General features: G+C 65.3%; 50 protein-coding genes and 4 pseudogenes (2 of these 54 only partly in view). 23 read left to right on the forward strand and 31 right to left on the reverse strand.

The window, feature by feature from the left end; genetic code table 11:
• From SCLO_RS20005 to SCLO_RS20030, 6 genes are all read left to right on the forward strand, one after another.
• Window positions 1-393, forward strand: partial view of an acyl-CoA dehydrogenase family protein gene (locus SCLO_RS20005; protein WP_066516426.1) — the 3' end only. It extends 702 nt beyond the left edge of the window; the window shows 393 of its 1,095 coding nt (coding positions 703-1,095); the start codon falls outside the window, past its left edge; it ends in the stop codon at window positions 391-393.
• Window positions 394-410: 17 nt separating this feature from the next.
• A complete protein-coding gene (locus tag SCLO_RS20010; protein WP_066516427.1) occupies window positions 411-2,024 on the forward strand; it encodes an acyl-CoA synthetase in 1,614 nt (537 codons plus the stop codon).
• Window positions 2,021-3,622, forward strand: a complete 1,602-nt coding sequence (locus SCLO_RS20015; RefSeq protein ID WP_066516430.1) for a flavin-containing monooxygenase — start codon at window positions 2,021-2,023, stop codon at window positions 3,620-3,622. The genes SCLO_RS20010 and SCLO_RS20015 overlap by 4 nt, the downstream gene beginning before the upstream one ends.
• A 79-nt stretch (window positions 3,623-3,701) precedes the next feature.
• Complete coding sequence (locus tag SCLO_RS20020) at window positions 3,702-4,979, forward strand: cytochrome P450 (RefSeq protein WP_066516465.1); 1,278 nt, start codon at window positions 3,702-3,704, stop codon at window positions 4,977-4,979.
• A 28-nt stretch (window positions 4,980-5,007) separates the two neighbouring features.
• Window positions 5,008-5,334: a 2Fe-2S iron-sulfur cluster-binding protein gene (locus tag SCLO_RS20025; RefSeq protein ID WP_066516469.1), complete on the forward strand. Its 327-nt coding sequence runs from the start codon at window positions 5,008-5,010 to the stop codon at window positions 5,332-5,334.
• Window positions 5,335-5,393: 59 nt separating this feature from the next.
• Window positions 5,394-6,365, forward strand: a complete 972-nt coding sequence (locus SCLO_RS20030; RefSeq protein WP_066516432.1) for an alpha/beta fold hydrolase — start codon at window positions 5,394-5,396, stop codon at window positions 6,363-6,365.
• A 1-nt stretch (window position 6,366) separates the two neighbouring features.
• Here SCLO_RS20030 and SCLO_RS20035 read toward each other — a convergent pair whose 3' ends face one another.
• Window positions 6,367-6,801 carry a PaaI family thioesterase gene (locus SCLO_RS20035; RefSeq protein WP_066516433.1) on the reverse strand — a complete coding sequence of 145 codons (435 nt, stop codon included), beginning with the start codon at window positions 6,799-6,801 and terminating at the stop codon, window positions 6,367-6,369.
• Window positions 6,798-7,211 carry a PaaI family thioesterase gene (locus tag SCLO_RS20040; RefSeq protein ID WP_066516434.1) on the reverse strand — a complete coding sequence of 138 codons (414 nt, stop codon included), beginning with the start codon at window positions 7,209-7,211 and terminating at the stop codon, window positions 6,798-6,800. The genes SCLO_RS20035 and SCLO_RS20040 overlap by 4 nt, the downstream gene beginning before the upstream one ends.
• Before the next feature lie 118 nt (window positions 7,212-7,329).
• On the opposite strand from SCLO_RS20040, the gene SCLO_RS20045 reads away from it, so the two are divergent.
• From SCLO_RS20045 to SCLO_RS20060, 4 genes are all read left to right on the forward strand, one after another.
• Window positions 7,330-8,274 carry an MlaD family protein gene (locus tag SCLO_RS20045; protein WP_066516436.1) on the forward strand — a complete coding sequence of 315 codons (945 nt, stop codon included), beginning with the start codon at window positions 7,330-7,332 and terminating at the stop codon, window positions 8,272-8,274.
• Window positions 8,275-8,399: 125 nt separating this feature from the next.
• A complete protein-coding gene (locus SCLO_RS20050; RefSeq protein WP_231923446.1) occupies window positions 8,400-9,077 on the forward strand; it encodes a TetR/AcrR family transcriptional regulator in 678 nt (225 codons plus the stop codon).
• Window positions 9,077-10,675: an ABC1 kinase family protein gene (locus tag SCLO_RS20055; protein ID WP_066516438.1), complete on the forward strand. Its 1,599-nt coding sequence runs from the start codon at window positions 9,077-9,079 to the stop codon at window positions 10,673-10,675. The genes SCLO_RS20050 and SCLO_RS20055 overlap by 1 nt, the downstream gene beginning before the upstream one ends.
• A gap of 256 nt (window positions 10,676-10,931) precedes the next feature.
• Window positions 10,932-11,525 carry a sigma-70 family RNA polymerase sigma factor gene (locus SCLO_RS20060; protein WP_231923447.1) on the forward strand — a complete coding sequence of 198 codons (594 nt, stop codon included), beginning with the start codon at window positions 10,932-10,934 and terminating at the stop codon, window positions 11,523-11,525.
• A gap of 230 nt (window positions 11,526-11,755) precedes the next feature.
• Here the strand turns inward: SCLO_RS20060 and SCLO_RS20065 are convergent, their stop codons facing one another.
• Window positions 11,756-12,295, reverse strand: coding sequence for a TetR/AcrR family transcriptional regulator (locus tag SCLO_RS20065; RefSeq protein WP_066516439.1), 540 nt, complete (start codon window positions 12,293-12,295; stop codon window positions 11,756-11,758).
• Window positions 12,296-12,437: 142 nt separating this feature from the next.
• On the opposite strand from SCLO_RS20065, the gene SCLO_RS20070 reads away from it, so the two are divergent.
• The 3 genes and pseudogenes from SCLO_RS20070 to SCLO_RS20080 all read left to right on the forward strand — a co-directional run bounded on the left by SCLO_RS20070 (window position 12,438) and on the right by SCLO_RS20080 (window position 16,618).
• Window positions 12,438-14,030, forward strand: a complete 1,593-nt coding sequence (locus SCLO_RS20070) for an MFS transporter (protein ID WP_231923448.1) — start codon at window positions 12,438-12,440, stop codon at window positions 14,028-14,030.
• Between the two features lie 19 nt (window positions 14,031-14,049).
• Window positions 14,050-15,216, forward strand: a pseudogene (locus SCLO_RS24435) (HlyD family secretion protein).
• A pseudogene (locus SCLO_RS20080) lies at window positions 15,213-16,618 on the forward strand (efflux transporter outer membrane subunit). The pseudogenes SCLO_RS24435 and SCLO_RS20080 overlap by 4 nt, the downstream one beginning before the upstream one ends.
• Before the next feature lie 80 nt (window positions 16,619-16,698).
• Here the strand turns inward: SCLO_RS20080 and SCLO_RS24040 are convergent.
• The 7 genes and pseudogenes from SCLO_RS24040 to SCLO_RS20110 all read right to left on the reverse strand — a co-directional run bounded on the left by SCLO_RS24040 (window position 16,699) and on the right by SCLO_RS20110 (window position 23,765).
• On the reverse strand, window positions 16,699-16,983 hold the full coding sequence (locus SCLO_RS24040) for a Rossmann-fold NAD(P)-binding domain-containing protein (protein WP_217998852.1): 285 nt from the start codon (window positions 16,981-16,983) through the stop codon (window positions 16,699-16,701).
• Entirely contained in the window at window positions 16,946-17,524 is a 579-nt protein-coding gene (locus SCLO_RS20085) for an SDR family NAD(P)-dependent oxidoreductase (RefSeq protein WP_217998853.1), read from the reverse strand. The genes SCLO_RS24040 and SCLO_RS20085 overlap by 38 nt, the downstream gene beginning before the upstream one ends.
• Window positions 17,521-18,503: pseudogene (locus tag SCLO_RS20090) on the reverse strand (aldo/keto reductase). The gene SCLO_RS20085 and the pseudogene SCLO_RS20090 overlap by 4 nt, the downstream one beginning before the upstream one ends.
• A 415-nt stretch (window positions 18,504-18,918) precedes the next feature.
• Window positions 18,919-20,064 (reverse strand): TniQ family protein, encoded by a 1,146-nt coding sequence (locus SCLO_RS20095; protein ID WP_066516440.1) that lies wholly within the window; start codon window positions 20,062-20,064, stop codon window positions 18,919-18,921.
• A 3-nt stretch (window positions 20,065-20,067) separates the two neighbouring features.
• On the reverse strand, window positions 20,068-20,991 hold the full coding sequence (locus SCLO_RS20100; RefSeq protein WP_042469221.1) for a TniB family NTP-binding protein: 924 nt from the start codon (window positions 20,989-20,991) through the stop codon (window positions 20,068-20,070).
• Entirely contained in the window at window positions 20,988-22,670 is a 1,683-nt protein-coding gene (locus tag SCLO_RS20105; RefSeq protein ID WP_053003297.1) for a Mu transposase C-terminal domain-containing protein, read from the reverse strand. Before SCLO_RS20105 ends, SCLO_RS20100 begins: the two co-directional genes overlap by 4 nt.
• A 363-nt stretch (window positions 22,671-23,033) precedes the next feature.
• The gene (locus tag SCLO_RS20110; protein ID WP_030541305.1) at window positions 23,034-23,765 is read right to left on the reverse strand and encodes a Bax inhibitor-1/YccA family protein; all 732 of its coding nucleotides are present in this window, start codon (window positions 23,763-23,765) and stop codon (window positions 23,034-23,036) included.
• A gap of 347 nt (window positions 23,766-24,112) precedes the next feature.
• Between SCLO_RS20110 and SCLO_RS20115 the strand changes: the two genes are divergently transcribed.
• The 5 genes from SCLO_RS20115 to gpmA all read left to right on the forward strand — a co-directional run bounded on the left by SCLO_RS20115 (window position 24,113) and on the right by gpmA (window position 27,687).
• Window positions 24,113-24,586 carry an Hsp20 family protein gene (locus SCLO_RS20115; RefSeq protein WP_030541304.1) on the forward strand — a complete coding sequence of 158 codons (474 nt, stop codon included), beginning with the start codon at window positions 24,113-24,115 and terminating at the stop codon, window positions 24,584-24,586.
• A gap of 93 nt (window positions 24,587-24,679) precedes the next feature.
• Complete coding sequence (locus tag SCLO_RS20120; RefSeq protein WP_037486176.1) at window positions 24,680-25,186, forward strand: Hsp20/alpha crystallin family protein; 507 nt, start codon at window positions 24,680-24,682, stop codon at window positions 25,184-25,186.
• 148 nt (window positions 25,187-25,334) lie between these two features.
• The gene (locus tag SCLO_RS20125) at window positions 25,335-25,769 is read left to right on the forward strand and encodes an NADH dehydrogenase ubiquinone Fe-S protein 4 (protein WP_231923449.1); all 435 of its coding nucleotides are present in this window, start codon (window positions 25,335-25,337) and stop codon (window positions 25,767-25,769) included.
• A 39-nt stretch (window positions 25,770-25,808) separates the two neighbouring features.
• Window positions 25,809-26,930 carry a zinc-binding metallopeptidase family protein gene (locus SCLO_RS20130; protein WP_051585639.1) on the forward strand — a complete coding sequence of 374 codons (1,122 nt, stop codon included), beginning with the start codon at window positions 25,809-25,811 and terminating at the stop codon, window positions 26,928-26,930.
• Between the two features lie 70 nt (window positions 26,931-27,000).
• Entirely contained in the window at window positions 27,001-27,687 is a 687-nt protein-coding gene (gpmA, locus tag SCLO_RS20135; protein WP_037486207.1) for a 2,3-diphosphoglycerate-dependent phosphoglycerate mutase, read from the forward strand.
• Between the two features lie 154 nt (window positions 27,688-27,841).
• Here the strand turns inward: gpmA and zwf are convergent, their stop codons facing one another.
• From zwf to SCLO_RS20160, 5 genes are all read right to left on the reverse strand, one after another.
• On the reverse strand, window positions 27,842-29,302 hold the full coding sequence (gene zwf / locus SCLO_RS20140; protein ID WP_081796411.1) for a glucose-6-phosphate dehydrogenase: 1,461 nt from the start codon (window positions 29,300-29,302) through the stop codon (window positions 27,842-27,844).
• On the reverse strand, window positions 29,299-30,285 hold the full coding sequence (gene gnd / locus SCLO_RS20145) for a phosphogluconate dehydrogenase (NAD(+)-dependent, decarboxylating) (RefSeq protein WP_037486173.1): 987 nt from the start codon (window positions 30,283-30,285) through the stop codon (window positions 29,299-29,301). Before gnd ends, zwf begins: the two co-directional genes overlap by 4 nt.
• 16 nt (window positions 30,286-30,301) lie before the next feature.
• Complete coding sequence (locus tag SCLO_RS20150) at window positions 30,302-33,106, reverse strand: bifunctional transaldolase/phosoglucose isomerase (protein WP_037486171.1); 2,805 nt, start codon at window positions 33,104-33,106, stop codon at window positions 30,302-30,304.
• 2 nt (window positions 33,107-33,108) lie between these two features.
• Window positions 33,109-35,181 (reverse strand): transketolase, encoded by a 2,073-nt coding sequence (gene tkt / locus SCLO_RS20155; RefSeq protein ID WP_037486169.1) that lies wholly within the window; start codon window positions 35,179-35,181, stop codon window positions 33,109-33,111.
• 93 nt (window positions 35,182-35,274) lie between these two features.
• Complete coding sequence (locus SCLO_RS20160) at window positions 35,275-36,207, reverse strand: YfdX family protein (RefSeq protein ID WP_037486167.1); 933 nt, start codon at window positions 36,205-36,207, stop codon at window positions 35,275-35,277.
• Between the two features lie 461 nt (window positions 36,208-36,668).
• Between SCLO_RS20160 and SCLO_RS23070 the strand changes: the two genes are divergently transcribed.
• Window positions 36,669-36,848, forward strand: a complete 180-nt coding sequence (locus tag SCLO_RS23070; RefSeq protein WP_123905547.1) for a hypothetical protein — start codon at window positions 36,669-36,671, stop codon at window positions 36,846-36,848.
• Here the strand turns inward: SCLO_RS23070 and SCLO_RS20165 are convergent, their stop codons facing one another.
• The 5 genes from SCLO_RS20165 to SCLO_RS20185 form a co-directional block, all read right to left on the reverse strand.
• Window positions 36,849-40,139 carry an error-prone DNA polymerase gene (locus SCLO_RS20165; RefSeq protein WP_066518861.1) on the reverse strand — a complete coding sequence of 1,097 codons (3,291 nt, stop codon included), beginning with the start codon at window positions 40,137-40,139 and terminating at the stop codon, window positions 36,849-36,851.
• Window positions 40,139-41,983 carry a DUF6504 family protein gene (locus tag SCLO_RS20170; RefSeq protein ID WP_082731333.1) on the reverse strand — a complete coding sequence of 615 codons (1,845 nt, stop codon included), beginning with the start codon at window positions 41,981-41,983 and terminating at the stop codon, window positions 40,139-40,141. The genes SCLO_RS20165 and SCLO_RS20170 overlap by 1 nt, the downstream gene beginning before the upstream one ends.
• Entirely contained in the window at window positions 41,901-42,677 is a 777-nt protein-coding gene (locus SCLO_RS20175) for an ImuA family protein (protein ID WP_174521969.1), read from the reverse strand. Before SCLO_RS20175 ends, SCLO_RS20170 begins: the two co-directional genes overlap by 83 nt.
• Window positions 42,678-42,741: 64 nt before the next feature.
• A complete protein-coding gene (locus tag SCLO_RS20180) occupies window positions 42,742-43,167 on the reverse strand; it encodes a DUF1810 domain-containing protein (RefSeq protein ID WP_066518864.1) in 426 nt (141 codons plus the stop codon).
• A gap of 2 nt (window positions 43,168-43,169) precedes the next feature.
• Window positions 43,170-43,784 carry an SOS response-associated peptidase gene (locus tag SCLO_RS20185; RefSeq protein ID WP_066518867.1) on the reverse strand — a complete coding sequence of 205 codons (615 nt, stop codon included), beginning with the start codon at window positions 43,782-43,784 and terminating at the stop codon, window positions 43,170-43,172.
• Window positions 43,785-43,835: 51 nt separating this feature from the next.
• On the opposite strand from SCLO_RS20185, the gene SCLO_RS20190 reads away from it, so the two are divergent.
• Window positions 43,836-44,354 (forward strand): SOS response-associated peptidase family protein, encoded by a 519-nt coding sequence (locus SCLO_RS20190; protein WP_231726500.1) that lies wholly within the window; start codon window positions 43,836-43,838, stop codon window positions 44,352-44,354.
• Window positions 44,355-44,393: 39 nt separating this feature from the next.
• Here SCLO_RS20190 and SCLO_RS20195 read toward each other — a convergent pair whose 3' ends face one another.
• From SCLO_RS20195 to SCLO_RS20215, 5 genes and pseudogenes are all read right to left on the reverse strand, one after another.
• Window positions 44,394-44,762 (reverse strand): hypothetical protein, encoded by a 369-nt coding sequence (locus SCLO_RS20195; protein ID WP_066518870.1) that lies wholly within the window; start codon window positions 44,760-44,762, stop codon window positions 44,394-44,396.
• Window positions 44,759-45,262, reverse strand: a complete 504-nt coding sequence (locus SCLO_RS20200; protein WP_066518875.1) for a cupin — start codon at window positions 45,260-45,262, stop codon at window positions 44,759-44,761. Before SCLO_RS20200 ends, SCLO_RS20195 begins: the two co-directional genes overlap by 4 nt.
• Window positions 45,259-46,075, reverse strand: a pseudogene (gene xth, locus SCLO_RS20205) (exodeoxyribonuclease III). The gene SCLO_RS20200 and the pseudogene xth overlap by 4 nt, the downstream one beginning before the upstream one ends.
• The gene (gene ligD, locus SCLO_RS20210; RefSeq protein ID WP_066518877.1) at window positions 46,072-47,946 is read right to left on the reverse strand and encodes a DNA ligase D; all 1,875 of its coding nucleotides are present in this window, start codon (window positions 47,944-47,946) and stop codon (window positions 46,072-46,074) included. Before ligD ends, xth begins: the two are co-directional and overlap by 4 nt.
• Before the next feature lie 33 nt (window positions 47,947-47,979).
• Window positions 47,980-48,159, reverse strand: a complete 180-nt coding sequence (locus tag SCLO_RS20215) for a hypothetical protein (protein WP_042469238.1) — start codon at window positions 48,157-48,159, stop codon at window positions 47,980-47,982.
• A gap of 448 nt (window positions 48,160-48,607) precedes the next feature.
• Between SCLO_RS20215 and SCLO_RS20220 the strand changes: the two genes are divergently transcribed.
• Both SCLO_RS20220 and SCLO_RS20225 read left to right on the forward strand, forming a co-directional pair.
• Complete coding sequence (locus SCLO_RS20220) at window positions 48,608-48,841, forward strand: hypothetical protein (RefSeq protein ID WP_066518880.1); 234 nt, start codon at window positions 48,608-48,610, stop codon at window positions 48,839-48,841.
• Between the two features lie 74 nt (window positions 48,842-48,915).
• Window positions 48,916-49,209 carry a hypothetical protein gene (locus SCLO_RS20225; RefSeq protein ID WP_231726496.1) on the forward strand — a complete coding sequence of 98 codons (294 nt, stop codon included), beginning with the start codon at window positions 48,916-48,918 and terminating at the stop codon, window positions 49,207-49,209.
• 19 nt (window positions 49,210-49,228) lie between these two features.
• Here the strand turns inward: SCLO_RS20225 and SCLO_RS20230 are convergent, their stop codons facing one another.
• The 6 genes from SCLO_RS20230 to SCLO_RS20255 form a co-directional block, all read right to left on the reverse strand.
• Window positions 49,229-49,876, reverse strand: coding sequence for a hypothetical protein (locus tag SCLO_RS20230; RefSeq protein WP_066518883.1), 648 nt, complete (start codon window positions 49,874-49,876; stop codon window positions 49,229-49,231).
• A 275-nt stretch (window positions 49,877-50,151) separates the two neighbouring features.
• Window positions 50,152-50,709, reverse strand: coding sequence for a DUF2726 domain-containing protein (locus SCLO_RS20235; protein WP_066518887.1), 558 nt, complete (start codon window positions 50,707-50,709; stop codon window positions 50,152-50,154).
• Between the two features lie 57 nt (window positions 50,710-50,766).
• Window positions 50,767-50,970, reverse strand: a complete 204-nt coding sequence (locus SCLO_RS20240) for a hypothetical protein (protein ID WP_066518928.1) — start codon at window positions 50,968-50,970, stop codon at window positions 50,767-50,769.
• Window positions 50,971-51,013: 43 nt separating this feature from the next.
• Entirely contained in the window at window positions 51,014-54,061 is a 3,048-nt protein-coding gene (gene mobF, locus SCLO_RS20245) for a MobF family relaxase (RefSeq protein WP_066518888.1), read from the reverse strand.
• 3 nt (window positions 54,062-54,064) lie between these two features.
• Window positions 54,065-56,371 carry a type IV secretion system DNA-binding domain-containing protein gene (locus SCLO_RS20250; protein WP_066518889.1) on the reverse strand — a complete coding sequence of 769 codons (2,307 nt, stop codon included), beginning with the start codon at window positions 56,369-56,371 and terminating at the stop codon, window positions 54,065-54,067.
• Window positions 56,361-56,648 (reverse strand): hypothetical protein, encoded by a 288-nt coding sequence (locus SCLO_RS20255; protein ID WP_030541282.1) that lies wholly within the window; start codon window positions 56,646-56,648, stop codon window positions 56,361-56,363. The genes SCLO_RS20250 and SCLO_RS20255 overlap by 11 nt, the downstream gene beginning before the upstream one ends.
• 617 nt (window positions 56,649-57,265) lie before the next feature.
• On the opposite strand from SCLO_RS20255, the gene SCLO_RS20260 reads away from it, so the two are divergent.
• On the forward strand, window positions 57,266-57,333 hold the 5' end (the start) of the coding sequence (locus tag SCLO_RS20260) for a hypothetical protein (protein ID WP_407695340.1). It continues 169 nt past the right edge of the window; the window shows 68 of its 237 coding nt (coding positions 1-68); it begins with the start codon at window positions 57,266-57,268; its stop codon lies off the right edge, out of view.

Consider the following 57,333-nt stretch of genomic DNA (forward strand, 5'->3'; position numbering starts at 1 on the left):
GCGATGATCGCGCGGGCGGTCGCCTATGCCGGGGAGCGTGAGCAGTTCGGGCGCGTCATCGGCAGCTTCCAGGCGGTCAAGCACATGTGCGCCGAGATGGCGGCGCGGCTGGAGCCGTGCCGATCGCTCGTCTGGTACGCGGCGCATGCGTTCGACGCGGTCCCGGATGAGGCTTTGCTGATGGCCTGCCATGCCAAGTCGCACACCGGGGAGGTGGGCCGCTTCGTCGCGCGTACCGCCACGGAGGTCCACGGCGGGATGGGGTTCACCGACCTGCTCGGCCTCCACTATTGGTTCAAGCGCATCGGCTTCGACCGGCAGGTACTCGGCGGGCCGGAGATCGTGCGCGCGGAGGCGGCTGCGCTGCAGGGCTGGGGCAAACGCGCCGCGTGAAACGAGGAGCAGCAGGCATGACGCAGTGGAACCTCGGCGACATCCTCGACGCGATCGAGCCCGTAATTCCCCTCGACGCCCCCGCGCTGATCCACGGCGACCGGGTGATCACCTGGCCCGAGATGGCGCGCCGGTCTAACAACGTCGCGCGGGCGTTGCGCGCGCGGGGGGCAGGACCGGGCGCCAAGGTCGCCTTCTATATGCGCAATCGACCCGAGTACGGCGAGCTGATGGCGGCGTGCTTCAAGGGACGACTGACCCACGTCAACATCAACTACCGCTATCGGCCCGATGAGGTGTTCTACATCTTCGACGACAGCGACAGCGAGATCGTAGTCTACAGCGCCGAGTTCCGCGCCTGCATCGAGGAGTTGCACGGCCGGCTTGGCAAGGTGCACACTTTCGTGGAGATCGGCCCGGACACGGAGCGCGCTTTGTTCGCGCTGCCCTACGAGGCGCTTGCAGCGGAGGGCGACGGCGCGCCGCTCGGCATCGCGCGCTCGCCCGACGACGAACTGTTCATCTACACCGGCGGCACGACCGGGATGCCGAAGGGCGTGATGTGGCGGCACACCGACATGCGCGAGGCGCAGCTCGATGCGCAGCGGCTGATGGGGCCGACGCCCGCCGACCTCGCCGAAACCGCGGCGCTGATCGCGCGCGACGGACCCGGCCGGCGTACGATGCCCGCCTGCCCGATGATGCACGGCACCGGCTTCATCACGTCGATCGGCACGCTGGTGAGCGGCGGCTGCATCGTGACGCTTGGGGGTGAATCGTTCGATGCCGACGAGCTGTGGCGGTCGGTCGATCGCGATCGCGTCGAATCGATCGCGATCGTCGGCGACGCCTTCGCCAAGCCGATGCTGGCCGCGCTGGATGCCGCGCCCGAGCGCTACGACACGTCTAACCTCGTCACGATCGTTTCGTCCGGCGTGATGTGGAGCCGCGAGGTGAAGGCGGGGCTGATCCGGCACATCCCGCAGGTCGTGCTGATGGACAGCTTCGGCGCGTCGGAGGGGCTGGGGTTCGGCCTGTCGGTTACCAGCGCAGCGGGCGAGACGGCGACCGCGCGCTTCACCATCGGCGGGCTGTGCGACGTGTTCGACGAGCATGACCGGCCGGTCGTGCCGGGCAGCGGCACGCCCGGCTTCATCGCGCGCAAGGGCGCGATCCCGATCGGCTACTACAAGGATCCGGAGAAAAGCGCGAAGACGTTCCGCACCATCAACGGCGTCCGTTACTCGATGCCTGGCGACTGGTGCACCGTCGCCGCGGACGGAACGCTGACGCTGCTCGGGCGCGGCAGCGTGTGCATCAACACCGCGGGTGAGAAGGTCTATCCAGAAGAGGTGGAGGAGGTGCTGAAGACCCATCCCGCGGTCGTGGACGCGCTTGTCGTCGGCGTGCCCGACGAGAAATGGGGTCAGGCGGTGACGGCGGTCGTCCATGCCGTGCCGGGGGCGAGAATGGACGAGGCGGCGGTGCGCGCCCACGTGCGGGACGCGCTGGCCGGCTACAAGACGCCCAAGGCGATCGTCGTCACCGACCGACCGCTGCGTGCGCCGAACGGCAAGGCGGATTACAAGGCGGCGAGCGACATCGCTGTGGCTGCGGTCGCTGCGCGATGAGCGGCGCGTCTGATATCGACGCGCTGGTGATCGGCGCGGGCTTCAGCGGGCTCTACCTGCTCGGGAAGTTGCGCGAGAACGGCTTCAACGTTCGACTGGTGGATGCGGCGGCGGAGCCGGGCGGCATCTGGTACTGGAACTGCTACCCCGGCGCACGGGTCGATTCGCACGTACCGATCTACGAATTTTCGGACGAGCGGGTGTGGCGCGACTGGACCTGGTCGGAACGCTTCCCAGGCTGGCGCGAGTTGCGTCGCTATTTCCGGCATGCCTGCCACGTTCTCGACCTCTGGCCTGCAATGAAGCTCGGTGTCGCGATGCGCTCCGCCGTATTCGACGAAGATGCCGGCTTCTGGCGGGTGGAACTCGCCGATGGAGATCGGCTGACCACCCGCCATCTGCTGCCGTGTACCGGCTTCGCGGCGAAGGCGTACATCCCGTCACTTCCGGGACTCGACCGCTTTGCCGGCCCTGCGCACCATACCGCGCACTGGCCGCAGGAGGGCATCGACTTCACCGGCAAGCGCGTCGCGATCATCGGGACCGGCGCGAGCGGTGTGCAGGTCGCCCAAGAGGCGGCGCGCGAGGCGGCGCAGCTGACGATCTATCAGCGCACCCCCATCCTGGCGCTGCCGATGCGCCAGCGCTCATTGACGGAGGTTGAGCAGGCGCAGGCCAAGCCCGGCTACCCCGAGATCTTCCGTCAACGTCGGCTGAGCAGCGGCGGGTTCGAGATCCCGCGGCTCGATCAGTCCGCGCTCGAGGTTTCGAGCGACGAGCGCACCGCGACGTTCGAGCGGCTGTGGGCGGCTGGAGGCTTCCACTACTGGGTCGGCAATTACGCCGACATCCTGGTGGACGAGCGCGCCAACCGGCTGGCCTACGACTTCTGGCGCGACAAGGTGCGCGAACGGATCGCAGATCCCGCGTTGCAGGAGAAGCTTGCGCCCAGCGAGCCGCCGCATCCGTTCGGGGTCAAGCGGCCGTCGCTCGAACAGACCTATTACGACATCTTCAACCAGCCGAACGTCAAGCTCGTCGATTTGCGCGATGAGCCGATCGTCGAGATTCTTCCGCATGGAGTCGCCACAAGCGCGGGTGTGCGACAGCATGACGTGCTGGTGCTCGCGACCGGGTTCGACGCGGTGACGGGCGGTCTCATGCAGATGGATATTCGCGGCCGCCACGGAACGACGCTGGCGATCGCGTGGAAGGAAGGCGCACGCACGCATCTTGGTTACGCCGTATCGGGCTTTCCCAACATGCTGTTTCTCTATGGTCCGCAGAGTCCCTCCGGTTTTGCAAACGGTCCGTCAGCAGCCGAAGTTCAGGGCGACTGGGTAACCTCGTTCCTGATGCACCTGCGCCATGCCGGTCTTGATGGCTTCGAAGCCGAGCCGGACACCCATGACGCCTGGGGGCGGCACATGGACGAACTGGCCGCGCCGACGCTTTTCCCGCGCGCCGACTCTTGGTACATGGGTGCAAACATTCCAGGAAAGCCACGGCAGCTTCTTAATTACCCATCATTGGTGATTTACGCAGAAATGTGTGAAGCCGCTGCCGCGGGTGGTTATACGGGATTTCGCCTGTCGTAATATACTTCATGGTAATTCTCTTTTGCTGGTTTTCTTGTAATTGTTGCGTTCTCTAAAATAACCGATCAGGAGTAGAATGATGGCTGTTCTTGATTATGCGAAGACCAATTTTTCAGGTGGGCTGGTGGATGTCGATGTTCCGCTAAACGAGATCGACGTTTCGAAACCCTATCTGTTTCAGGAAGACAGCGTCGGAGAAATATTCCGGCGGCTGCGCCGCGAGGACCCGATCCACTATTGTGCGGAAAGCAACTACGGCCCGTACTGGTCGGTGACGAAGTTCGACGACATCATGAAGGTCGACACCAACCATCGTGTGTTCTCGTCGGAAGCCAAGCTTGGCGGCATTTCGATCGCGGACATGCACGCTGGAGAGAGCGCGCTCGAACTTGAGATGTTCATCGCGATGGATCCGCCTAAACACGATGCTCAACGCAAGGCGGTGACCCCGGCGGTGGCACCTTCGAACCTCACCCTCCTCGAGCCGATCATCCGCGAGCGTGCGGGTGCCATCCTCGACGCCCTGCCGATCGGCGAGGACATCGACTGGGTACGGAACGTGTCCGTCGAGCTGACCACGATGACGCTTGCCACCCTGTTCGATTTTCCATGGGAAGATCGCGCAAAGCTCACGCGCTGGTCTGACGTGACGACAGCGATCCCCGGCGCCGGCATCGTCGATACCTTTGAGCAGCGCCGAGAGGAACTGATTGAGTGCGCGATGTACTTCAAGCGCATCTGGGACGAACGGGTTGCAACGCCGGGCGGCAACGACCTCATCTCGATGATGGCGGGCTCGCCGGCGACGCAGGAAATGCCGTTCATGGAATTCCTGGGAAACCTGCTTCTGCTGATCGTCGGGGGGAACGACACCACGCGCAATTCGATCAGCGGAGGCGTGCTGGCGCTCAACCGGCACCCCGATGAATATGACAAGCTCCGTAAAAATCCTGCGCTGATCCAGAGCATGGTCCCGGAGATCATCCGCTGGCAGACGCCGCTCACCCACATGCGCAGGACCGCGCTGGAAGATATCGAGCTTGGCGGCAAGAATATCCGCAAGGGTGACAAGGTCGTGATGTGGTATCTGTCCGGAAACCGCGATGATAGCGTCATCGATCGGCCCGACGACCTGGTCATCGACCGGGCGAACCCGCGCCACCATCTCTCCTTTGGTTACGGCATCCATCGTTGCATGGGAAATCGGCTCGCGGAACTGCAACTGAAAATCATCTGGGAAGAAATCGCCAAGCGGTTCGAGTTCGTCGAGGTGGTGGGCGAGCCGGAGCGCCTGCTGTCGAACCTGGTGCGTGGCATCACGCGTCTGCCGGTACGGCTTCATGCAAAAGCGGCCTGAGGACGGCAACGAGGGGAATCAGCACGCGATGGTCAACGTGACATTCGTTCTGGCGAGCGGGGCGCGCCTGCCGGTGGAAATCGACGAGGGCGAAAGTGCCCGCGAGGCGGCGCTCTACAACGATGTCCCGGGCATCGACGGCGATTGTGGGGGTGCGTGTGCCTGCGCGACGTGCCATGTCCACGTCGATCCGGCCTGGATCGATCGCGTCGGTAGATTGCCGCCAGACAGCATGGAAGGCCAGCTGCTCCAGTTCGCCGAAGGCGCGACCGCAAACAGTCGGCTGGCGTGCCAGATCAGAATGACCGACCGATTGAACGGTTTGATCCTGCATGTCCCCGAGCAGCAATATTGAAGAGTGAAAGGCGGTGGTCGCGGGTCGCGACACTGGCTCTTGGCGAGGTCGAGCGATTGATGTGCGAGGAGAAGCGTTCTGGCCTTACCGACATCGACCCGCTTTGGGCAGGTGACGGTGCCCGCCTGCCGAGCTGGTTCATGGATGCGCTGGCCGTGCCAAGGGAGGAGGGCTTCGTCCTCGTAGAGGGTGCGCATGTCCACTACCTGCGCTGGGGCGACCGCGCCAAGCCGGGCGTCCTCATGGCGCACGGTTTTCTTGCCCATGCGCGCTGCTGGGCGTTTATCGCGCCGTTCCTCGCCGCGGACTACCATGTCGTCGCCTATGATCTTGCGGGCATGGGCGACAGCGACGCGCGCGCGGGAATCGATGGCGACGGCCGTGGGCGCGAGATGATCGCGGTGGCGGAGGCGACCGGGCTGTTCGACGGTGCTGCGCCGCCCGTGATCATCGGTCATAGCTTCGGCGCGGGGATCGCGGTGACCGCGATGACGATCGCGGCCCAACGGTTCGCGGGCGCGATCATCTGCGACCTGATGATCATGCGGCCCGAGGCGCTTGCCGCCTACTCGCGCGGCGGACGCGGCAGCCCCGGCTCGGGCGACCCGAACAAGCCCGCCAGCCGGTATCCCGACTACCCGACCGCACGCGCGCGCTACGTGCTCGCGCCGCCCCAGCCTGCGGGCGAGCCGTTCCTGATGGACTACATGGCCTATCATTCGCTCCGGCGGGACGGCGACACGTGGACGTGGAAGTTCTCGCCCGCGGTGTTCGCGCGCGGCAACTCGGCGGATGAGTGGATGACGATGGGCCGCCGCGTTGCCGCGGCTCCTGGGCGGCTGGCAATCGTCTACGGCGAGCACAGCGCGCTCTTCGGCAGGGATTCGGCGGCATATCTGCGCGAACTCGGACCTGGGACGATTCCGATCGTCGCGGTGCCCAACGCGCGCCACCACCTGATGCTGGACGAGCCGCTCGCCTTCGCGACGGCGCTCAGAAGCATCCTTGCGCTCTGGAGATCGGCGCGCTGAATCAATCAGGCGTATCGAGCGAGTTTCTCTTCGCTGGGGGATTTTCGAGGGCGAATTCCAGCTGCGCAAGGCACAGTTTTCCGGCTCCGTCCCGCTCTACGGCTTCGGCATGCACCACTGCGACACGACGTCCCACACGCATCAGCGTCGGCGTCGTGCTGATTGCGCCCAGTCTGACCGGGGCGAGAAATTGCAGGTTCACACTGATCAGCCGGGAGGATTGCCCTGGCGAGAGTGTGCGGGAGAGAGCAAGCTGTGCGGCCAGCTCGAGAAAGGAAGCGATCGCTCCTCCATGCAGGGCGGGCAGGATGGGATTTCCGACAAGCTCCTCTGTCGGGATCAGCGTGAACGTTTCACCGCTTTGCGTCATCATGGTACCGAGCAGCCGCGCGAAGCCGTACTGCCCAACGCCAGCCGTGACTGCGCCTTCGCTCATCGGCCGACAGCCCGATTGATCGAGAAGACGCCCTGGGATGTCGCGATCAGGCGAGACGGATCCGTGTCCCAGACTTCGGTACGTACGAACGCTCGGTGCTCAATCGCGTCATAGCAGTGGGCCCATGCCGTCGCCGAGCATCTCGCCTCGGCAGACCGCAGATGATCCACCTTCAGGTTCAGGGTCGAGATCGCCAGCCGCCTGCCCAGCCGGGACATCACGGCGACGCCGCAGGCCTGATCGATCAGGCTCGTCAACACGCCGGTTGCGAGCGTCTCCTCCTCGTCCGCCAGCTCCTGACGCCAACCAAGACGTAGCGAGCTGAGGCCACCGCCGACCGAGACCAGCTCCAGGCCAAGCCTGTTGCCCCATGGTACATTGCCCGGTTGCAGGCTCCAGTCTCCAGCCACACTTCCATCCTCGTCCCGACCTGACCTCACCGCTCACCCAAAAAGCCATCGCTCAGGCTTCACCGGAAACGGTACGGTTTACATACTCCGACCAGCTTTTTAATGGCTGTGTTCGAGTATGGAAACGCGGTCGAACAAATTTCTGGTTCTCGTGGTGACCGGCTTTCTGCTGGGCACGCTCCTGATCTTCACGCTGTGGCTGTTTGATGCACGCGATGGAGACGGCAACCCCTATATGATCCGCTTCACCGGAAGCGTTGCCGGTCTCGAAAATGGATCGTCGGTGACCTTCTCGGGTGTGCCGGCCGGTCATGTCACGTCGATACGGTTCGACAAGGAGGACCCGTCAGCGGTTCTCGTCACCGTCAACCTTGACCCACGGATCCCCATCGTCGCAGGCGTAAAAGCGTCGATCGCAAGATCGGCACTGGCCGGCACCGCGAACATCAGCCTCGAGGGCGCCACATCTGGTGCGCCCCCGATCGTTGCGGCGAGCGACGGGGAGCTTCCCGTCATTCACGCCAAGGAAGGCGGGCTCCTTGGCGGCGGAGGGGACCCCGTCGCACTGGTCGAGAAGATCAGCCGCACCGTAGATTCTGTTTCTCGCGACCTCGACGCCGCTCAGCAGCAGCGGGCCAGCGATCGACTGGCGGCGCTTGCGGAAAGTTCCGCCGGTTGGGCAGACAGGGTCGGATCAGCATCCGACGGACTTACTGGCGCACGCGGTCGCGTGGTGGCCGTGGGGGACGCCCTGCAGCGATCCGGCGCCAGCGCTCAACGGTTGAGAGCTGCCCTGAACGACCGCCGCGCGACCGTTCTCGCCAGGGCGAACCGCCCGTTGCTGAACGCTCGAGACGAAGCCGAGCAATTGACAGCGCGCGTCGAGGCGGTTCGACCCACGATCCGCGGCATGACTGCCAAACAGGCCCAGCTGCGTGAGACCATTCGTTCAGCAAGTAACAAGGTAGGCGCTGTCAGGGATACGGCTGTTCGCATCGATCAGGAGGGCTTGGGGGTAAGTGCTCCGTCCCTTCCGACCTACAAGCCGAAATCACGGCAGTGATCGGCCGCGAAGCGATAGGACAGCTCTTGGCTGAGCTCGAGATGGCAGGCGACCGACCGACCGTCCCGGCGTGATTTCTCGTCAACCGGTCTGGATTGCGCTACCCTCGATCGGGGAGAACGAGATTGAGCGACGACGAGAAAAAGGGACGGCGCCCAAGAAAGATGGGCAGACCGACCACTGAGGACGCGGTCCGCCTGACCTCGCACATCCTCAAGAGCGCTCGCGAGCTGTTTTTTGAGCACGGCTTCGACGGCGCCAGCGCCGACATGATCGCCGAACAGGCGCGCATCTCCAAGCGGACCCTCTACGCCCGCTTCGGCAGCAAGGCGCGTGTGTTCGAGGCGGTGATCCTCGACGAGATCGATACGCAGCTGCGCGCGCTCGAACCCTCCGGCAGCGACGAACCCGAGATCGGATCGCGACTTCGCGTGATCGCCGATCGCCTGCTCGAGTGGCTCCTGACGCCCCGGATCGCCTCCATGGAACGTGTCGTCATCGCGCAAGCCGTACGCTTTCCCGCGCTTGCGGCGAACATCCACGACTTCGGCTACCAGCGGGCCGTCCAGTGGGTGGCATCGATCCTCGCCCATGCCAATGCCAGGGGGGAGCTGTCGCTGGCCGACCCCTTGTTCGCTGCCGAGCAGTTCGTCACACTCGTCGTGGTCGCCCCCATGCGCCGGGCAGCGCTGGGTTTGTCTCCGCCAGCGTATGACGAGGCGGCGCGCGATCGTATCGCGCGCGGGATCGACCTGTTCCTTGATGGCTGCCGCCCGCGACAGGGGGATGGTTGCCGCACGTGATGCCCACCACCGACGACGAGCCTCAGATCGGCGAGCACGCGCGTTTGGCCGAGCTGCTCCAGATCATGGGGCGCCATGGCCTGAACGGCCTCGCCTCGCGCCTGGGCCTGCTGCCCGGTCGTTCGGAGCAGCCGGTAGACATCGGTACCCCCGAGCGGGTCGTCGCGCTGCTGCAAGACCTTGGACCCGTCGCGGTCAAGCTGGGGCAGGTGCTCGCGACCCGTGAAGACCTGCTCGGGCCGGAATGGGTGCGCGCGTTGTCGACGCTGCAGGACCGGGTGACCCCGCTGCCGTTCGAGGCGCTGGAGCCGACGATCCTGACAGCGCTTGGCTCCCCGATCGCCGACGTGTTCGCGCGGTTCGACCGCGAGCCGATCGCCGCGGCCTCCATCGCGCAGGTTCATGGCGCCACCCTGCGCGACGGAACCGAGGTCGTGGTCAAGGTGCGCCGGCCGGGGATCGCGGAGCGCGTCGATGCCGACCTGCGATTGCTCCGCCGTGTCGCGCGGCTCGCCGCCAGGCACTCACCGGAGATCCGTCGCCTCAAGCCTGACGAACTGCTCCGGTTCTTCGCGGAGAGCCTAACGCAGGAAATGGACCTCAGTGCCGAAGCGGCGGCCTGCGAGAACATCGGCGCGTTTCTGCGGCCGCTCGGCATTTGCACGCCCGCCTTCCACTGGGATCAGGTCGGTCGCCGGATCAACGTGCAGGAACGGCTCGACGGCTTGCCGGTCCGCGCGATCCTCGACGCGGAGCGTGAGGGCGGTGCGGACGTCGCCGGCAAATATGCCGATGCGGTGCTGCGGATGATCATCTTCAACGGCCGGTTTCACGCGGACCCCCATCCCGGCAACGTCTTTGTTCTGGCCGACGGGTCGCTGGCGTTCATCGACTTCGGGGCGGTCGGCGTGCTCAGTCCCGCCCGGCGGAACGAGGTGGTCACGCTCGTCCTTGCCATCGCCGGCGAGGACACACGATCGGTGACGGACGTGCTGTTGCAATGGTCGGGCGAGACCGACGTCGATCGCCAGGCACTGACCCGCGACCTCGACGCGCTGATCGGCCAGTTCCGCGGGGCGGTACTCCAGCAGATCGAGCTCGCCGACATCTTCGGCCGCGTGTTCGCGCTGCTGCGCACCTACCGCCTGGCGCTGCCACCCGATCTGGCCCTTCTGGTGCGCACCCTGTTGATTGCCGAAGGGTTCGTGCGCCGGCTCGATCCCGGCTTCGACATCGCGGCGCGCGCCGCGCCGATCGCGCGCGAGCTGCTGCGGGAGCGGATCGGCCCGGCCGGCCTCAAGCGTGGCGGACGCCGGCTGGCGACGAGCCTGGGCCGTCTGGCCGCCGCCTCGCCCGAGCTGGTGGCCTTCGCCGAGCGGGTTGCGCGGTCGGGTGCGCTGCCGATCGAGTTGCAGGGAGGCGCGGTTTTCCCAACTCCGGCATCGCCCTGGCGCGCCGATCCCAACATTCTGTCCGCCGGACTGCTTGTCGCGGGCGCGATCCTTCAGCGCGACCATGATGTTGTCGGCGCGATGTTAATGGCGTCTGCGGTGCTGCCTGCAGGCTGGGCTTGGGTTTCGAGCAGGCAGAGGCGCTGACTTCCTGCTGCCCGACCTTCCGCACACCCGACTCTCCACCCTTGCCCTTTCGCGCGCTTGTTCGCGTATCCGGCTCCTCACTGAGGAGTGGAACAACCCAGGAGAGGGGGCGTTTTCGAACAAGTAAACCAGTCGGTGTATAAACGGCGCTCTGGTTCGATCGAGCGAGGGCTTTTGCGTGTCGGACCAACCGGATCACGAATCACATGTAGCGGCTGAGGAGTGGTCTGACTTCGGTGCTGCACTGAGCGACCTGATGCCCAGGCTGGCAAGCTATGCGCGATCCCTAACAAGGAATCCCGATGCTGCACAGGATCTCGTTCAGGATACCGTGCTGAAAGCCTGGCGCAGCCGTGCCTCATTCGAGGCGGGCACGAATTTGAAAGCGTGGACCTTCCGTATCCTTCGCAACTCCTTTCTGTCGCAGGTTCGTCGTAAAGGTGCGGGACACGAGACCGCCGAACTCATCGATGTTCCGGTGGCGTCAAATCAAGAATCGATCGTGACATTGGGCGATGTTCGCCGCCTGTGGCCGCGCCTGACACCCGAGCAGCAGCGGTGCATCCAACTTGTCGGGATCGAGGGATTGAGCTACGAAGAGACAGCAACGATCGAACAGGTTCCTGTCGGTACGATCAAGAGCCGCGTGGTGAGAGGGCGGCAGATGCTGCGCGCACTCCTGGATCAAACGAACATCGTACCAGCCACAGGGACAGCATCACGGACCCTGTCGGTCGATTCGTCCCCTCGGTACGAACCGTCGCGCGTTGATGATGAACACTCAAAGCAGATCGAACTGCTGCGAAGGTGGCGCGCGGAGCGTGCGGCCGCTCGCTGCGCCATCGGATGACTTCTTGGAATCCACCAAATCCCCGTTTGTGTCCCTTTCCATTTCAGACCTACGATGAGCCCCCGTAGCGCCACGAGTTGATGATGGCGCGATGGAGTCCTCTCCCGAGTTTGCCCGTTTATCGCTGCCAAACAGGCGATTTTCCCTGGATGATGTATTTTCGTCAGCATTTAGCTCTGATCGTTGCAACCTGGTTAGAGAAGCAGAAGAGCGCAAACTGCCAAGGCCATTCAACCAAGGCTCCGAAGTCCACTGGCGATGATCCGCATGGCCCGATCCAACATCTCGTCCCGATCGCCATCGAGATAGGCGGCGACACCAGCAATCATTCTTGCCGCAAGCTGGACATCTTCAGTCGTGACGCCACTTGGCAGCGCATTGCAGGCGATCGCATGGGACAGCATGTGCTGCATGACGTCATCAGCTTCCGATCTCAGCCTCGACACTGCCTGGTCAAGAGAGCCGCTGCCGACCCCTATGCTGGCCTTGGCGTGAAAGGCGGCCACTCCGCCATAATGCTTGATGAATTCCTCAAACATTCGGGGTTCATCGGCAAGCTGCGAGACCACCGCTCTAAGTTCGTCGAGGCGCCTCTCGAGAACTGCTACGATCATCGCGTCGCGGTCAGAGAAGTTCCGATAAAGCGTCCCGCGGCCAACACCGGCACGTTGTGCGATCTGCTCTAACGCGACCCCGTACCCCTCATCGCGGAAGGCATCCGCTGCCGCGGCGATCAGGCGGTCGCGCCGGGCTCGGGCATCTTTCCGCATGCTTGTTCCGCTCCAACATGAACGCTATAACCGGACATTCAACGTCCGGTTAGGTTACGCTCGCTAGATGAGTTCGTCCACATCACGCCCCGCGCCGGTCCTTCTGGAGCGTACGCCTGAATGGCACCCGGATGAGGTGCCGATGATTCCAGGCTCGCCGGCGTCCATCCGGCATCGGCCGTCCATCCGCGTCGCTTACCTAACCGTCGGGGTACTCATCACGATCACCAGCGGACTCGCCAACGCGCTTGTGTCGGCAAATCTGCCCCAGATCCAGGGAGCGCTGGGACTGACGCCTGTCGAAGGGGCGTGGCTCCCCGCAGCGTATGTGATGGTGAACCTCTCGGCAAACCTCATCCTGTTCAAGGCACGGCAGCAGTTCGGCATTCGACGGTTCGCGGAGGTTGCGCTTGCGGCTTATCTCGCAATCACCGTGCTTCACCCGTTCGTCGATGATTATCCCACTGCAGTGCTGGTCAGAGGCGCGTCAGGCTTCGTCGGTGCCCCGCTGAGCTCCCTTGGGTTCTATTATGTGATGCAGGGCTTTCCGAAGCATCTGATGGGCAAGGCGATCGTTGTCGGCTTCGGCTTGACACAATTGGCGTTGCCGTTGGCGTGGTTGCTGTCACCAGCCCTCTTGGACCTGGGCGACTGGCACACGCTCTATTCTTTCGAGTTCGCCCTTGCGCTGTGCACGCTCGCGGCGGTCATTTCGCTCAAGCTGCCGCCGGGGATCAGGATAAAGGTCTTCGAGAAGACGGACGTTCTGACGTTTATTTTGCTGGCGCCGGCATTTGTTCTGATCGCGGGCGTTCTGGCGCAAGGACAGCTGCAATGGTGGAGCGAGCAGCCGTGGATGGCCTGGGCCCTCGTCGCTTCCCTGGCGCTGTTGCTGCTGGCGTTCCTCGTTGAACACCACCGGGCCAATCCGCTCATCCAGACCCGATGGATCGGGACTGGCGAGGTCATCCGGTTCGTGTTCGCGGCTCTGGCCTTCAGGCTCATCCTGTCGGAACAAAGCTACGCGGCAGCCGGCCTGCTGCGAACGCTGGGGATGGGTCCCGACCAGTTCCGGCTCTTCTACCTGGTGGTGATCGCAGGCGTGCTTTCGGGCATAGCGATCGGCGCGGCGACGTTCGGACCCAAAACTATGATGCCGATGGCGATCGCTGCGGTGATCCTCGTCCTAATCGCCAGTCTGCTCGATAGCGATGCCACGAGCGACACAAGACCGAACAACATGATGGCAAGCCAGGCGATGATCGCCATGGCAGGCGCGCTCGTCATGGCCCCGCTCATCCTTCACGGTGTCATGGGAGCGCTCAAGAGAGGTGCGGACCACATCGTCACGTTCGTGATCCTGTTCACCATGACGCAGAGCGCCGGCGCCCTGCTCGGACCGGCGATCTACGGCACCTTCCAGCAATACCGTCAACATGAATATTCCGGGCAGATCACCAGCCACGTCGACCCCACCAATCCGGTTGTGGCGCAAAGGCTTGCGCTACAGCGCGGCATCTATGCAGCGCGCGTCTCCGATCCGATCATTGGCGGGGCGGGCGGTACGGCGCTGTTGCAGCAAGCCGCCACGCGTGAAGCGAGTATTCGCGCATACAACGATGTCTTCCGGCTGAATGCGATCATCGCCTTTGCCTTCCTTCTGTGGTGCCTTTGGCGTGTCGCCGTCCAGTTGCGGGCCGCCAGCCAAGCACCGCCACCACCTGCGGCGGCATGATCCAGAACATGAGAGCCCGATGACCCAGCCAGAGCAGACCCAGGATCGACCGCGCCCGGCCGATCCGGCAGATCAGGATCCGGCGACCGATGCAGGCATTCCGGATACACCTCCGCCCGCCAAAACTATCAAGGCGCGGCCGCGTACGCTCGCGATCATGGCAGCGATCTTCATCGCGGGTAGCTTGCTGATTCTCTATGCGTGGCGGCTGTGGCCCTTCACCAGTACGATGGTGCAGACCGAGAACGCCTATGTCCGCGGCCAGATTACGGCCATGGCACCGCAGGTCGCGGGGTATGTCGTCGAGGCGAACGTACGCGATTTCGCGCATGTGCGACGCGGACAGGTCTTGCTGCGCATTGATGACCGGATTTACCGTCAGCAACTGGATGCGGCACTGGCGCAGCTCAAGGTGGCAGAGGCCGAACTCCGCAACTGGCCGCAAACCGTTGCGCAGAATGAGGCGGCGCTTCGCACTCGTCAAGCCGACCTGGCGCAGGCCAACGCCGAACGTGCGCGCGCCCGCGCCGATATCGCGCGCGTTTAGGAGCTGGCTTCCAGAGGATCGGTCAGCGTCCGCGAGCGCGATCAGGTGCTCGCGACCGAGCGCACATCGGCGGCTGCGATCGAGCGCGCACTAGCTGCCATCGATGGGCAGCAACAGGTCATCCTTGCAAATCGAGTTTCCCGCGGTGCCCTCGAGGGGCGCGTTGCACAGGCACAGGCTCAGGTTGACCTCGCGCGGATCAACCTCGCCAATACCGTGATCCGTGCGCCGCGCGATGGACAAATAAGTGAAGCCTCGGTTCGTGTGGGACAATATGCCCAAGCCGGGACCCAGCTGATGTTCCTTGTGCCCGAGCAGCTATGGGTTGTAGCCAATTTCAAGGAAACCCAGACTAGCCGGATGCGCCTCGGTCAGCTCGCTTCGTTCACCGTGGACGCCCTCGATGACGCCAGGTTGACCGGCCGTATCGAGGAGCTTGCTCCGGCAACGGGATCCGAGTTCAGCGTTTTGCGGCCGGACAACGCAAGCGGGAACTTCACGAAGATCGTCCAACGTATTCCCATCCGTATCCGCATCGATCCGGAGCAACCGCTTGCCAGGCGGCTTCGTCCTGGCATGTCGGTGGTGGCACGGGTCGATACGTCCGGAACTGCCTCTCCGAAGGAAGTCGCGCCATGAAGCCCGCGGGCTTCTCGGCGCTTGCGCTGCTCGTCTTAGTGTCAGGGTGCGCGCCTGCATATCTGCCCGCGCCGCCACGATCGACCGTGACACCTCCGGAGCAATGGCGCGATCGAGCGGGCATCGATGGTATCGGGATCTCACAAGACTGGTGGAAGCAGTTCGCGGACCCGGCGTTGGGCGCTGCGATCGTCAGGGCGATGGCGAACAATTCGGACGTTCTGGCCGCCGCGGCTCGTATCGAGGAGGCAGAGGCACAGGTACGGCTTGCGGGAGCCGCCCGGGCGCCGACGCTAAGCGCGGGCGGCGGCATAGCCTCCGACCGCGCTCTGAGCCAGGTCAGCGGGCGACCAACCGAGATTCTTGCCATACAGCCGCAGCTCGGCGCGAACTGGACGCTCGACCTCTTCGGCCGCCTGCGGGCGCTGAGCGACGCGGCCCGCGCGAATTTCGTCGCCAGTGCGGCCGACTACGACGCCGTCAGGCTCTCTGTCGCCGGGGCGACGGCGCAGGCCTATCTCACCCTGCTGTCGATCGATGCACAGCTTGACGTGACCCGGAAGACGCTGGATCTGCGCGTCGAAGCGCGGCGGATCGCAGAGGATCGCGCAAGGCTTGGCTACAGTTCGCAGCTGGAGCTTACGCAGGCGCAGTCGGAGTATGAGGCCGTGGCCCAAGCCATCCCTCAGCTTGAACAGGCCCGGCGATTGCAGGAGAACGGGCTGCGCCTGCTGACAGGCGACCTGCCCGGAGCCATGGCGCGCGGCGAGCTTGCGAACCTCTCCATCCCGGGGATCCCGGCGCTGATGCCTTCCGAACTGATGCGGCGGCGACCAGACATAGCAGCCGCTGAAGCCCGCTTGGCCGCCGCGGACCGGACGATCGCGTCAAGACGCGCCGAGTTCATGCCGGATGTCGCGTTGTCCGCGTCTTGGGGTGCGCTGATCGTGGATCAGCTGGACTATGATCCCGTATCCATCTGGAACATCGGCGCCAGCATCCTCGCGCCCCTCTTTCAGGGGGGCGCCTGACAACTCAGGTCGATCAGGCGAATGCGCGGCGCGATCAGGCGGCGTATGCCTATCGCGATATCGTGCTGCGCGCATTCGGGGAAGTCGAGAACGCCCTCACCAGCGAGCAGCGGCTGCGGGAACAGATCGTGCACGTTTCGGCTCGACGGTCGATCCTGCAGCGATCGCTGAATCTCGCTCGCGATCGTTACCGCGGAGGATATGCCTCGTACCTCGACGCGCTTGACGCCCAGCGAAATCTCTTCGCGGTCGAGCTCAACGCCATCACTGTCCGTGAGCAGCAGCTGAACGCGCTGGTTCGCGTCTGGGCATCGCTTGGGGGAGGGTGGGGCGATCGGACGATTGCGGATCGTTCGGCGCTGCCACGCTAGGCACTACTCGTCTGGCCGACGCTGCGATCGTGAAAGGACGCGGTCTCGGCTGGTCAGGCGAGTTCTGCCCCGTGGCTGTCCTACCAGGCGACATCCTCGATGGCGTCATGCCCCGGCTCGCCCGCCGGCTGCGCCCCCGTCCACCGCCGGGCATCCAGCCGTTTGCCCGTCACCGCCGCGGCAGCGTCGGAGCAGAGCCAGAGCAGCGGCGGGACCACGATCTCGGGCGACAGCAGCCTGGCGCGGGCACTGTCCGGCAGTCCTTCGGGGATCATGCCGGTCAGCGTTGCGCCCCCTGGCAGCAGCGCGTTCACCGTAATGCCGCTGTCAGCAAGGTCCTGCGCCCAGATCGCGGTTTCTGACAACCAGCGCCGCTTTGGAGGGGCCATAGGGCGAGAAGCCTCTGCGCCGCATCGTCTCGCGGTTCATCGAGACGTTGATGATCCTCCCGCTGCCTCTCTCCAGCATCGCCGGGACAGCCGTGCGCGCCATCAGGAACGGTCCGTTGACGTTGGTGTCGATCACCATGCGCCACGTGTCGGGGGCGACCTCCCAGAACCGGGACGGTTCGGTCAGGAAGGTATCGCTCACATACTTCATGCCGCGCCCGGCGTTGTTGACGAGGATGTCGAGCCGGCCGAACCGCGCGACCGCTTCGCGCACGGCCGCGGCACAATCCGCCGCCCGGGTCACGTCGGCGAGCAGCGGCCGCACCCGATCGTCGCCGCATGCACGCTCTGCCTCCTGTGCGACCGCCTCGACCTCGGCAAGCTCGCGTGCAGCGGTGGCGATCACCCGCACGCCGGCCTGCGCTAGCCCCAGCGTCATGGCGCGGCCCAGCCCACAACCGCCGCCCGTGACGATCGCGACTTGGTCGGCGAGCCCGTGCTCCTCGGGCGCGCTCACCTGTTTAGCGCCTGCATCTGAGGTGCCGCGTAACGCTCGCCCGCGGCAGCCCCCCTTGGCGCCGCGTGATCAAGACGTTCCAGTTCTTCCCGGCTCAGCGTGACGTCGAGCGCGGCGACATTCTCCTCCAGATAGCGGCGGCGCTTGGTGCCCGGGATCGGAACAATGTCCTCGGCTTGTGCGAGCACCCAGGCGAGCGCTAGCTGGGACGGCGTACAGCCCTTTTCCCGCGCAAGCGCCTCGACAGCCGCGACAAGATTCAGGTTGCGCTGGAGATTGTCGCCCTGGAATCGCGGACCGTGCCGGCGATAATCATCGGGAGCGAGGTCCTCCACCCGCCGGATTGCGCCCGTCAGGAAGCCTCGGCCCAGCGGGCTGTACGGCACGAAGCCGATCCCCAGCTCCCGAACGGTCTCCAGGATCTCGCCCTCCGGGTCACGGCTCCAAAGCGAATATTCGGTCTGGAGCGCCGCGATCGGATGAACGGCGTGCGCGCGCCGGATTGTTGCGGGCGCCGCTTCCGAAAGGCCGAGGTGGCGCACCTTGCCCTCGCGGACCAGATCGGCCATCGCGCCCACCGTGTCCTCTATCGGCGTGTCGGGGTCCACACGGTGCTGATAAAAGAGATCGATCACCTCGATTCCTAGCCGGCGCAGGCTCGCTTCGCAGGCCGCTCGGACATAATCGGGTCGCCCGCACACGCCCTGAAGCTCCCGTCCCCGTCCCGGACACTGCCGAACTTGGTCGCAAGCACGACCTTGTCACGACGATCGCGGATCGCGCGTCCGACCAGCTCCTCGTTTCGGCCAACGCCATACATATCGGCCGTGTCGAGAAAGGTCAGGCCGAGTTCGATCGCACGGTGAATCGTTGCTACCGCCTCGGCGTCGTCGGCCTGTCCGTAGAACTCGGACATACCCATGCATCCCAGTCCCAGCGCCGACACGCGCAACTCGCCGCCCAGCGTTCGTTGTTTCACCGTCATTGTTGATCCTTTCGTCTTCGGGCGAGTGCGCGGATTTGGGCTCGCTTCCAATCCTGCAAATCAGCGATGGCGGCGAACTCAGCGACGCCGCTCACTTCCTAGTCCGGCCCGAACTCGGCCGTCCTGACGCCGACATGCCCCATAAGCCGAACGACTGGCGGCGCGCGCTCGGTCTGTGCAGTTCGCGTGGTGTAACCTGGCGCGCGATCTGGTGCTTACCAGCCGTATCCATGAACATTGCGATCCGGACGAAAGAGCAGGAGCGCAACCACCCACTGCTCTTTCGCCTTGCTGATATCGTTCGATCCCCGACTCTCCCCTCGCACAACACATCAGTTTAACATAATCTATGTTATCGGACTGACGGATTTGCTTTACGGTCGAAGCACTTAGACCGCTCTGGCGGCCATCATCCGATCAGCGACACCCGCTCGCGCTGGCGTTGCTCTTGCTCCGCGAGCCACACATGAAACTGCGCCAAAATGTCGGCAACGTCCAGCCCAGTTCGACTATGGTGCAGGCCAACCCGAACGCGCAGCGGTGCCGGCCAATCTTTGCAGTTCTGGATCAACATCGCTTGTACCCATTTGGGCGTGCTGGCGAGCAGCCATTCGAGCGAATGCCATTCGTAAGCGGGCCTCACGCCCGACATCAGGCGGCTGACCGGCTCGTCCGACAGCAGTGCGATGACAGCGCATGAGACGTGAGCACGATACGCAGGCGAGAGTTCGTGAAAGGGCTGCTCTTCCCAGGTTTGCGGGTCGTGATCGGGCATGTTTGACAGCAACGGGCTGTTGAACAGATTTATGCGGCTGGTGCGATTGATGTCGGGCGCCAGCAAGGCTCGCGTGAGCCCGTGCAACACGGCGAGGAATTGCCGAGCCGAGACCTGCCCTACCCCGGTCAGCGACGCAGATCTGCCGAGCAGCGCCTTCCGCAACTCGCCATCGAATGCGAACAGGAGGTTCAAAGCGCGGGGCACATCCTCCGACGGACATTCTGACGCGGGTTTCGGGCCGCTCCAATGGTTTGTTCTGAGAGGTACGCCGCAGTCGGTGCAGGTGAACTCGATCCGGCTCCGCCAGCTGAAGCGGGGCTCATGGTGGGGCTGACAGCGGCGGCAGAAGTCCTGCCGCCAAGTGCCGTGCCGGCGACAGAAGACGAGCGGGAGCGCCGCTTCGGCATCGAGGTAGGCGCCACCTGTGGCGTGGCCTTCGGCAAGGCAGACATGGCACCAGGCGAGATCGAGCTCGCCTCGCGCTCGCCCTTTTCCGTCGGTTCGTGGCAACCAGGCGGCCACCAGCCACGGCCAGCGGCGCTTCAGGGCGAGGCGCATGATCGCCTCCTGATCGACGCGGAGCCGTTGCGCCGCGGATTTCGCCTCCGACCCTTTCCATTCTACGTCCGCTCTGACCTTGGTGCCCGAACTGCCCGGGGATAGCTCCTGCCGCAAATCAGTGATGGACACCTCATAACAAGCGGCGATGCGCGCCAGCCAGGAGGAGATGAGCTCGTCAGGATGAGGCCGTGCCGCGATCGGCAGCGCGCCCGACACGGCTCACACTCTTCCCCTGGCCCGCGTTCGCGCTCGGCGCTGGGCAATCACCTTCATGCTGACCGAAGGCATCAAGAGGTCGTCGGCATCGAGGTCGCTGGCCTCGATGCATTCGCTGCCGTTCTCGATCGCACGAATAGCCAACGTCTCGACGAGGCGGAAGATGCGCCCGGTATTGCCGTCGGAGAGATCGAGTACCGACGTGCGGCAACGCTCCTCTTCCAGCTGTGAAGATCTCCGAAGCGGCAAGATCGCAGCTAGCGTGACCATCAACAGGCGGAACGCTTCGTCGTTCTGCCACCGAACCAGTTCGACCGCGTCGAACCGCTCGGCGAGCGCCGCGTCTGTGAGCAGCGCCGCCTGCGCCTCGTGGTTGCCGGTGCAGACGAGTGGGATCTGCAGGTCGTTCGCGAGATAGCGGAGCGTGTTGAGGAAGATGCGCTGCTGGCGCGGCGTGCAGGCCAGCATATGGTTGATCTCATCCAGAATCAGCATGCGAGCACCCACCTGCCCCATCAGCCGGCGAGTCAGGAGGCGCGCGCGCTGCGTGTCCCCCCGCGCAGCGAAGCCGGCGCGGAGCTTCTCGAGGACCTCGCCGTAGAACTCGCCGTCGGTCGGCTGCGGTGGCAGCTGGACGGCGACAACCGGTATCGTCGCCACACCGGTCGCCTCGTTGAACCCGCGCGGGTTCTCTGCCTCAAAGCGCTCCACGATGCGCGACTTGCCCATGCCGGTTTGGCCGTAGATCAGCAGGCACGGCATGCGCGTGCGCGGCGGATAGCGCAGCATCGCGTCCAGCGTCTTGCGCACCGCTTCCGCCTTCGGGAAGCCGAGCCACCGATCCTTGCGGATCCAGGCGATCCGGTCGGCGTCGGGCCAACGCGCGCGCGCGCGATAACTATCGGCGAGATGGAAGAGGTCGCTCATCGGGGCATCTCCTCGACAAGATACGGAAGCACCTTCTGATCGCCGTCCGTCCTCTCCTCTACCGCAGATGCGCCTACGGCAGGGGTTACCTGCTCAAGCCGGCGCTTGCTGCCACCCCTTGCCCGACGGGCGTCGCGCAGTGCCGCTTTGGTCCGCTGAAGCGCGAGCCGCGCGGCCTTGGTCTTGTGCGCCGCTTCCGCGACGATCAATCGCTGGGTCTCGACAGCCTGGAAGATCAGCGTCTCGTCGACAGCCTGCTGGCCGCGCTCCCGCAAAGTGCGAACCGCCTCCCTCTGCTCCCAGCGGGTGATCGCGGGACGCCGCAGATCGCGATAGGGCACCTCGAGGTGCTCGCCATGTGGTAGCTCGAGCCAGACGCGCGAAAGGTCGCGGGGATCCCACCGCACCGGCATCGTCTGCCCCGGCCGCGTGTACCAGCAGGATAGCGCATCATCCCAATAATGAGTGCGGAACAGCTCGATGCCGTGTGGTGTTACGGCGCGCAGCTCGCAGGGTAGAAAGTCGAACAGAAACGCGGCATCGTCGGCCGGAAGGCGGACCAGCTCCGGGCGTCGTTCCACCCCCTCGGCCCAAGCAAGGGCGGGCGGAATGCCGATCCCACGGTGCCGCTCCGCATGATATGGGCCGATGATCTGCGCGGCGAGCCAGACTTCCAGCTCGCTCAGCGTCATGCACGCCTCACCTTCCGCATCGTAGTCGCCACGCTCGGCGACGTTAGAGAATGTAGTTCCGGGTAGGAGGTGGACGGCCCCCATCATCGTGCCAATCAGCCGCTCGATGTGACCGCCAAAGTGCGGCCGACGCACCGGCCGATATTCGACCGCAATCGAGTGAGCTCGGCAGCCGCGCTTCAGCGCGTCTGAGCGGTGCTCGCGCGCGTTGTCGAGGTGCAGCCGATCCATGAGCCCCTGGCTGTCCCACGGTGCCTTCATGCTCCGCTCAGCCAACCAGTCCCGCTTGGGGAGAACGGCGTGCCGCATGCACATACCGACTGAAACAGCGGACGGCGCGAGCATGTGGAGGTGGAAGCCGGGCACGGTTCGGCTCGCCACGTCGATCATCAGCGTGAGCCAAGGCCGGCCGATAGGCTTGCGGTACAGGTCGTCGACAACGATCACGTCGACCAGCGTGTGGTCCGACTGCACGAGCTCAAGCGCGTAGTCCGCCTCGAGCACGCCTCGCGTTGGCTCCCACTTGTCAGCCGCTGACTTGGCACCCTGTCTGCGGGCCGTAACGATCTGAGGAGCGAGCCGAGCCAACCGGGCCTGGATCGCCTTAGTGCTGGGCACCTTGACCCCGATCTTCGTTCCTTCGTGTCGCAGCCAGCGGCGGAGCGCCTGAACGCTGGGCTTCTCGAGTGTGAGGTAGAACTCAGCGATGCCGCGAGCGATAAGATGCTCAGCCGCGGCCGAGAGCCGCTGCTCCCCCTTCTCCCTTCCTCGCGGTCGCGGCAGCAGTGACGCCGCAGCGGGCGAGGCTCGGTAGAGTTGCAGGAGCTTGTGGAAGCGAGCGCGGCCGAGTTCTAGCTGGACCATCGCCTGGGCGGCCACATCGCCGGGCACGCGCGTCATCGAGGCGAGCGGGCGAATGATCTTCTCGCGGCGATGCGCCTCCGCCCAGTCGGCGTCGCTCGCCGTCCTCAGGTCCGCGGTTCGCATGGCACGACGCCTCGGCTAGTCCCAGCTGGGCGATCGTCCGCTGTTTCGGGAACAATGTCCACTGTTTCAGGTGCAGGTCGTCGCTCAGCGGCAATCTAGCCGCGAGTCCACCCTTTCAGGAGAACCGACACCACCCCTGCCCGGCAAGCTCAAGTCTGTCCGATAAGAAAGATTATCGGACAGACGTCTTAGGTAGGCCGCTGCGGTTGAACGATCGGAATCCGATCGTCACTCCGCAATGCTGAAGGGCGATCGCTGACCGATGGAGTGGCCGTAGATCGCCGGACACACCAGAAAGAGCAGCGCCTGCCGTCGACGACGGCGGCGCTGCCTAGTCTTCCGGCCCAACGTTTCAGAGCCGGATTATTCCTCCCGCTGCCCGAACAGGCTGAGCAGCAGCTGGAAGAGGTTCACCAGGTTCAGGTAAAGCGAAAGCGCGCCCATCACGGCCAGCTTTTCGGCTCGCTCCGACCCGGCATAAGCCAGATATTCGCTCTTCAGGCGCTGCGTGTCCCAGGCCGTCAGGCCGGTGAACACGAGCACGCCGACAATCGAGAAGACGAGCTGCAGCGTCGAGGAGCCGACGAACAGGTTGACGATGCTCGCGATCACGACGCCGATCAGGCCAACCATCAGGAAGGTGGACCAGCGCGACAGGTCGACGTTGGTCGTATAGCCCCACAGGCTCATGGCGGCGAACACGGCCGCGGCGCTGAAGAAGGCCAGCGCGATGCTGGTGCCCGTGAACACCAGGAAGATACTGGCCATCGATACGCCCATGACCGCAGCAAAGGCGAAGAACGCCGTTCGCGCCTGTCCTGTCGTCATGCGCTCGACCCTGAACGAGAAGAACATGACAAATGCCAGCGGCGCGAAGATCGCGACCCACTTAAGCGGCGTGCCAAAGATTGGCTGGTACAGCGCTGGCACGCTGGCGACGAGGAATGCCACCAGCGCTGTAATGCCGAGGCCGAGCGCCATGTTGCGATAGACGCCGAGCATGTGCCGGCGTAGGCCTTCATCATAGACGGCCGTGGTTGTGGCCCGGGCCGACGGGAAAGGCCGATAGGTATTCGGTTCGAAAATTCTGTTCATGCCTCACTCCATTGCTCCAATGTCAATGAGGCACTCGGCCGGCTCCACCTGGGAGCCCGCGATCCTGCACCGAGCGCACTCGATGCGGTCCGACATGACGATGGCGTAACGCCGTCGACAGAGGGGCCCGGTCCGCAGGCTTAATGTTGTATTCGCCCGCACCCGTTTCAAGGGCGGAGATGCTTGCGAAGTGCTTTGCTGACTTCGCTAAATTCCACTTGAAACCTCTTGAGCCGTTCCTAGTTTTTCGATTGCCGGACGCCGTTCGGGTCCGGTGGACATAGAGGGCGTCGGCTCTCCGTTTCCGACGCTTCTCATGCCCAGATTGCTCACAGGAGGATTTGGAGATGAGAACCAACTTCGACTTTGCGCCGTATCGGCGATCGACGGTCGGCTTCGACCGTCTGTTCAACCTGCTCGAGGCAGGTGCCCGCGACGACGATGGCTACCCGCCCTTCGATATCGTCAAGGAAGGCGAGGACAGTTACCGCATCACGCTTGCGGTGGCCGGCTTCCGCCCGGAGGACATCGAGATCGTCGCTCAGCAGAATCTGCTCAGCGTCACCGGCAAGCGCGCCGAGGATGACGGGAAGGGCGAGTATCTGCACCGCGGCATCGCTGCCCGCTCGTTCGAGCGGCGCTTCCAGTTGGCTGATTTCATCGAGGCCGGCGACGCCCGGTTCGAGAATGGCCTTCTGTCGATCGCGCTGAAGCGCGTCGTCCCCGAGGCCATGAAGCCGCGCAAGATCGAGATCGCCGGCGGGACCGGCGACAGCGATCGGCTCGAAGCGCCCAAAGGCGAGAACAGCGCAGCGGCCTGATCGCGCGATAGATGTGGCTCCGCCGGCGCGCCGCTTCGGCGGCGCGGCCGATGGACCATGTCCAACGCCTGCCAGGAAAGGAGGATAATCATCATGGCAATTCGTGATCTCATTCCCTGGGGCCGGCAGGAGAGCCGCGCTCCAGAACGGACCGACGACAGGTCCGACCAGCAGCACCCGCTTGTGTCCCTGCACCGCGACGTGAACCGCCTGTTCGACGACGTCTTCCGGGGCTTCGGCGTACCGGCTTTGAGCGGCTGGGGGCGCAGCCTCGAGTGGCCGACGATTGAGCTTTCGGAGACCGACAAGGAGATCCGCGTCACCGCGGAGCTGCCCGGGATGGATGAGAAGGACGTCGACATCAGCGTCGACGACAATGTCTTGTCGATCCGCGGCGAGAAGCGCTCCGAAACCGAGGACAAGGAGCGCGGCTATTCGGAGCGGAGCTATGGTCGCTTCGAGCGGCATATCGGGCTGCCGCGTGGGGTCGAGCAGGACCGGGCAAGCGCGACGTTCAACAAGGGCGTGCTGACGATCGTCCTGCCCAAGTCCGCGGAGGCGATCGAGAGCCGGCGCAGCATTCCGATCAACGCAGGCTGATGAGACGTCGGGCAGCCGCCGTCGGCGGCTGCCCGTTTCGAGGGCGCAAATGGCAACACGAGCTGATTCTCTTCCACCGTACATTGCGACGCCGCGCGTGCTGGCTCCGCGCCTTGCGGAGTTTGCCAACGATAACGTCGCGACCGAGGTGTCTTCGCCGTTTGATACGGCGTGGCGACGCTACGCAAGCGCGCTGCCGACGGACGCATTCGCCATCATCGAACCCGATCCGCTCGCCGGTCGGTCCGGCGGCCGCGCCCGTGAGGGTCGATGGCGGCTGCGTTTCCGCCCGCGGTCGCGCCCGTTGGTCGATCCGCTCACCGGCTGGACGGGAGGAAGCGACCCCCTCGCCCATCTGGAGCTCGGCTTCCCTTCGCGTGAAGCCGCCGAGGGTTATTGCCGGCGGTACGGCCTCTCCTACGAGAGCCGGGGCGCACCGCGAGCGTCGGGACCTCGGCCACGGGAGGAGATGGCTTTCATCCCGGTCGGCGCGCCTACCTGCTGCATGCCTGCGGGTCCTCATCCCGTGTGCTGCGGCAACGCGACGTCGGAGCCGATCGAGGCTGCCCATGCGGACACCTGAACAAGGCTTGCCGTCGCGCAGGTAACAGGGACCCAACGCTTGGCATTCCCCTGCCCCAACTGCCGCCACCAGCTTCACTTGGAGGAAAGCGCCTGCCCGAGCTGCGCACACGCCGTTGGCTATGACTGGCGCATAGACGCCTTTCGTCATCTCGACCCCAGGGCGCGCGAGTGGCACGATGCAGAGGGATCAGCCGCCGCGGTAAAGCCTTGCGCCAATGTTCATTACGGCGCGTGCAATTGGCTGGCAGATGAGACGGGCGCTGAAGCGCTCGGTCCGACCCGAGCAATGTGCCGCGCCTGCCGGCACAATCGCATGATCCCCGATCTCGCGGTGCGCGGCGTCCTTCAACGCTGGCGGCGGATCGAGGAGGCCAAGCGGCGCATGATTCGCGGTGCGATCAAGCTCGGCCTGCCCCTCGAGACCAAGGCCGAGCGCGGAGACGGGCTCGCCTTCGATTTCTTGTACGATGCCGCCGCCGAGAACGGCTATGTCCCACAGCTTCTCACCGGCCATGCCGGGGGTGTCATCACGCTGAACGTGATCGAGGCGGACGACGCGGCGCGGGAGCGCATACGCCATCAAATGGGCGAGCCCTACCGCACTCTTCTAGGCCATTTTCGACACGAGATCGGCCACTACTATTGGTACCGGCTCGTCGCTGGGACCGACATGCACGATCCCTTTCGCTCACTGTTCGGTGACGAGCGCATCGATTATGCTGCAGCGGTCCAGCGCTACTATGCCGGCCGTCCGGCACTCGGCTGGGCTGATGACCATGTCAGCGCGTATGCAACTGCGCATCCCTGGGAAGATTTCGCCGAGACGTTCGCTCATTACCTGCACATCGTCGACACGCTCGGAGCGATGGCGGACTTCGGTGTGGGGCTGGAAGGCAATCGCGCACCGCACCCGGACATCGATGCGTATCGTGTTGCAACGGCGACGCTCGTTGAGCGCTGGATACCGATCTCCTTCGCGCTCAACGCGGTAAACCGGGCAATGGGGCAACCGGATCTCTATCCCTTTCGTCTCAGTCCCGGCGTCATGCTCAAGCTCGATTTCGTTAGCCGCCTGATCGCGCGGGCCGCGGGCCGTGAGGAAATCCCGGAGGGGTCTGAGCTGGCCGCGATGATCGCAAGCCTCGGGCACGGCGTGTGAAACCTGCGCGACGCCGGATCGCGGAGCGGAGAGACGTCCATTCAGCTCGTAATGCCCTTTGGAGAACCCCTTGCCCACGCTCGTGCTGATCCGCCACGGCCAGTCGGTCTGGAACCTCGAGAACCGCTTCACGGGCTGGTGGGACGTGGATCTGACGCGGCAGGGCGAGATTGAGGCGAAAGCGGCCGGCGAGCTGATGGCGGCGAAGGGGCTGGACTTCGACTTCTGCTTCACGAGCCTCCAGACGCGTGCGATCAAGACGCTCAACCTTGCGCTCGAGGCCATGGGGCGGTTGTGGTTGCCCGTCGAAAAGGACTGGCGTCTGAACGAGCGCCATTATGGCGGGCTCACCGGCCTCGACAAGGCAGCGACCGCAGCCAGGCACGGAGCGGAGCAAGTGAAGATCTGGCGCCGATCGTTTGACATCCCGCCGCCGCCACAGCAGCCAGGGGGACCCTATGATGTCACCGGCGATCGCCGCTACGCCGGCATCGCAATTCCGAGCGCCGAGAGCCTGAAGGACACGATCGGGCGCGTGCTGCCCTATTGGGAGGCAAGGATCGCGCCGGAGCTCAAGGCCGGCAGAAGAGTCGTGATCTCGGCGCACGGCAATTCGCTGCGCGCGCTGGTGAAGCATCTGTCTGGCATCCCCGACGATGAGATCCCCACGATCGAGATCCCGACCGGTGAGCCGATCGTGTATGAGCTCGCGCACGATCTTACGGCAACAGACCGCTATTATCTGTACGAGCGGTAGGGCGACTACTGAAATGCCACTCGGAGCCGGCCTGTCGCGTGGAGCCCAGCGCGGTAGCCGATCCAAGTCAGCGCGGCTTGGGGCGATCCGAACCCTTCGCGGAAAAGGTGCCGGCCTTGTCCCTCCCTTTCTGACCGGAGTTCGTTCGCTCCATTTATCGACCCAATGCGTGCCATTGCCGGCCATCGCGGGCGATCAGTGCGTCGGCGGCGCGAGGTCCGGAAGTGCCTGGCGTATATTCCTCCAGCACTCCCTCGCCACGAGCCCAGGCGTCCAGGATCGGCTGCACAACGGCCCATCCCGCCTCGATCTGGTCGGCACGCTGGAATAGCGTCTGATCGCCCATCATCATGTCATACAGGAGGGTTTCGTACCCTGTCCGGTGCGCGACGGCGAACTTCTCTGCATAAGCAAAATCGAGCGCTACGGGGACCGCCTCCACTTGCGGACCCGGCCGTTTGACCAGGAAACCAAGGTCGATCCCTTCGTGCGGCTGGATCTGGAACACGAGCTGATTGGCCGGGAGATGAGCGACCGGGGTCTCCCGAAACGTCGCATAGGGCACCGGGTTGAAGGTCACCACGATCTCGGTGTCCCGTGCGGCGAGCGCCTTACCCGTGCGCAGATAGAAGGGCACGCCGGTCCAGCGCCAGGTGTCGACCATGAGCTTGAGCGCCACATAAGTTTCGGTGGCGGTGTTCGGGTCCACGTGCGGCGTCTCGCGATAGGCGGGGATCATCTGGCCGTTGACCTGGCCGGCTGCGTACATGCCCCGCACCGCGTCGCTTCGCGCCTCATCCGGGGTAATGCGACGGACGGCCCGAAGCAGCTTTGCCTTTTCGTCGCGGATGACCTCGGCGTCGAAGCTGTTTGGCGGCTCCATTGCGATCATCGACAAAAGCTGCATCAGGTGGTTGGGAACCATGTCCCGGAGCGCACCGGTTGTGTCGTAGAACGCCCCGCGGGTGCCGATGCCGATCGCTTCGGCGGCTGAAATCTGGATGTGGTCCACGTAGCGGTGGTTCCATACCGCCTCCAACCAGGCGTTGCCGAACCGCGCGACCAGGATGTTCTGGACGGTTTCCTTCCCCAGGAAGTGATCGATCCGGTAAACTTGGCTCTCGTTCACTCGAGACAGGATCCGCTGGTTGAGAGCCCGTGCGGATTCGAGGTCGTGACCGAAGGGCTTCTCGATCACCACCCGCCGAAAGCCGCCGTCATGTTCCTCCGTGAGGCCGGCGTCGGCGAGCCTGTCCACGATGACCCCGAAGAACTGCGGCGGCGTGGCCAGATAAAATGCCGCGTCGCCCTCGCCCAGCCGCTGCTTGAGCCTTTCGTAGACAGTCCCAAGCGTGAAGTCGCCGGGGAGGTAGCTGGTCCGCTGGCGCAATCGTTGCCAGCACTGTGTCTGCGGCGCGAACTCATCGAGGCTCACGCGCAGACTTTCATCATCGCCATCCCGAAGGGCTATGCCGATGACGTTGAGCTCTTCGCTCAAGAGTCCGTCGAAGCAGAGGTTGGCCAGCGCCGGAACCAGCAGCCTGCGGGTGAGGTCTCCTGTCGCGCCGAAGATGACGATCGTCGCCGGGCGCCCCGGCACGGTCACTCCATTCACTGCGGGATCTCGACATGCCCGCCGAACCCGAAGCGCATCGCGGAAAGCACCTGGTCGGCGAAGGTGTGCTCGACCCGGCTCCGATACCGGGCAAACAGCGCAGCGGTAAGGACCACAGCGGGAACCGCCTCTTCCATGGCCGCCTCGACGGTCCAGCGCCCCTCGCCCGAATCCGCAACCCGCCCGGAGAACTGCGAGAGCATCTGATCCTTGGCGAGCGCCGCCGCAGTGAGGTCCAGAAGCCAAGAGGATATGACAGAGCCGCGCCGCCACACCTCGGCGATGTCGGTGAGATTGAGAACGTAGCGCTCATCCTCGGGAAGCTTGCTGGACTGCTTCGACTTCAGAATGTCGAAGCCTTCGGCATATGCCTGCATCAGGCCGTATTCGATGCCGTTGTGCACCATCTTGACGAAGTGACCCGCGCCGGCGGGCCCGGCGTGGATATAGCCCTTCTCCGCGCGCGCATCCTCTCCCTCATGCTCCATCCGGTTCGGCGTCCGCGGAATGGTGCCGATGCCCGGCGCGAGCGCGTCGAAGATCGGATCGAGATGGTCGACGGCCTCCTTCGGTCCGCCGATCATCATGCAATAGCCGCGCTCGAGGCCCCACACGCCTCCCGAGGTACCGACATCAATATAGTGGATGCCCTTGTCGGCCAGCAGCTTCGCCCGGCGAATATCGTCCTTGTAGAAGCTGTTGCCGCCATCGATGACGACGTCGCCAGGTTCGGCGATCGTGCGGAGGATCTGGATCGTCTTCTCGGTCGGCTCGCCCGCGGGCAGCATGACCCAGAAGACTGCCTCCGTGCCCAGCTTCTTCTTGATTTCCTCAAGCGAGTCAGCCGGCTCGAATCCTTCAAGCTCGAGTTCCGCCACCGCCTCAGGATTGCGGTCGAAGACCACTGGCTGATGTCCGGAGCGTTGAAGCCGACGGGCGATGTTGCCTCCCATCCGGCCGAGGCCGATCATTCCGATCCGCATATTTCCAGGCTCCCGCTCAATTCCGGAGTGCTTCGTCGAGCAATTCTTCAAGGTCGCTCAGACTGGCGCTTTGGAGGTGGACCCGCAGGACGCGCTGGCCCCGGCTGGCGAGCACGTCGAGATCGCCTCGCGCTTGGGCGAGCTGGACCGTGCCGAAGCTGGCTTTACGTCCTGGGATCGGGACGTCGGGATCGGGCGTGCGGGTGATCTCGAGAAACACTCCCGAGCGCGGCCCTCCCTTGTACGCCTGACCAGTCGAGTGGAGGAAACGCGGCCCGAAGCCCGCGACGGTGGCGACGTGTCGCGCCTTCACGACCCGTTCGCGCATGCGTGCGACGAGAGCCTCGTTCGCCGGGTTGCGTTCGACGTAGAGAAGGAACCCTACATAATCGCCGGGGCCGGGACGCGCTAAATGGGTGCGCAGGATCTGGACCGCGTTGTCGCCGGAATGGCCTCGGTCGGCGGGCCCGAAGAAGGCCACCCTGCCATCCTCGAAAAATGGTGTCTCGGGCGCCAGGCTCCCGGTGGCTTCGTAGGCGTCGATCAGCACCCGCGTCCTGATCTTGGCATCCTCGACGTCGGGCTGGTCGAAAGGGTCGATCCCGATCACCGCGCCGGCGACCGCGGTAGCGATCTCCCAGCGAAAGAACTCCTGCCCGATCATCTCCTTTGACGAGAGCGCTATCCGCACGACCGGCTGGCCGGCGGTAACGAGCGCATCGGCATGGGCGTCGAGCCTGGCGTGATCGTCGCCCGTGAGCGACAGCAGTACGAAGAGGCGGTCCGATCCATAGTGCGCCGGCGGCACCGGCGGTTCCAGGTCGACGGGAACGATGCCCCTGCCCTGCTTGCCGGTGGACTCGGCCAACAGCTGTTCGAGCCACGCTCCGAATGCTCGAAGCGCGGGCGAGGTCAGCACCGTCACCTTGTCGCGCCCGCGGTTCGCCGCTTCCCCCAGGATCGCACCGAGCCGCACGCCAGGATTGAAGGCGGGCGGCGCGTCGGGCGCGCAGCTCTGCACCATCGGCGCAACCCTGGTGAAGAACTCGGCCACGTCCATGCCCATCACGGCCGCGGGCACCATCCCGAAGACGCTGAGAACCGAATAGCGGCCGCCAATCGTTGGATCGCCCAGGAAGACGCCCGCGTAGCCATGATCGTGCGCGATCTTTGCCAGGCGCGATCCCGGGTCGGTGATGGCGATGAAGCGACTGCCGTCCTGGCCCGCCAGATTCCAGAAATAGGCGCGCAGCAGTTCCGGCTCCATCGTCGAGCCCGACTTGGAGGCAACGATGAACAGCGTGTGCTCGGGGTCGATCGCCGCCGCCACTGCGGCGATTTGCTTCGGATCGGTGGTATCGAGCACATGGATCATCGGGCTGCCGCTCCGCGGCCCCACGATCTCGGCCAAGACCTCCGGGCCGAGGCTCGACCCGCCCATGCCGAGGAGCACCGCGGACCGATACTGGGCTGCCTGAGCGCCGAGAGCTTTCAATGCCTCGGGGTCGATCTGCTCGCCCTTACCTGCGGCAAGCCACCCGAGCCACTTGGCTTCCTCGCCGCCGGTCCATAGCGTGGCATCGCCTGTCCATAGCCGTCTGGACCAGCTTTCCTGACGCATTCGCTCGAGCCGCGCCTCTACCGCCTCGTCGAGCTCCCGCGGCAGTGCCTCGTGCATGCTGTTCAGCCCGTCTCCGACAATGGCGGAGCGCTTGGCAGCAACGGCACCAAGGAGCGCATCGGCTGCGTCGGCGAACTGCTTCACGCCGTCTCGCACGAGCTCGTCCGCGACCGCTGGCAAGTCGAGCCCGAGACGGTCTACCTCGCGGAGAATCCGACGCGCGCTTTCCACTTCGGCGGTCAGGGACGGCGCGAGCGTGCCATGATCACGGAAGGCGTCCATCGTCTTGGGCGGCAACGTGTTGACGGTTTCAGGCCCGATCAGGTTGTCTACGTAAAGGGTGTCGGGGTAGCTCGGATCCTTGGTGCCGGTGGAGGCCCAGAGGAGCCTCTGCGGCATCGCCCCGCGCTCCACGAGCGCCTGCCAGCGTTCCGAAGCTACCAAGCCGAGATACCATTGATAGGCGAGCTTGGCGTTGGCGATGGCGACCTGTCCGCGCAGTCCCGTAAGCGCCTCGGCCTCCGCGTCAGCGCTTTTCAGGCGTTCGGCAATTTTCCTGTCGATCGCGGCATCGATCCGACTGACGAAGAAGCTCGCCACGCTTGCGATACGATCGATCGGCTGGCCTTGGGCGAGCCGTGCTTCCAACCCCTCCACGAAGGCCATCGCAACCGCAGCATAGCTCTGCTGGCCGAACAGCAGCGTCACATTGATGTTAATGCCATCTTCGATCAGCTGGCGGATGGCAGGGACACCCGCCTGAGTGCCGGGCACTTTGATCATCAGGTTGGGACGGTCGATCTGTCGCCACAGCCGCTGTGCTTCCGCGACCGTCTCCTCGGTGCTCTCAGCGAGATAGGGGGAGACCTCGAGACTGACGTAGCCGTCCGTCCCGTTCATCCGGTCATAGACAGGCTGCAGCGTGTCGGCCGCGTCTTGGATGTCCTGAACCGCCAGCGCCTCATAGGCTTGGGTGATGCTCGTGCCGGGCCGGCTCTGGAGAAGAGCCAGGAGTTGCGCGTCGTAGGCATCGCCATGCGCGATCGCCTTCTCGAAGATGGACGGATTGGAGGTCACGCCGGTGACGCCGTCTTCCTCGACGAGCCTTTGCAGCCCACCTTCCTTGAGGAAGCGGCGGTCGACAAAGTCCAGCCAGGGGGCCTGGCCAAAATCGTGCAGCTTCCTGACCCGGCTCGCCATCGTCACGCCTCCTGCAAGATCATCGAGCGCGCTGCCTCGACCACATGGTCGACGGTGAAGCCGAACTTCTCCTGGAGTTTGGCAAGCGGGGCAGACGCCCCGAACGTTGACATCGTGATTGTTCGGCCGCGAGCGCCGACATAGCGGTCCCACCCGATCGCGCCGCCCTGCTCCACCGCCAGGCGCGCCTCTATGCCGGGGGTTAGGACCGACTCCTTGTAGGCGTCGTCCTGCTCCTCGAAGCGGGACCAGCTCGGCATCGACACGACGCGTGCCCGTACGCCCTGCTCTGCCAGCTTCTCGTAGGCGCCGACCACTAGGCTCAGCTCGCTCCCGGTGCCGATCAGGATGAGCTCCGGATCATCGGCGCCGGCAAGGATGTACGCGCCCCTCGCGACCCCGGCGGCGGCCGCATAGCGGCTCCGGTCAAGGGTCGGCAGCGCTTGGCGCGAGAGGATGAGCGCGCTCGGCCGACGGGTCTGGCGGACGGCAAGTTTCCACGCCTCGGCCGCCTCGTTCGCATCTCCCGGGCGGATCGTGTCGAGCCCGGGCGTCGCGCGCAGTGACGCCAGATGCTCGATCGGCTGGTGGGTTGGGCCGTCCTCGCCGACCCCGATCGAATCGTGCGTAAAGACAAAGGTGACGGGCAGCTCCATGATCGCCGCAAGCCGGACCGGCGCTCGCATATAGTCGGCGAAGACGAGGAAGGTGGCGGCAAAGGGCTTGATGTAGGACAGCGCCATTCCGTTGGCGATCGCGCCCATCGCATGCTCGCGCACGCCGAAGTGCATCGTGCGCCCGCCAGGATTGTCCGCCTGGAACGAGCCGAAATTCTTTAGCTCGGTCTTGGTGGATGGCGACAGGTCGGCCGATCCGCCCACCAGCCAGGGCACGTTGCCGGCGAGGGCATTCAGCACTTTGCCGGCGGATTCGCGCGAGGCGACGCCCTTGGGATCCGGGTCGAAGCTCGGCAGGCCCGACTCCCAGCCCGGCGGCAGCGCGCCCTTGCGCATCGCGTCCAGCTCGGCCGCCATGCCGGGATAGGTCTCACGATAGCCGGCGAAGGTCGCCTCCCACTCCTCGCGCAGCCGGCGCCCGCGCGAGGCGATCGCCTCGTTGAAGCGCTTGGCGACGCCGTCGGGCACGTAGAAGGTCTTGTCCTCCGGCCAGCCATACGCCTTCTTGGTGGCGACGATCGCGTCGGCACCAAGCGGTTCGCCGTGAGCCTTCTCGCTGTCCGCCTTGGGGCTGCCCCAGCCGATGATAGAGTGGACGACGACGAAGGTGGGTCGGTCGTCGGTCGCCTTGAAGCTTTCGATTGCCCGCGCGAACGCCTCAGTATCGTTGGCGTCGTCGACGTGGAGCACGTTCCAACCATAGGACTCGAAGCGCTTGCCCACATCCTCGGTGAAGGCGAGGTCGGTATGGCCCTCGATGCTGATACGGTTTGAATCGTAAATCCAGCAGAGGTTGGAAAGCTTGAGATGTCCGGCGAGACTTGCCGCCTCGCCCGACACGCCCTCCATCATGTCGCCGTCGCCGCACAGCACGTAGACGTCATGGTCAAAGAGGGTGAAGCCATCGCGATTGAAGTGCTGGGCGAGCCAGCGTTCGGCGACCGCCATACCGACGGAATTGCCGCAGCCCTGACCGAGCGGGCCCGTCGTGGTCTCGACGCCGGTCGTCACCCGATACTCGGGGTGGCCCGGCGTCCTGGAGCCCATCTGGCGAAAGTTCTTGATGTCGTCGAGGCTAACCGCAGGCAGGCCAGTGGCCCTGCCTTCCGCATCGACCTCCTTGATGCCGGCGAGGTGGATAAGCGCGTAGAGAAGCATGGAGGCGTGCCCGACCGAGAGCACAAAACGGTCTCGATTGGGCCAGTCCGGCACGTTGGGATCGATCCGGAGGAACTGCGACCACAGCGTGTAGCCCACCGGCGCAAGCGCCATCGGGGTGCCGGGATGGCCGGACTGCGCCTTCTCGACGGCATCCATGGCGAGCGTACGGATCGTGTTGATGGCTAGACGATCGAGGGCCTCGAACGCGCCGCGTGCGGTGGCGGGCTGGCGCAACATGTTACCTCCCGTGGGGCGTTCGCCAGGTTGAACGCCCCTTGTGCTTGTGTTGACCAGCCCCCGCGCGGGAGACGATCGAACGCCGAATGCTGCCTAGCGCGGGCGCTGGCTCGACCGCCTGGCCTCGTCGAACTTGGGACCAAAGGGATCGAGCAACCCCTTGGCGGATTGCGAGCCGGCGGTCTTACGCTCGAGATCGTCGACCGAGGCGATCAGGTCGGTCATCTCGCTGTCAGTGGCATAGCCCAGCGCTTTGCCGAGCTGGAGCTGCGTGCGGGCCGTTCCCAACAGCTGGCGCATGCGGGCGCTTTCCGCGTCGGTCCGCTTCCTTTTCTCGAGCAGGCTGCGCGCGTCCTCGAGCGCGAGCTGCGCGCGAACGAGAGGGAGCGGGATCACGATCTGGTCGATCACGATTGTGCCCAGTGCGGTCTGAAGGACCGCCTTGGCCTCCTGCGGCTTGCCCTCGTGCAGCAGCGCGGCCGCCTGCTTGAGTGCGGCGGGGTAGGTGCCGAGCGGGAGCTTGCTGATGTTCACGACCGTTTCGGAACCCAGGTCGGAGATGAGCTTGCGCGCCAGCTGCAGGCGACCTTGGGCGATCGCGGCGCCCACCTCTCCGCGGATTTTCTCGACGTCGGCCGGGGTTCCGATCACGTCGTGCGTCACGACGCTCACGTCGACCGGAGCGAGCGCAAGCGTCGGCGTGCGGGCGAGGACGATCTCGAGCTTGCCAGTCGCGCGCTCCAGCGCCGCGATCGCGTCGTCGTTCTTGTTCTGGTCGATCGCGGTCAATGCGTTCTGCGTCTCGCGCACCGCGGCAACCGCCTCGTCGACGAGCTTGTCCCGCTGCGCCTCGGGTGGATTGGTGGGCTTCGACTGCGCTTGGGCTCCGGCCGGCGGAGCCGCTTGAGTCGAAGGCTGCGGCTGCGCTTGCTGACTGGCTGCAGAAGCCTGGGCCGCCGCGGCGCTCGACCACGCCGAAATGGCGAGGGCGCCAAGGGCTGTCGAGATGATTAGGTGTTTCCGCATCGTCCATCCTCCGTTTGTGAGTTAAAGTTCGGATTTCACAACGTGTGCTGCCGAGTACGGCGAAGTGCTTTCGGACGGGATGGCAGTGCTTCGCTGCCCCTCCGAACCGGCAAGTTGTTGCGGCCTATCGTCGTCACTCGGCACCTGCTCTTGTTTGCAAAGCATCGCGCGAGCATTGCTATGGAGACGCCGTCTGCTAGCTGCGCTGACATATCTCAGCCCGGTTCCGGCAATCTCGCCGTCGTCAGGAAGCCGGCGCGCCGCTTGTTCTCGGCGCTGCGGAGCTTCCGGGTTCAGCCGACGACCGGCCGATTTGCCGCACGGCGTAGGGCGCAATCGCGCCCGTCAGCAGCATGGAGTCCATGAGAGTGTCCGAAATGGCTTAGGCGATGAGAGCGACGCCTGGGCCCGGTCTTCTCCGCGTGGTCAGCACGCGCTCTCGCCGCGGCAGGAGAGTTTCAATGCCTGATCTTGAACGCGCGATCGAAGCGGCGGCTCGTGCCCTTTGCCGTCTTGATGGGCACCCCGAGAATATCAAGTTCGAGGGAAAGCCGATGTGGAAAAGCTATCTCAGCGGCGCCAGGACAGCGGTTGAGGCGGCGATACCACACCTCCGGTCTGCCGATGATCAAAGCCCATGATCACCGCGGCCCTGGCGAGGTGCGATCCTGTGAGTGGAAGTCATGGCTGCGGATGCGCAGAACCTCGGCTTCGTCGATCGCAGTTCCGAACGGCGGCGAGGCGAGCGTACGGGCGCGCGCAAAGTTCGGGTCACGCGGGTCAGGCCCGCCGCCGTTCTTCGCCCCGTCTCCGCGGCCTGGTGCGACGCTGAACTCCATTCGGCCAATCGAGCGCAGCATGTCGTCATGATCGACGATGCGATCGCAGATGATATGGATGACCTCGCCTTCCTTCTGTAGGCGCCCGCGCATCGCAATCATCGACGACGACATGACCTGGCGGCGGTAGATCTCGAACCGGTCGGGCCAGAGGATGCCGTTGGCGATGCCGGTCTCGTCCTCGATCGTCACGAACAGCACGCCTTTGGCGGAGCCCGGACGCTGACGCACGAGAATGACGCCGGCGACCTCGATGTTGCGGCCGTCGCGGATCGTCGCGAGATCGGCGCATCGGACGATCTTCATCGTATCGAGCTGTTCGCGCAGAAAACTGACCGGGTGGCCGCGAAGCGATAGCTGGGTCGAGCGATAGTCCTCGACCACTTCCCGGCCATCGCTCATGGGCCGCAACGCCACCGACGGCTCCAGCCCCTCGGGCGAGAATTTGGCCTCGCGTTCGTCCGCCGCCGCAAACAGCGGCAATGGTGCTTCGCCCAGGCCCTTGACCTTCCATAGCCCCTGTCGCCGGTCCTCGGCGATGCAGTGGAACGCGTCGGCTTCCGCAAGCCGCTCGATCGCGGCGCGGGGCACACCGGCCCGGCGCCACACCTCCTCGACGCTCTCGAATGGCGCCGGCCCGCGCGCACCGACGATCGCCGCGCCATGGACATTGGCGAGCCCGCGCACCTGCCGCATCCCCAGTCGCACCGCCATGAAGCGGCCTTTGGCCGGCTCCAGCGTGCAATCCCAATGGCTGTCGTTGATCGACACCGGCCGCACCTCGACGCCATGTTTGCGGGCATCGGCGACGATCTGCGCGGGCGCGTAGAATCCCATCGGCTGCGCGTTGAGCAGGGCGGCGCAGAACACGTCGGGATGATGGTGCTTCATCCAACAGCTCGCATAGACGATCTTGGCGAAAGAGGCGGCGTGGCTTTCGGGGAAGCCATAGGAGCCGAACCCCTCGATCTGCTTGAACGTCCGCTCGGCGAAATCCTTCGGATAGCCGCGCTTGACCATCCCGCCCACCAGCTTGTCGTAGAAATGCGAGACGCCACCCGTCAATTTGAACGTCGCCATCGCACGGCGGAGCTGGTCGGCCTCGACCGCGGTGAACCCGGCGCCGACGATGGCGACCTTCATCGCCTGCTCCTGAAACAGCGGGACGCCGAGCGTCTTTTCGAGCACCGCGCGCAGCTCGGGCTTGGGATATTCGGGCTTTTCCTTGCCCTCGCGGCGGCGAAGATAGGGATGCACCATGTCGCCCTGGATCGGGCCCGGGCGGACGATCGCGACCTCGATCACCAGGTCATAAAATTCCTTGGGCTTGATCCGCGGCAGCATCGACATCTGCGCCCTGGACTCGATCTGAAAGACACCCAAGGTGTCGGCCTTCTGGATCATCGCATAGACGTCGGGATCATCGTCCTGCAGATCGGCCATGCCGACCTCGATCCCCTTGCAATCGCGCAGCAGGTTGAATGCCCGGTTCATGCAGCCGAGCATGCCGAGGCCGAGAACATCGACCTTCATGAACTTCAACTCGTCGATATCGTCCTTGTCCCATTCGATGATCTGGCGGTCTTCCATCCGCGCTGGCTCGATCGGCACGAGATCGTCGAGCCGGTCCTGGGTCAGTACGAACCCGCCGGGATGCTGCGAGAGGTGCCGCGGCGTGCCGATGAGCTGGCGGGCCAGCAGCAGGGTGAGTTTCAGCCGATGATCCTCGGCGTTGAGGTTAAGGCTGGCGATCTGCTCGTCGGTGATGCCGTCGACCGACCAACCCCAGACGAGGCCGGTCAGCATCTTGGTCAGGTCGCGCGGTAGTCCGAGCGCCTTGCCGACCTCGGCCACCGCGCCGCGGGTGCGATAGCGGGTGACGACGGCGGTCAGCGCCGAGCGGTCGCGGCCGTAGGTCTCGTAGATCCACTGAATGATTTCTTCGCGGCGTTCATGCTCGAAATCGACATCGATGTCGGGCGGCTCCTTGCGCTCGCCCGACACGAACCGCTCGAACAGCAGCTCATGCTTGATCGGATCGATCGACGTGATGCCGAGCAGGTAGCAGACGCAGCTATTGGCGGCCGAGCCGCGGCCCTGACACAGGATGCCGCGTCGCCGGCTTTCGGCGACGATCGCGTTGACCGTCAGGAAGTAGGGCGCGTAGCGGAGCTGGTCGATCAGTCGCAGCTCATGGTCGATCTGGTCGCGGTAACGCTGCGGCAGGCCATCGGGAAACGCCCGCGCCGCCGCATCTTCGGTCAAACGGGCCAGCGCCTGCTGCGCCGTGCGGCCGGCCATGACCTGCTCATAGGGATATTGATACTGGATCTCGCCAAGATCGAACCGGCATCGGGCGGCGATGTCGGCGCTGGCCTGAATTGCATCGGGGAACGCCGCGAACCTTCGCTCCATCTCGACCGGGGATTTGAGATTGCGGTCCATGAACCGCTCGCGCCGGAACCCCAGCGCGTCGATCGTCGTCTTTTCGCGGATCGCGGTCATCACGTCCTGCAGCGGCCGCGCCTCCGGCGTGTGGTAGAGCACGTCGCCGGTCGCGACGCTGCGCATTCCGGCATCGCGCGCCAGCGCGTCGAGCTGGACCAGTCGCTCCACATCGTCGGGTCTGCGCCGCAGCGACAGCGCGAGATAGCCCCGCGCGTCGAACGTCTCGCGCAGCTCGGCGAGATGCGCGGCGGTATTGTCGTCCGGCAGGTCAGGGACGAGGATCGCGATCAGACCCTCGGCATGGGCGACGACATCGCACCAATCGAGGATGCAGCAGCCCTTGCCACCGCGCGCCTTGCCGACCGATAGCAGCCGAGTGAGCCGCGACCAGGCCGCGCGATCGGTGGGGTAAAGCAGCAGCGCGCGGCCGTCAGTGAGATCGACCCGCGCGCCCGCGATCATCCGCACGCCGGTCGCCTTCTGGCCACGCCAGCCTCGGACGATGCCGGGCACACCGCCCCAATCGGTCAGGCCGAGCGCGCTGTGGCCGAGCAGCGCGGCGGCCGAGAACAGCTCCTCGGGCGACGACGCACCGCGCAGAAATGAGAAATGGCTCGTCACCTGAAGTTCGACGTAAGTCGCCATCAGCCAAACAGCCCGTGCATGTACCAGCTATGATCGCCGGTGCTGCCCTCGACTCCGTCGCCGCGCCGGAACAGCCAAAACCGCTCGCCGCCCTCGGCCTCGACCCGGAAATAATCGCGGACCGCCCACATCTCGCGCTCGCTGCGCCACCACTCGCCGTGGATGCGCTCGGGACCATCGCCGGCGACGACGCGATAGGACTGGCCACGCCACACGAACCGGCGCGGCGGATGATCGGGCAGCAGCGCCACCACGTTGGACAGTAGCTCCGGCCGACGCAGCAGCCGCGCGGGCCGCTTCCATTTGGGCCATCCCGAGGGGCACGCAAGCGCATCGGCGCGGACGATCGCGCGCTCGGGCACGTCGCTTTCCTGCGCGCCGATGCGAAACAGCGCGGCATCGCCGGCACGGCCGGCGAGCTGGTCGACCAGTGGCGCAAGGTCGGGCGTGCTGGATTCGGCCAGCCCGGTGCCGAGCGACACCGGCATCAGGTCTTCGACCCGCGGCGCGGTCAGCGCCATCGCTTCGATGCCGAGGTCGGGTTCGATCCGCTCGACCCGCATCGCGAACATGCGCTTGAGATGCTGTGCATCGCGCGTGGCCTTGGCGGTGCCAAGGCCGATGCGTTGTTCTACCCCATCCACTCGCAGGCAGATGAGGACAGCAGCACGTAAGCCGAGACCGCGTGCCTGGAGCACGCCCACCATGTCGTCGATCAGATCGCCGATGACCTGGGTGATCGCCTCGGCGGTGCTGATCGGTTCGAGCAAGCGGCGCTCGACGCGCGGTTCTTCGAACGGCACGACGGGCACGATCGGCTCGGCGACGAGCCCGCGGGCCTGGTCGAGCCGCGTGACCGTCGTCATGCCGAGCCGTCGGGCGAGCGGTCCGCGCGCGATTGGGTAGAGATCGGCGACGCTTTCCAGCCCGAACCGCGCGGCGGAGCTCAACGCCTCCGGGGTCAGCCGGAGCGCGGCGAGCGGCAGGTCGGCGATGGCCTCAATTTCGCGACCGGGAGGGAGGACGGTGACGGGCTCGCCGCCGTAGCGCGCCAGCGCATGCGCGGTGCCGGGCGAGCCGGCGATCGCGATGCTGGCGGTGAAACCGAGCCGATGAAGGAAGCGGAGCAATCGTCGGCAGAAGCGCGCCTCGCCGCCGAACAGGTGCGTCGTGCCGGTCAGGTCGAGCCACAGGCCATCCGGCCCGGCGACGCTCGCGGTCGGCGTCCAGTGCCCGACTGCATGCAGGGCCAGCCGGTCGAGCAAGGCGCGATCGTGATCGGGCTCGGCATCGCGCACGTCGAGATCGACGACGAGCGCGCGGGCATGCGCTGCTGCCATGCCGGGCCGCAGGCCCAACTCCTGCGCCACTGGACAAGCTGCCGTCACGATATCGCGCTGGCCGACACGCTCGATCAGGATGGTCGGTCGCGTCCATGCCGCCACGAGTGGCAGCGGCGCGGCGACGGCATAGCCCGTCGCGCCTTCGTCGGGCGGTATCGCCTTGAACGGATTGTCGGCGGCCTCGCTGCGTCGGCCCATCTCGCGCATCGTCGGTCGCTGGTGCGCCGGCAGCGCATCGATCTCGGCCTGGCTCGGCTTATCCGGCCGCGCGCCCTCACGCGGCCAGCTCGCAGCGCCGTGGTCGGCGAGCGCCCAGCGCGCGCCCGGCCGCCAGCCGCCGCCACGCGGCACCGAGCAGGCGCCGGGGTCGTCGTCGATCGGCGCTGCAAATCTCGATTGTGCGGGGACCGGCGGCGCGTCAGGCGGCTTGGCTGGCCGCTCCAGCCGTCGCAATCGCTCTATGGGGAGCTGCGGCAGGTAGAGCGAGGCGACCCGTATCATCACATGCTTCAAGTTCGAGGGAGAAAGGATTGCCGTTCCGCTGGCGGACCAGCTCGACGGACCAGCGAGCGCGGCCGACACCGGCATAGGGCAGCCGTGCCGATGAGGCGCAACCGATCCGCCAGCGCGTCATCGCCGAGGAGGGTTGATCGAGCGGGCAGCGGTCGCGGGCACGGTGGCGGCGATAGAGGAGCATCGGGGTCTTGCCATCCGAAGCGGCGAGCTGGAGCCGGCGGGTCGCCGTCTGATCGGCCGCCTTCACTTCGGCAATGACGCAGGCGATCGAGCCATCGCGAAGCGCGTCCTCGGCCATCGCCAGCACGTCGGCGTCCTTCCGGCCCTGCGCGTAGAGGATACGATCGGGACCGAGCCCGACCTGTTCAATGCCGGGTGCATAGAGGTCGAATTTGGAAAGTGCCCAGATCACCGTGAAGCCGGGTCGCGCGGCGAAGCGGGCAGCGATACCCGCCGCGAACAAGGTCGCGGCCGCATCGTCGCTCAGCGACGGCCGCGCCGCCGCGATCTCATGCAGCCCTGCGCCATCGAGGCCGTGATCGGCCAGCCGGGCGTCGAGCGCCGCCAGCCCGAACGCCAGTGCCGGCCCGCGCTGGCTCTGGGCCTGCGCGAGCTGAGCGCGAAGCGCAGCTAGCTGATCGGCGCAAGGCCGATCGATGGGCGACGGTTGGACAGACATCGGGCAAAATCGACTCACTTGTTCCCATTATGTTCCGCCTCAATCGGCACTTCGTCAAGCAGAGTCAGTCGTCGCCCAGGAGCCGTAGCGTCATCTCGTCGCGCTTGCCGCCGAACCAGCGGTCGAGCGCGGCGGCGAGTAGCGGCGAGGGGCGGACCGTCTCGAAGAGAGTCAGCGACGATCGCAGCTTCATCGCGTCGATCTCGCCGAACACCGCGACGGGATCGCTGATGGGCAAGTCCTGCAACGCGGTCACGCACTCGATATAGCGCGGGCCGAGCACCGGATGATCGAAATAGTTGCGCGCTTCGTCCGCTGAGCGGATCGCGAAATGCTGCGCGGTCGAGCTGCGCCCGAGCCCCGCGATCTGCGGAAAGATGTACCAAATCCAGTGCGAGCGCTTGGCTCCGCGGCGGATTTCGGCGAGCGCGCCGGGATAGGCGAGCGTCTGGGCCTCGACGAAGCGGTCGAGCGAATTGGCGTTGGGCATTGTCAGAGCAGCGCCGGCTCGGCGAGGGGCGGATAGACCTGCGTCACGGTGAGGCTGCCCTTCGGCAGTGCCTTCAGGACATCGGCCGCCGGCACGTTTGGATCGAGCCAGTTCGCCCATTGGTCGCGCCGGAGCGGGATGATCTGGCGATGGTGATAGGGCTTCACATCCTCACCCGGCTCCATCGTCAGCATCGTGAAGGCTTCGCCGGCTTGGGGATGCGAGCGCCAGATCCCGGCGATGCAAAACCATTCATGGTCGTTCAGCGTGAACAGATATTTGGTCTTGCGCTTATGGCCGGGTTGCGCGTCCCCGAATTCGTAGAAGCCATCAGCAAGAATTAGGCACCTCCCGCTGGTGAACTCACGGCCTTCGGACCGGAAATTATACACCGGCTTCCCGCCCTGGCCGGGCCAGCTCCACTTGCGATTGACCAGTTCGCCAGCCCCGCGCTCGCCCTCCGCGCTGCGGACGATCGGCGCGGTATCGCTGATCCTGATATCCTCGCGCGCGGCCACGTTCGGTGTGCCCTCGGGCATTTTGATCTTGATCTTCAGATCGTCGAAATCCTCGGCGATCGAGGCGATATCCACCTCCAGTCGGTAGTCATTGCACAAAGCGGTCAGCCTTTCTTGCGACTCTTCGTTGTTCCCATTATGTTCTAGCCTATGGAGTCGCCAACCCCCTTAGATTCGGATGCGCCGCTGGGCGCTCGCCGCGCCATCATCCGGCGAAATCCGGACGATGCCAGCGAAATCGAGATGGTCGAGGCGACCTGGGGATCGAACCCGCGTTTCAGCGACGGCGAGTCTTACCGCTTCGTGCGCTCGGAGGGGCGGACCTTTCCGAGCCATCGCTGCCTCATTCCGGCGAGCGAATTCCACATGACGGTCGGCAAGAAGCGCTACCGGGTGTCGCTCGACGACGGCAATCACTTCTACCTTGCCGGCATCTGGGAGCCGGCAACGGGCGACTGGCCGCTCTGCTACCGCGTCGTCACCGTACCGGCGAACTCCGAGGTCGCCCGCTATCAGGATCGCCACGGCGCGATCATCTATCGCCGGCAGGTCAAACAGTGGCTCGATCTCACCTTTGCCGAAGCGGACCTGCTGGTGACGCCGCCGGCGCGGACGTTCGTGGTCGAGGAAGTCGGCGCCAGCGCCGGCCAGCGCATGCTGGCGATCTGACATGCGGGGGCGGTCATCCAGAGAGGAACCCTGCCATGATCAGCTCTTCCAGCGCACCGGGGTGAGGCGGATCGGCAGGGCGGGATCGATGGCGCGCCAGCCGCGCTGGCCGATCACATCATTGCTCTCCTTCGCGGCCCGGCCCGACGCGAGCGACCAGGTAATATGGAAATGGCTGCCGTCGCCGCGCGCGGTAGTTCCGCCAATCTCGACCACAAGCGCCTGCACGCCCACTTCATCGTCCGCCTCGCCGACTACCTCGCCCGCGGTCGCGGTGGGCAGTGGTGTCGCCTCGTCGGTGGAGAACCGCAGCGTCACATGATCGGCGACTGTCTCGGCATAGCGGGGCGGGAAGCGCGCGAGCAGCGCCGCGCGGTCATCGGGATCGAGCTTCCAGCCGACCGTCATGCTTTCCAGCTTTGGCGAAGCGGGCCGTCCTTCCCGAGGATCGGGTCTTCCGCCGGGACGGGGAGCGCGCGCATCCGCTGTCGCGCTTCGTCGGACGGCGCCTCGCGGCAGATGTCCCAGTCCTGCCCCTGCGGGTAGGCGCCGACGACCATGAAGTCGTCGCTTACCTCGAGCCGGCGATGGCCAGTGCCTACCGGCAGAACCACCGCATCGCCGGCGCGCACTTCGAACTCGCGCCCGCCCGGACCACCGAGCAGCAGCGTCCCGAACCCTGTCGCCACGCCGAGCGCTTCGTGCGCGGTCGAGTGATAATGGTGATAGCCATAAACCGTATCGCGCCATTGCGGCGGCCAGCCGTGATCGGTGAAGAGACGCTCGAATTGCTTGGCGGCCTCCTTGCCTTCGGCTTTGACGGCGCTGCGATAGACCAAGACCGTAAGGCGCTCGTTATTTGGCACCCAATCCTTCTGATGCAGAATGAACTGCTCGGTCTCCATCATGCCGTCTCCCGCACTGCCGCCTTGCGGCGACGTTTCGGCTTGTCCGAAAGTTCGATCCACACCGGGGCATGGTCGCTGGTCTTCTCCCACCCGCGCACGTGCGCGTCGACCCTGTGCATCGACGAGCCGGTCGGCCAGCGCGGGGCTGAGCAGCAGATGGTCGATGCGCAAACCCGCGTTACGGGCATAGGCGTTCCGGAAATAGTCCCAGAAGGTATAAATGACCTCGCCCGGATGCAGCGTCCGCAGCGCGTCGGTCCAGCCCTGGTCGAGCAGCCGGAAATAGGCCGCCTTGACCTCGGGCGCGAACAGCGCGTCGTCGAGCCAGCGCTCAGGTTTATAGACGTCGAGATCGGTCGGCATGACGTTGAAGTCGCCGGCGAGCATGACAGGCAGGCCGCTGTCGAGCAGTCCCTTGGCATGTTCGATCAGGCGCTCGAACCAGCGCAACTTATAGTCGAATTTTGGGCCGGGACGTGGATTGCCGTTCGGCAAATAGAGTCCGCCGATGAGGATGCCGTTGACCGCGGCCTCGATATAACGGCTGTGGCTGTCGTCGGGATCGCCGGGGAGGCCACGGCGCGTTTCGTGAATCTCGCCGACCCGGCTCAGGAGCGCGACGCCGTTCCAGCTTTTCTGGCCGTGCCAGATCGCGTCATAGCCAAGATCCCGGATCGATTGTTCCGGGAATCTCTCCTGCGGCGCCTTCAGCTCCTGCAGGCAAACGACGTCAGGCTGCGCCTCTTCAAGCCAGCGCAGCAGCACCGGCAGACGGCCGTTGACGCCGTTCACGTTGTAGGTGGCGATCTTCACAGGTCGGGGAGGGTCTGATCGGCGCGGCCCCAGCCGGCGAGCGCCTTCGACGCGGCGCGCTTCACCAGTTCCTTGGCATCACCGACACGCCAGTGTGCGGGCGTGTCGATCGTCTCCATCTCCTTCCATGAGATCGGCGCTGCGACCGGCGCGCCCGATCGTGCCCGCACGCTATAGGGCATGACGGCAGTCGCGCCGTGCTGGTTGCGCAGATAATCGACGAAGATGCGGCCCTTGCGCTGCGCCTTGGGCAAGGCGGCGGTGAAGTTGTCGGGGTCGCTCTGCGCGACCGCCTGGGCCAGGCGGTGCGCGAAGCTCTTCACCTCGGGCCACTCGGCACGCGGTACCAGCGGCGCGATGACGTGGATGCCCTTGCCGCCGGTGACCATCGGGAAAGTTTTGAGTCCGATCGACTGGAGGATCTCGCGAAAGTGGAAGGCGGCCTTGCGCACGGCCTCGAAGTCGAGCCCTTCGTCAGGGTCGAGATCGAACACCAGCCGGTCGGCTTTCTCGACATCCTCGATGCGCGCTCCCCAGCCGTGGAACTCGATCGTGCCCATCTGGACGCAAGTCAGCAGGCCGTCCGGGGTGTCGATGTAGAGATAGGGTTCTTCGTGTCCGTCCTTCTCCATGATGCCGACATGCTTGACGGCATCGCCGAAGCTGCCGGCGTCGTGCTTCTGGAAGAAGCACTTCTTGGCGCGGCCCTGCGGACAACGCACTAGGCTGATCGGCCGCGATCCGACCCATGGCAGCATGATCGCGGCGACGGCGGCATAGTGGTCGGCGAGCGCGCCCTTGGTGATACCGCTGTCCGGATCGATGATCCGCTCCGGGTTGCTGATCTTTACCGACGATGGCGCCGTCACGGTCTCGACTGGCGCCGCGGTCTCCAGCACCACCGCCTCGGGCTTCTTGTCCTCGCGCAGGCCGAGATAGCTCGGATGGCGAAGCGTGCCTTCATTGGTCATCTCGGTATAGGCGATCTCGGCGACCAGCTTGGGCTTGAGCCAATGCGCGCCGCGAACTTCGGCACGGGGCGCTTTCACGGTGGGCGCCGACTGCTCGATCGGCTTCATGATCTCCATGAGCCGGATCAGCTCGGCGGTGTCGAAGCCGGTGCCGACCTTGCCGGCGTAACGCAGCTCGCCTTTCTCGTGGATGGCGAGGATCAGCGAGCGGAACAGCCGCGACTTGTCCGACGGTGTCCAGCCGACGACGACGAACTCCTGTCGCTTGATGCACTTGGTCTTGAGCCATCCACCCGAGCGCGAGCCGACATATTTGCCGGTCGCGAGCTTCGAGATCACGCCTTCGAGCCCGGCGGCGCAGAACTGGTTGAGGAGCTTCTCGCCGCTGCCCACGATATGATCGGAGTAGCGCAGCCGGCTCTTGCTCTTTGGCAGGATCTTCTGGAGCTTCGCCTTTCGCTCGACGAGCGGCAGGCCGGTCAAATCCTCGCCGTCGAGCTCCAGCAGGTCGAACGCGAAATAGTCGATCGTGGCCGGCGCGCCCTTGAGCGCGCCCTGTAGCGCCTGAAAGCTCGATCGCCCGTCGACATCGAGCACCACCGCTTCGCCGTCGATCAGCGCAGAACCGACCTTGAGCTTGAGAGCGTCGGTAACGATGCCGGCGAAGCGATCCGACCAGTCGAGACCGGAGCGGGTGTAGGCACGGCCTTCGCCGCCGCCGACCGCGATCAGCGTCCGGTAGCCGTCATATTTCATCTCGTGGAGCCAGCGGTCGCCGCTCGGCACGGTATCGACGAGCTGTGCGAGCTGGACAGCCCGAAAGGGTGGGGGTGCCGCTGCCCCGGCGCGCGGGAGAGACGTATTGTGCTCGCTACTTGCGCGGGAAGCAGCCCGGGCCATCAGGTGTCGGCGGAAATCGCGATCATCGCGACATCACTTCTTCTTCTGATCGCCGCGATCGCCCTGGCCGGGCTTGACCGTCGTCTTTGCCTTGGTGCGCCGATCAGCGGCCAAGGATTTGCCGACGTCATCTGATTCCTTGAACTGGCCTTTCTCGTCACGCCGAACGTAGCGTTTGTCTGTACCCGTATCGATCAGTTCGCGCTTGCTCATGGACGCTCTCCTTCTTGGTGGAGAACGCGCGAGGAGTCGAGCGGTGCCCGGACAGGCTTCGCCTTCGGCCGCAATGATTGCGGCGCTACTGCCCGGTCTCATCGAGCGTTGTCCGGTGAAGCAGTTCTCGACCATGCCGTGCCAGCAATCCAAGCGGCTCGGGAAGCGCGGCGGTAGGTTCGTTCCTCTTCGATGGAATCAGAGCCAATCTGTTTAGAACTCGCTCGCACGGTGGTAATTCGCTGGGCGGGTAATGAACGAGGCGGATAAGACCCGCTTGTCCAGCGCAGTGAGGATCAGGATCCGACAGCAGCGAGTTCACGGAGGCCAACAAGCACTTCTTGACTGCGCGCCAGGCCTTGATCTTGTTCAAATCATTTCCAGATCTTTCGAGCGGTTCAGCCGGACCGAAGCATAGCCGCGACCTGAAACGAAAGGAGGCAGAGTCATGTCGCAGCCTGTTTCCCGATACCTTCATCCCTTCGATGTCGCCGAGCATCCGACACTCGAACCCGAGGTGAAGCGCGCCATCCTCGCTTCCTGGGCATCCGACCGCGTCGCGGTCGAGGGTCAGCCGGCGCTCCGCCGGCCGCCAGGCGCCCGACATCCCGTCTCAGTCGACGAGATATTGGCTGCTCTACGATCGCTGGACGGCGAAGACGCTGGGCCAACCCTGCAGTGAAAGGCGGACCGCTTCGGCGCTGGCGCGAGCGCGGCGGACGGGTCGTACGCGTCCTGCTGCCCTTTGAAGACATCATGGATGTCGCGCTCGCGCTGCTTGCCCTCTCGCCGGATGAGCTTGCCGCGCTGGGCTGGAGCTTTGCCGCTCGCAAGCGTCTGCTCGAGCACTTTCTCATAGCCGGGAAAGAAGCGGATGCGATCGATCCGACGGCGCTTGACCGAACGATCCTGACGTTGCGTCTGCCAGCGCGGGACGTGCGGCGGCTCCAGGATTTCGCTCGCCGGGAGCTCCCCAAGATGACGAGCCGCGCGGCCGTGATCGATCGACTTGAAGCGGCGCTAGACACTGCCATCGGTGGGGAGCGCTGAACCCCGCCCGCGCGGCGGGTCACCTCCCCTTCCCCTCGACGGCGAGCAAAGGCGGCGGGTCGCCGATCTTGACCCGCGTCTTCAACGTTCCATCCGGGCGTCGATGCAGGTCAATCCCTCCGAAATGCCGTCGCGTGAATGTCATGAGCTTCACGACGCTTTCATAAGTCGTCGATGGTCCGAAGAACTTCACGGGCCCATGCCATTTGTCGCCCTCGATGACACGCATCCGATAGGTGCCAGGCGGAACCGGGACAGTGACGTCATCGTCGCCATGAACGTAGACCGAGATGACGTGGTGGTCGGATCCGGGGTCGAACAGTTGGACGACAGCATTGGCCGATGCCGTCACCACCCGCATGCGCGATGTGGCATCGTGCGGGTCTATGGCCGCGTTCACCGTGACGCTTCCAGAGGGCGGAAAAGGCAAGGCTGCTTCCCGATCGGGGAGCCAGCCACTGCGCCTCGCTTCCCGGTACATCGGATAAAGGAAGGAGGCGGCGGACAGCAGAATGATCCACTTCTGCATGGGGTGGGGACCGAACCGCACCTTGCGGCCCTTCTGATAGTCGAAACCCCGGTTGGTACCATCGAACCACGGGGCGCCTCCGAAGCGTCCCTCCCTGCGCCGCCGTTCGCGCATATAGTCCCTGTCATCGAGGCCCACGGCAACCCTCCCGTGGTGAGGTTCGGGGGACACGGCCGTAGCTGGCGCGCTTCCCGATCGGCAGGGGCGCGGGGCGCATGCAAAAGGCTGCCGTCCGGCTCCAGTGGATGCCAGAGTGCCGAAGCAACAGGACCGCGGGGCCGGGCCCACCCATCGCCTTCAAGTGTCGCTCCGATGGCATAGCGCGTGGCCGTGGGCGCGGAAGCTCAGTGGTCGCGGTAGGCTCGCGAAAGCTGGTGCGCCGAGCGGGGAGCTTCGCCGGCGCCGGCCGCTGATCAAGCATCGCCCGCCTGCCGGTCTTCAGCCGCCGAGATGCTCGTTCTCGACTGAAGGAGGGGCGCGAGCGCGAGCCGGACATCTGGAAGGGCCGGCTTGGCCCGGACCGGAATGCGGATCGTCGTGTAGCCCGCGCGCTGCGTCATCGCATCGCGTTCCTGGTCGCGACGCGCGACGTGAGAGGAATCGTCGACCTCGACCAAGGCGACGACGGATCCGCTCAAGCGATCCTGCACGACGAAATCGACAATCTTTTGCGAGAAGCTGTTGCGATCCGCCGCGCTGGCCTTGCGTCCATCGCGGCGTGGTGCCCGCAGGAGCGCTCCCATGGATACTTGGGCGTGAATGCGATGGCCGGGCAGTATCTGCTCGATCGCGGCCAACATGGCCTCCTCCCTTTCGGTTAGGAACTGCCGCGCGACCGGTTCTGCTTGCGCTGGGACCGGCTCGGGCTGACCGTCGGGACGCGACGAACTGCTGTTGAGCAATATCAGCAGCGCGAACGCGCAGCCGAGGAATATAATCATCGCGAGGGACGATCCGATGAGGCTGGGCATATGTCAGGCTCCCCCATGGTGGGCGATGTCCCGGCGCAGCCGCGCCGGCTTTGAAAGTCAGCTCCAGCCGTCGCGGCGGCCCTCGCCGCTGTCCTTGAGCCCGCGCCGGTCGAGGCTCGAGCGCCGGATTTCCAGTTCGACGCCGTCCCGGGTTTCGCGCGTCCGGATGTCCCGCGGATCGACATCGTTGCGCTTGGCAAAATCCTCGGCGGCCTTGGCGCTCCCGAACTTACCCACCTCGTCAAAATCCCATCCACTCATCGTCGTCTCCATCATCAAGCTCCGGCGTCCGGCCGGCCGGTCTTCACAGGTCGAGCCCCAGGCTCCGTTCCGGCAGCGGCGGCAGAGCGTCGCCACGGTCCGGCTTGAGGTCGGGCGGTGACTTGGAAGCGCCGGCAGCGGCGGCGGCGCCTTGCGTGTCGGCCGGGGACGGCAGCTCACCCGGCAACGGCGGCAGGTCCGCCAGGTCGACCGGGCCGACATGAAGCTTCTCGCGGGGTCCGCTGCTCTTGCCGCGTGTGCGTTCGTGATCAACGTCGAGGCGACCGACGGTTTCGAGTGCCGACGTCTTGTTGCCCGGATTGTTGTCGAGCTGGCGCTCGAGCTTCTCCTTGTCGTCGACCACCATCGTGAGCTCATCCCGCACGCGCGTGACCCCGACATTGAACAGACGCTGGTTGGAGAGATTGCGCTCCTGGCTCGACATGACGGTGATCGCCTTGTCGGTCGTGATGCCCTGCGCCATGTGCATGTTAAGTGAGTAGGCAAGGTCGAGCCGCGACAGCATCGGGTCGCCGAGATCGAGCGTCAGCCGCTCCTTGCCGGCGGTCTCGACGGTCACGCCGCCGGCGTCGACCGCGAGCACCCGCGCCAACGCCGAGTTGTGGAGCCCGCGTTCCTTGTCGTTGGCGGTCCAGCGAATGCGGTCGCCCTCACGCAGGTGGAGATCCTTTTTCTCGCTGAGCTGCAGCCGGTCGCGCTTTTCGGTCGGCGACAGCTTCTGCGGATCAAAGCGTATGGACCGGTTGCCGAGCTTCAGGTCGACCTTGCCGTTCGGATGGACCTTGGCGACGTCATAGCGGCCAGCGGCCAGGCCGACGTCCTGGCCGCCGCCGCGGCCGACCTCGAGCGCCTGCCCGGCCTGATAGGTGGCCGCATAGCGCAGCTCCTCGCGCGTGGTGTTGACGCGCTCGTACACCGTGAGGTGGATGCCCTCCCCTCGCACGCTGCCTTCGGTGGCGAGGCCGTCCTGGATGCGCTGGTTGATGACCGCTCGCGCCGCGCGCCCCGACGCGAACACGGCCGTCGCGTCGCGATCGGCGGCGGAAAGGCCGAGCCACATCTCGGCCGCATGGAGCGCCGGACTCTGATGCTCGACGACGCTTTCGCCCAGCACCTTCATCGCTTTGGACGCTTCGCCGAGGTTGGCGAGCGCCGCGACGGTGCGGAGCTGATCCGTGCGCTGCCGGATATTCTCGTCCATTCGCGCCATCGTGCCTCCACCCGCCTGGATGAGCGCGAACGACTTGCCGGCGTCGATTGAAGAGAGCTGCTGGCGGTCGCCCACGAGGACGAGCTTGTCGACGCCGAGCGCGGCGGCGATCTGGTGGAGCGTGAGCATGTCGTCGGACGAGACCATCGAGGTTTCGTCGACGATGAGCATCGAGCCGGCGAGCGCGGCGCGGGCTTCGTCGTATGCGGGTCCCCCGGCCTGAACGTGGCGCTCGTTGGCGAGGATGAACGAGGCGATCGTCTGGGATCTGATCCCTGCCCCTTCCGCGAGATCGGCGACCATCTTGTTCTGGAAGGCCAGGCCTATGACCGCGCGGCCCTCGGCTTCCGCGACGCGCGCAACCGCCTGCAGCATGGTCGACTTGCCGGCGCCGGCGATGCCCTGGATCGCGACGGTCCTGTCCTCAGAGGAAAGGATCAGCGCGGCCGCGCCGAGCTGGCCGGCGTTGAGCTCCCTGTCTGCGACCGCCTGGAGCCGCCCTGGAGCGTCCTGCGCGGCGAGGATGGGCGAGGCGAGCCCCCTGCCCTCCTCGACTGCCCCGAGGATCCGTTCCTCGGTCAGGAGGGCTTCCCGGGTCGTGACCATCCGCGGGTGCGTGTCGCCCATCCGCGCCTCGCCCACGATGAGCTGGCCACGCCCGACAAGCTGCTCGATCCGCCGCTCGACATGGTCGACTGTCACTCCCTTCAGCCCGAGGTCGAGCGCGGTCTTGCCAAGCTGGTGGACGCTGAAGGCGGCTTCGCGTTCGGACAGCATCCGGACGGCGGAGGCGACCGCCAGTTGCGCGCGTGCTTCGGCCGGCGAGGTGGTCACTCGCGCAAGGCCGCGATCGACGAGAGGATCGTGCGCGCGCAGGGCCGACCCGAGCTTGTCCCATGCCGTCGACACCGCTTCCGATACGGCGCGGTAGCCGCGTTCGAGCGCGCTGCCGGGATCGCGTTGCGCCGCCCGGGCGAGGGCTGCGTCGAGGAGCGACTTGCCGTCGAAACCGAGCGCTGCCGCCTTGTCGATCCATGCCTGCCGCAGCGCCTCGCGATCCTCGACGTTGAGCTTGGGATCGCGCGTGTTGGTGGTGACGCCGTCCCACCCCTTGGCCGATACAATGCCGAGCTCGGCCGCCTTTTCGAGTATCGCCTCGCGGCGCTGGCTGAACGCGTCGAGCACCGGCTTGGGCACGCCGGCGATCTCGAACGTGCCGTGCTTGCCCTTGAGCTCCACCTGGTAGCCGAGCTTCTCGAGCTCCTCGCGCAGGAAGGCATGGTAGATCGAGCCGATCACGGAGTTGTTCGACCAGATCTTGTCTGCGTGGAGCGCCTGCCACTTGCCGTCGGGCATTTTGGTCAGGTTGGCGATGACGGCGTGGACATGGGCTTGCGGGTCGAGGGCGCGGCTCGTGTCGTGTTGGAAGAGCGCGTAGACGAGGTTCCCGCTCCGCATCGGAACCTTGCGGCCTTCGATGTCCTTGCGCCCCTCGGCGAGGTTGCTCTCTACCCAGGCCATTGCGCGGGTCACGGCTTTCATGTTGGCGCCGTCGGGACCGAGGATGCGCTTGTCGCCGGCGACATAGGCGAGCACCGAAACGGATTTCGGGGCCGAAAAGGTGAGATCGACTCCGGCCCGCCGGTTCTCGACCTGGGCGACGGCCTCGCCGCTCGGCAAGATGCCGTTGAGAACGCCCTCGAATGCCTCCTTCGACACCTCGCCCGAAAGGCCGAGCGCGGCGGAACCTTCCCCGCCCCAGGCGCTGATCTCCGACGAGCCTTCGACCGTGTAATAGTCGTCCTTCGCGAAGTAGCCGGCGGCGCCGGACGCGGAACGGACCGATGCGACCGAGAGCATGGGTCAGATTCCCATGTCTGCGCCGTCATGATCGCGGCTCGCTGAGAAGTCCTGCCGCAATTCGGCGAGCGTCTGATCCTCGGGCGTGGGCGCCGTTCGGCCAGCGCGACTCTCGCGGCGATCGTCACGGCCTTCCGTTGGCGCCTGCGCCTGATCGGGCGCATTGCGGACCGCCTGCGCCCGATCGGCGGCGTGCGCGCGCGGAGCTTGCTCCTCGCCGCGATCCTCGGTGCGCTCGGCTGGCGGGCGGCTCGCTTGGTTGTGCTCCTCCGTTGCCTCCGCGGCAAGGATCCGCGCGGCCATTTCCTTGGCGATGTTGACCGGCTCGACGGCCTCTTCCACGACCTGGCCGGCGCCATCCCGCCCGCCCGCGTCGCCCTCCCCGCCATCGTCGAACACCTCCTCTCCGCGCCTTGACCGGACCGGCTGAAGGTCGGGTCGCGGCAGGAAGCCCTCGGCGACCTGGGGATAGTCCTTCCAGAGGAGTTGGATGCGCGCGGCGGGGAAGCCGTCGGGGAACTTCACGAAGCCGTGCATCGACGGCAGGTTCGTGATGTCGTCCGCGATCACGAGCGGCTCGACCTGTTTCCTGGGAGTCAGTGTCGAGGCGTCGCGGGTGTTGTTGTAGCCATAGCTGTAGGCTTCATCCATCTGCCGCACTTCGCGATTGCCGATGTAGCGCGCGCACTGCTCGGCGGTATCGAGATCGGCCGTCGCAAGGATCAGCTTGGAACGTGCCAGCGAGGCGAGGTTGCGGGCGCCTTGCTCGCCATAAACCTCGATCAGTTTCTCGAAGCTGTGGATGCCGAGGATCATGGCGCCGCCGAACGCGCGCGCGGTCTGGAGGCCGTTCTCGATTGCCGGCAACTTGTGCAGCGCGCCGAGCTCGTCGAACATGAACCAGGTCCGCAACTCGCGCGTGCGCGGCATCGTCATAAGGCGGTTGATGGCGAGGTCCATCCAGAGCGTCAGCAGCGCCCGGTTCATCGGCAGATCGACGTAGTTGGAGGTGATGAAGAGGATCGAACCGGGCTGCTTCTCGCCGGTGATCCAGTTCCGGATCGAGAAGGGCTCGCCCGTGTCGGGAAGGAAGCGCAGGACCTGCGCATTCGTGTTGAAGACGGCGCGGATCGACTCCGCCATGCGCGCCGCTTCGGGCGCGGTCAGCGGGTCCGCGATCGTGTTCTGGAGGAAGCGATGGACCCGCTTCAGATCGGCGGTCATCAGGTTCTCGGAGAGCGCCAGGTTGGTCGTCTGGCCCCGCTCGACCAGGCGGATGCACATCTCGATGAACAGGGTCCGCGCTGCGAGCGCCCAGAACGGCTCGGACGAGCCGCCATCGGCGGGGATGAGAGCGGCGGCGGCGGCGGTGAACTCGCTGTGCGTGCGGCAGTCCGAGAAGATCGACCATGCAGGGCAGCGACGGTCCATCGGATTGAGGATCGTGTCACGCGCCGGGTCGTAGAAGGCCTCCACATAGGCACCGGTCAGGTCGAAGATCACGGCGCTGTCCTGACGCTCGCGCATCTGCCGGACGAGGCTCCGGAGCTCGGTGGTCTTGCCCGAGCCGGTCGTACCGATCAGCATGGTGTGCGACTGCTCCATCCGGTGCGGAAAGGGGATGCCGGCGAGCGTGTAGGGATGGTGGATTCCGGCGCGCTTGCGCGCCGTGAAGGGAAGTGCGAGCACCTGCTTGGGCGACTGGCCCGGGAAGCATTTGCGCACGTCCATCTCGAAGGCGGCCGCGTTGTGCTGCGAGACCTCGGCAACGAGGACCTCGCGATCGACCAGCATAGCGCCGCGCTCGTGCCGCTCCTGCAGGATCGTCTTGCCACGGCGACGCGAGAGATCGACGAACCAGATCGACAGGGGAATGGTGAGGAACACCGAGAAAAGCAGTGCGCCGAGAAGGCCGCGCATGGCGATGCTCCAGGCCCGCTGGACCTCGGGCATCAACGGGACCACGGCCATGATCGTGCGGTGGAGTTCGCCGCTCGGAAGCCTGACGTTGACGCGCTTCGTCGGGTCGAAGCCGACCCAGTCCCAGAGCATGGCGTAGAGCTTCATGCAGACGAGTTGGAAGCCGTGCTCGTCCAGTTTGAGCGACATGATCACGAACCAGGCCGCGAGGAACACGAAGAACCAGACGACGAAGGGAAGTTTTGCGCCGGCGAACCACATCAGCAGCTCGTGGGTCAGGAGCTGGCTGCCGCGGGTGAAATTGCCCGAGTTGCGTTGGACTTTTCCGCGTGCGGAATGGTGGGTCAGCGGGATCGGCCGGCCGTCGGTGCGGATGTCGTTACGCGCCATGGTATTGCTCCAGGCGCTTGTCGGCGTTGGCGATGATCCGGTCGCGGAACTCGGGATATTGCTCGCTGATGATGACGTCGAGCGCAAGCTGCATGAACTCGCTGATGCGCGCGAGCCGGCGATGGCTTGACGTGAGGAGCGTGGCGGTGCCGAGATAGGCATCAACGGCCGCCCGGATCACCTCCGACGGATTGCAATTCTGCTCGGTAGCGAGCGCGAGGATGCGATCGTGCTGCTGGCGGTTCAGCCGAACCGTGCAATGCCTGGTAGTGGACAAACCAGCCTCCTAGCAGAGAGGCTGGTGGGGATTGAAAGAGGCGACGAGCCTTATAGTCGATCGCCGCACTCAGCGCAAAGGGTATTGCCGTCGCACGGACTGCGTGTGACCGCGTGGGACGCCTAAGCCATTGGAATAGCTGGGATCGGACCTAAGCGCCGAACTGTCCCACGGCGTGGCACTCACCAGATTGCTCGTAAGCCATTGACATACCCCGAAAACCTGCACCGCCAGGTGCGTAGGGTGTGCTAGAATCTATCAGGATTGCTCCAGGTCCCCGGGCGGTCCTGGTGATCGTCGTTCAGGGGTGGGTCCCGGCTCCGGCCGGGAATGGAGCCGCGCGTCGCGCGGAACCGGCGCCGCCGCGAACGGCCTGCGTCGCCAGCTGTCCGGAACGTCCGCGGCTCGGATGCGAAGGCCGAACCCGATCGGCAGGGATCGTCACCCGAATGGGCGAAGACGGCGCGTGCCGGCTTCGTGAGCGTGTCTTCGACACGCGAGTAGAGCCCGTGCGGCGGCGCCGGAAGGTGCCGCCGAGCCGCCCGAAACATGCCAAGCCCCTTGAATGCGCGATCAAGGCGCTTCAACAATAGGCCGCGTTCACGGCCCGATCAGCTTTGAACAGCGAGGCCCTTATGGCACGGACTTTGGAACAGGAACGACAGGCGCTCGAGGAAGAGGAGCG

The organism is Sphingobium cloacae (assembly GCF_002355855.1).
Taxonomy (GTDB): Bacteria; Pseudomonadota; Alphaproteobacteria; order Sphingomonadales; family Sphingomonadaceae; genus Sphingobium; species Sphingobium cloacae.

Coding starts and splice junctions, on each gene's coding strand:
- SCLO_RS20010 (WP_066516427.1), top strand. CDS start 411: ATGACGCAGTGGAACCTCGGCGACATCCTCGACGCGATCGAGCCCGTA.
- SCLO_RS20015 (WP_066516430.1), top strand. CDS start 2,021: ATGAGCGGCGCGTCTGATATCGACGCGCTGGTGATCGGCGCGGGCTTC.
- SCLO_RS20020 (WP_066516465.1), top strand. CDS start 3,702: ATGGCTGTTCTTGATTATGCGAAGACCAATTTTTCAGGTGGGCTGGTG.
- SCLO_RS20025 (WP_066516469.1), top strand. CDS start 5,008: ATGGTCAACGTGACATTCGTTCTGGCGAGCGGGGCGCGCCTGCCGGTG.
- SCLO_RS20030 (WP_066516432.1), top strand. CDS start 5,394: ATGTGCGAGGAGAAGCGTTCTGGCCTTACCGACATCGACCCGCTTTGG.
- SCLO_RS20035 (WP_066516433.1), bottom strand. CDS start 6,801: ATGAGCGAAGGCGCAGTCACGGCTGGCGTTGGGCAGTACGGCTTCGCG.
- SCLO_RS20045 (WP_066516436.1), top strand. CDS start 7,330: ATGGAAACGCGGTCGAACAAATTTCTGGTTCTCGTGGTGACCGGCTTT.
- SCLO_RS20055 (WP_066516438.1), top strand. CDS start 9,077: ATGCCCACCACCGACGACGAGCCTCAGATCGGCGAGCACGCGCGTTTG.
- SCLO_RS20060 (WP_231923447.1), top strand. CDS start 10,932: ATGCCCAGGCTGGCAAGCTATGCGCGATCCCTAACAAGGAATCCCGAT.
- SCLO_RS20065 (WP_066516439.1), bottom strand. CDS start 12,295: ATGCGGAAAGATGCCCGAGCCCGGCGCGACCGCCTGATCGCCGCGGCA.
- SCLO_RS20070 (WP_231923448.1), top strand. CDS start 12,438: ATGATTCCAGGCTCGCCGGCGTCCATCCGGCATCGGCCGTCCATCCGC.
- SCLO_RS20100 (WP_042469221.1), bottom strand. CDS start 20,991: ATGAGCGACCTCTTCCATCTCGCCGATAGTTATCGCGCGCGCGCGCGT.
- SCLO_RS20105 (WP_053003297.1), bottom strand. CDS start 22,670: ATGCGAACCGCGGACCTGAGGACGGCGAGCGACGCCGACTGGGCGGAG.
- SCLO_RS20110 (WP_030541305.1), bottom strand. CDS start 23,765: ATGAACAGAATTTTCGAACCGAATACCTATCGGCCTTTCCCGTCGGCC.
- SCLO_RS20115 (WP_030541304.1), top strand. CDS start 24,113: ATGAGAACCAACTTCGACTTTGCGCCGTATCGGCGATCGACGGTCGGC.
- SCLO_RS20120 (WP_037486176.1), top strand. CDS start 24,680: ATGGCAATTCGTGATCTCATTCCCTGGGGCCGGCAGGAGAGCCGCGCT.
- gnd (WP_037486173.1), bottom strand. CDS start 30,285: ATGCGGATCGGAATGATCGGCCTCGGCCGGATGGGAGGCAACATCGCC.
- SCLO_RS20150 (WP_037486171.1), bottom strand. CDS start 33,106: ATGGCGAGCCGGGTCAGGAAGCTGCACGATTTTGGCCAGGCCCCCTGG.
- tkt (WP_037486169.1), bottom strand. CDS start 35,181: ATGTTGCGCCAGCCCGCCACCGCACGCGGCGCGTTCGAGGCCCTCGAT.
- SCLO_RS20160 (WP_037486167.1), bottom strand. CDS start 36,207: ATGCGGAAACACCTAATCATCTCGACAGCCCTTGGCGCCCTCGCCATT.
- SCLO_RS23070 (WP_123905547.1), top strand. CDS start 36,669: ATGCCTGATCTTGAACGCGCGATCGAAGCGGCGGCTCGTGCCCTTTGC.
- SCLO_RS20165 (WP_066518861.1), bottom strand. CDS start 40,139: ATGGCGACTTACGTCGAACTTCAGGTGACGAGCCATTTCTCATTTCTG.
- SCLO_RS20170 (WP_082731333.1), bottom strand. CDS start 41,983: ATGATACGGGTCGCCTCGCTCTACCTGCCGCAGCTCCCCATAGAGCGA.
- SCLO_RS20175 (WP_174521969.1), bottom strand. CDS start 42,677: ATGTCTGTCCAACCGTCGCCCATCGATCGGCCTTGCGCCGATCAGCTA.
- SCLO_RS20180 (WP_066518864.1), bottom strand. CDS start 43,167: ATGCCCAACGCCAATTCGCTCGACCGCTTCGTCGAGGCCCAGACGCTC.
- SCLO_RS20190 (WP_231726500.1), top strand. CDS start 43,836: ATGGAGTCGCCAACCCCCTTAGATTCGGATGCGCCGCTGGGCGCTCGC.
- SCLO_RS20195 (WP_066518870.1), bottom strand. CDS start 44,762: ATGACGGTCGGCTGGAAGCTCGATCCCGATGACCGCGCGGCGCTGCTC.
- SCLO_RS20200 (WP_066518875.1), bottom strand. CDS start 45,262: ATGATGGAGACCGAGCAGTTCATTCTGCATCAGAAGGATTGGGTGCCA.
- ligD (WP_066518877.1), bottom strand. CDS start 47,946: ATGGCCCGGGCTGCTTCCCGCGCAAGTAGCGAGCACAATACGTCTCTC.
- SCLO_RS20215 (WP_042469238.1), bottom strand. CDS start 48,159: ATGAGCAAGCGCGAACTGATCGATACGGGTACAGACAAACGCTACGTT.
- SCLO_RS20220 (WP_066518880.1), top strand. CDS start 48,608: ATGTCGCAGCCTGTTTCCCGATACCTTCATCCCTTCGATGTCGCCGAG.
- SCLO_RS20225 (WP_231726496.1), top strand. CDS start 48,916: ATGGATGTCGCGCTCGCGCTGCTTGCCCTCTCGCCGGATGAGCTTGCC.
- SCLO_RS20235 (WP_066518887.1), bottom strand. CDS start 50,709: ATGCCCAGCCTCATCGGATCGTCCCTCGCGATGATTATATTCCTCGGC.
- SCLO_RS20240 (WP_066518928.1), bottom strand. CDS start 50,970: ATGAGTGGATGGGATTTTGACGAGGTGGGTAAGTTCGGGAGCGCCAAG.
- mobF (WP_066518888.1), bottom strand. CDS start 54,061: ATGCTCTCGGTCGCATCGGTCCGTTCCGCGTCCGGCGCCGCCGGCTAC.
- SCLO_RS20250 (WP_066518889.1), bottom strand. CDS start 56,371: ATGGCGCGTAACGACATCCGCACCGACGGCCGGCCGATCCCGCTGACC.